The organism is Methylobacterium sp. JK268 (genome assembly GCF_054052225.1).
Genome location: NZ_JBSVZN010000048.1, coordinates 1 through 54,158 on the forward strand (window position 1 = coordinate 1; position 54,158 = coordinate 54,158).

Genomic DNA, 54,158 nt, shown 5'->3' on the forward strand with positions numbered 1-54,158 from the left:
CGCCGAGGTCGAAGGCGAACCCGCCCCGGCCCGCCTCGGCCGGGACCGCCTTGCGCTTGCCCGCCTTCGCACCGGCCGACGGCGCCGCCATCCGCGACGCCGTCTCGCGAAGCCGCGCCACCGACCGGTCCACCGGCGCGGACGCCGCCGCCGCCCCCTCGCCGATCCGGAAATACGCGATCGTCCCCTGAAGACGCTCCGCCTGCGCCGCCAGCTCCTCCGACGTCGCCGACACCTCCTCCGACGCGCTCGCGTTCTGCTGCGTCACCTTGTCGAGCTGCTGGATCGCCGCGTTGATCTGCGCCGATCCCGCGTCCTGCTCCCGGCACGCCGCCGAGATCTCCTCCACAAGCTGCGCCGTCCGCCGGATGTCCGGCACCAGACGACCCAGCATCGACCCCGCCTCCTGCGCCGCCTTCACCGTCTCCGACGACAAAGTCCCGATCTCCGCCGCCGCCGCCTGTGACCGCTCCGCCAGCTTGCGCACCTCGCTCGCCACAACCGCGAACCCGCGGCCGTGCTCGCCCGCCCGCGCCGCCTCCACCGCCGCGTTCAGCGCCAGCAGGTCCGTCTGCCGCGCGATCTCCTGCACGATCGTGATCTTCTGCGCGATCGTCTGCATCGCATCCACCGCCCGGCCCACCGCGGCCCCGCTCGCCTCCGCGTCCTTGGCTGATTGCCGCGCGATCGTCTCGGTCTGGCCGGCATTGTCCGCGTTCTGCTTCACGTTCGCCGCCATCTCCTCCATCGACGCCGACGCCTCCTCGGTCGACGACGCCTGCTCCGTCGAGCCCTGCGACAGCTGCTCGGCCGACGACGACAGTTCCTGGCTCCCCGACGAGACGTTGCCGGCGGCCACCACCACCTGGCCCACCACCTCGCGCAGCTTCACGGTCATGCCCCGGACGGCGAGCATCAGGTCGGCGATCTCGTCGCGGCCGCTGACCGCCACGTCCTGCGTCAGGTCGCCCTCGGCCACCCGGGTGGTGGCGGCGACCGCCCGGCCGAGGCCGCGGGAGATCGAGAGGGCGATCCACAGCGCCATCGCGAGGCCGGTCACCACGGCCGCCGCCACCACCGCGACCACGATCGTGCGGGACGATTCGTAGGCGGCCTGGGTGTCGTTCACGAAGCCCTCCGCGACGCTCTCCTCGTAGGTGCGCAGCTTGCCGACCTCCTCGGCCACGGCGAGCCGGGCCTGGGTGAATGGACCGAGATAGATCCGGAGCGCCCTCGCATCGGTATTGGCGACGCCGAGCGCCAGGACCTTCTCGGCGAGAGGCTGCCAGGTGCGGAGGGACGCGACGACGGCGGCCGCGCCCTCGGCCAGGGGGCCCGCCCGGCTCACCTCCGCGAGCGCCGCCGCGTCCCGGTTGAGGACCGCGAGCGTCTCGCGGATCTCGCCGTTGATCTTGGCCAGGAGGGCGTCGTCGGACATCAGGATCGACCGGTAGAGTTCGCCGCGCAGCAGCACCAGCCGCGACTCGATCCGGTCCACCTGCTCGCGCTGGGCCGCCGACAGGGTGGGACGGGCGCGCAGGTCATCGAGCCGCGCCCTGACGGCCAGGAAGGCGGTGTTCTGCTGTCCGTCGGCCAATTCGGAGGCGTGATTGTTGCCGTTCTGGACCGCGAGCTCGACGCCCTTGAGCACCGCCTCGTCGAGGCGGCCCCAGGCGTCGCGCAGCCCCTGGACCCTCGCCCGGCCTTCCGGCGGCAGGGCGCTAAGGTACTCGCCGAGGGCCGCCTGGAACTTGGCGTCCTCGGCCTTGAATTCCGCCGCGGACTTCTCGCGGGCCTGATCGGTTGCCTCGAGCAGCGTCCGGCCGAAGAGCCGCGCGGCGTTGACCGCCATGGTCTCGAACCGCAGCGCCCGCTGGACCTGCGTGAAGGGTCCGGACGCGAAGCCCTGCATCCGCGCGTTGGAACTGCTCAGGCTCGTCACGCCGAGATAGCCGACGCCACTCAGCAGCAGCAGGAGCAGCCCGAAGGCCAGTCCCAGTCTCGCCTTAATTGTGAACCGCATCGAACAACTCCTGCCTCGAAAGTCCGCATCAACTCAGAATATGAGCGACGTCGGGAACGATGACGAAATCCTCTCCGAACTTGACGATCGAATGGATGTATTCTGGCTTCCAGCAGGTACCGACCTTTGGGATCTGCTGCTTGTGGGCAAGATCGACCTCGGTAACCTCCGAGACCTTGTCGGCCACGAGCGCGACCACGACCGGATCGCCGTCGATCTCGACCTCGATGACCACGAAGCGGGTGTCCGGCGTCGCCGCCGCGGGCTCCATCCCGAACCGCTCGCGGATATCGGCGAGCGGCACCACGTTGCCGCGCACGTTCACCACGCTCGCCAGATGCGGCCGCGCCCCGGCGACCCGCGTCGCCGGGATCGGGTCGATGATCTCGCGCACCAGCGCGGCGTCGAGGGCGAAGGTCTCGCCGCCGATCCGCACCATCACGGCCTGGAGCCCGTGGCCCGACGGGGCCGCCTCCTGAAGCGCCGCCATCACGCCACCTCCCTGTAATCCTGCGCGGCCGCGTGCCGGTCGGTGACCAGCTGGCCGACATCGATGATCAGCGCCGCCGTGCCGTCCCCGAGGATCGTGGCGCCCGAGAAGGTCGCGACATCCGCGTGGAGCTTCGACAGCGACTTGATCACGGTCTGGTGATTGCCGATGATCTGATCGACCACGAGCCCGAGCCGGGTCTCGCCCGCCGCCACGATGATGACCTTCTGGTACGGGTCGGGGGCGCCCGCGACGCCGAAGCGGTCACGCAGGCGCATGAACGGAACGAGGTCGCCCCGGATGTTGAGGAAGTCCCTCCCGCGCGCGGCGGCCTGGCACGCGGGCAGTTCGACGCATTCCTCGATCGTCGAGAGCGGGATGACGTAGCACCCCTCGCCGACCCGGATCAGCAGGCCGTCGATGATCGCGAGGGTCAGCGGCAGCCGCAGGACGACCGCCGTGCCCGCGCCCGGCTCGGTGGCGAGGTCGATCTGGCCGCGCAGGCCCTCGATCGTCTTCTTGACCACGTCCATGCCGACCCCGCGCCCCGACAGGGCCGAGATCTCCTGCGCGGTCGAGAAGCCGGGGGCGAACAGGAACTGGTAGATCTGCTGGTTCGTGAGCGGCGTCCCGGGGGAGACGAGCCCCTTCTCCTCGGCCTTGGCGCGGATGCGCGCCGCGTCGAGGCCGCCGCCGTCGTCGCGCACCGTCACCACCACTTCGGCGCCCGCGTGCTCGGCGGTGAGCGAGATCCGGCCCGTGGCCGCCTTCCCGCTCACCGCGCGGCGCGCCGAATCCTCAATGCCGTGGTCGATGGCGTTGCGGATCAGGTGGACGAGCGGATCGGCGAGGCGCTCGATCATCGTCTTGTCGAGCTCGGTCTCCTCGCCGTCCGTGACGAACTCCACGGGCTTGCCGAGGTCGCGCGAGAGGTCGTGCACGAGGCGCCGGAAGCGCCCGAACAGCGAGCCGATCGGCACCATGCGGATGCCCATCGTGGTGTCGCGCAGGCGGGAGGACAGCCGCTCGATCTCCTCGGCGATCGAGGTGATGACCGGATCGGTGCGCAGGGCCGCGAGCTGGCTGAGGCGGGCCTGCGCGATCACCAGTTCGCCCACCCGGTCCATCAGCTCGTCGAGGCGGCCCGCCTCGACCCGCACCGTGCTGGTCGCCCGCTCCTCGCCGCGCCGGGCGGCCGACCGGGGCGCGGCGGCCGGGGGAGCCGCCGGGACGGACGCGGCGGGACCGGAAGCGGCGGCCGGGTCCTGAACCGCGATCCCCTCCCCTTCCGGCAGGGCCGCCGCGTCCCCGCCGAGGGGCTCCAGCGTCAGCGCCATGTCGTCGAGGACGAACAGGAACACCTCCTCGATGGCGGAGCGGGGCACGTCGGCCTCCAGCCGCACGTCCCAGCCGATCAGCAGCGCCGTCGGATCGAGGTCTTCGAGATCCGGGACGTCGTCGAGGCGCGCCGTCACGGTGCAGGGGCCCAGCGCACGCAGGTCGTCGAGGAGCACCAGCGGGTTGGTGCCGTTGCGCAGGACGCCCGGATCGAAGCGAAGGCCGATGGCCCAGCCCGGGGTGGCGGCGGGAGCCGCGGCCTCGGGACGGACGGCCTCGGCGCGGTTCGCCTCGCGGCCGCCGTCCCCGGCCTGGGCCGGAACCGCAGCCGGGGCGCACGCGCCGCCGACGATGCGGTCGAGTTCCGCCAGGATCGCCTGGCCGATCACCGGGGCGGTCGAGGCCGGGTCCTCGATCAGCGCCCGGATGTAGTCCTTGGCCGACAGCGCCACGTTCACGAGGTCGAGGCTCGGCTCGGCCCGGCCCTGACGGACGAGGTCGAAGGCGGTCTCGAAGTCGTGCGTGAAGGCCGCGACCGCCTCGAACCCGAACATCGCCCCCGATCCCTTGATCGTGTGCAGGGCGCGGAAGGCGGTGTCGATCTGCCCCCGGTCGTCGAGGCGGTCGCTGAGGTCGAGAAGGGCGGCTTCGAGCCGGTCGAGGAGTTCGGCGGCCTCCGTCCGGAAGACCGCGATGGGATCGAGGCTGCTCATGTCAGCGGCCGCTCCAGGGCGAGAGGAAGGTCATGGTGGCGTCGGGTCCCCGATCCGGTCGCAGGCGTGGTCGACGGCGCGACGGGCCGAGCCCGCGGCGCGTCGCTGGTCGCCGCGGCCGCATCCGAACAGCCGCAACTTCGACCCTGTTTGACAGAATTATGACGCTGAGGAATCTAACGTCGAGTTAATGCAGGAGATATCCTCGACTGCAAATCATCCGACAAAGCGGCACATCATCGGGGCGATAGACACGACTCGTCTTCCGCGCACTTGCCGCACACGGCGTCAGCTGTGCCGGCGACGCCGCGCAGGCCGGCCTGCTCCTGCGGGATGGCCCGCAGGAGCAGGCCGCGGGGCGCCCTGCGCCGGTCCGGTCAGGCCCGGACCAGCTTGGCGACGACGCCGAGCAGCTGCTCGGGCTTGAAGGGCTTGGTGATCCAGCCCGTCGCCCCGGCCGCCTTGGCCTTCTGCTTCACGCCGTCGTCGGATTCCGTGCTGAGGAAGAGGATCGGCACGCCGGTCAGGGAGGCCACGCCCCGCAGGCCCTTGATCATCTCCAGCCCGTCCATGACGGGCATGTTCAGGTCGGTGATGACGAGGTCGACCGGCCCGCTCCTGGCCTTCGCCAGGCCCTCGGCGCCGTCGCCGGCCTCGACCACCGTGTGGCCCGCCGGGCCGAGGACGAGCTTGATCATCTGGCGGATGCTGGGGGAATCGTCGACTGCGAGTACGGTCGCCATCGGAGGATGTCCTTCTGGTCAGGAGGGTGTGGAGAAGCGCGCCGGGTCCACGCCGGCGCGGAGGAACACGGCCGACGCCTCGTCCGGGAGGTTCGTCACGCGGAGGGCGCCGCCCCTGGCCCGGGCCGTGCGCTGGGCCGAGACGAGCAGCTGCACGAACGCGATGTCGGCGCGCTCGACACCGGCGCCGTCGATGTCGAGCGGCCCGCCCTCGGCGAGCGCCGCGATCAGCGTCTCCCGCAGCGCCTCGGCGGCCTTCAGGCCGCAAGGTCCGGTCAGCGCAAGCCCCTTCGTCATCCCATGCCATCCCTGCTCGGTGCCGCAGCGGCTGCCGCAGCGTCTCCGCATTCCCGACCCGGACGGCGCGTCGCGGAGACGTTGCTGCCCGAATGCCGTTCCGCCCATCAAAGCACCTCAGCCATGAATTTTCCCTTAGTCATGCAGATCGGCTCGCGCCGTTCCTCAATTTTAGAAAGAGCCTCGATGTCAGCAAGGCGCATAAATGCACAATGTCTGGCAAATTCTCGTGCCGCCCTTAGGGCTTCCAGTAAGGAATCCGCAGGCTCTCGCGTGTAGGCCGCATTGGCAGAGTTCGTGTCGGGCTGTTTGCGCCGGGAGCCGGTTTGGAGCCGCGACTAGAGGAGGATCCGGGATATGGGCATGCAGGCGGTGGAACGGGCGCGGCCGGAAACCGACCTCCCGGGCTCGGGGGCGGCCGCCCTGCTGGAGGAATGGCTCGGCCTCGCGGCGCGGCAGCGCCAGGTCCTCGACGCGCTGGTGGCGGAGATCGGGCTCGCGTCGGATCATTCCGAGACGAGCGTGCGGGAGCTGACGACGCGGTTCGAGGCGATCGCGGCGACCACCCGGGCGCAGGCCGAGACCGTGGAGGGGGTGGTCCGGGCGATCCAGTCGGTCCGGGTCGAGGGCCGGGAGATCGCCCTGTCGGAGGTGGCCTCGGGCCTCGGGGAGACGCTCGCGGCCCTCAACGGCAAGATCGCGGCGCTGTCGTCGCGGGGCACCGCCCTGATCGGCTCCCTCGACACGGTCCTGGTGGACCTCGCCCGGGTCGAGGAGAGCGTCGGGTCGATCGACGCGATCAACCGGCAATCGAACCTGCTCGCCCTCAATGCCAAGATCGAGGCCGCGCGGGCCGGCGATGCGGGCCGCGCCTTCGGGGTGGTGGCCAACGAGGTGCGCGACCTCGCCCGGTCGATCGGCACGCTGTCGGGCGCGATCCGCCAGCAGATCGGCGCGATCGCCGAGGGCCTGCGCCGGTCGCACCTGATGCTGCGCGACGTGGCGGCGATCGATGCCTCCGACGAGAGCCTCGGCGCCACCGGGCAGGTGCGCGCCGTGATGCTGGCGCTGATGGACCAGAACGCCCGCTTCGCCGACATCCTGCAGGAGACCGCGCGGACGACCTCGGCGGTGACCGCGGAGGTGTCCGGGGCAATCGTCGGCATGCAGTTCCACGACCTCACCCGGCAGCGCCTGGAGAACGTGTGCCGGGCGCTGGGCGCCGTCGCGGGCGCGGCGGAGCCCCTGCGCGCGCGCAGCCGCGACCTGGGCGCCGACGAGGCCGGGGACGACGCCTGGATCGACGCGATGATCGCGGGCTGCACCCTCAACGAGATCCGCACGCGGCTGGGGCAGCGCATCCTGGGCCGCGCCCCCGCCGCGCAGGACGATGACGACGGCATCGAGATGTTCTGAGCGCCGCTTCCCGGCCCGCGGCCGACGGGCAGGATCGCCGCATGGTCGCCGCGATGGCGTGGTGCAAGAGTCCGCCCACGCCCAGGAGCCGCCGATGTCCCGCCCACGATCCCTGCCCGTCCGCGCCCTGATCGGGCTCGCCGACCTCGTGATCGGGGCCTTCGTGGTCGGCGCGGAGCTGGTGCGCCCGCTCTACCGGCCGCTCACCGAGGCGCTCTCGCGCCTCGCGCTGGTGCGGCGGCTGGAGGCGGCGATCGCCCGGATGCCGCGCTTCGCGATCCTCGCCCTCCTCGCCGTGCCGTTCCTCGGGGTCGAACCCCTCAAGGTGCTCGGCGTGATCTGGATGGCGGAGGGGCATCTCTGGCGCGGGCTGGCGCTGCTCGCGGGCGCCTACCTGGTGAGCTTCGTGCTCGTCGAGCGGATCTACCACGCCGGCCGCGCCAAGCTCCTCACCATCGGCTGGCTCGCGGCGGCGATCGGCTTCGTCGTGCGGGTCCGCGAGGCCGTGCTGGCCTATGCGCGGGACACGCGCGCCTGGCAGGCGGGGGTCGCGGCGGGCCGGCGCGCCCGGGCGGCCCTGCGGCGCCTCATCACCCGCACCGCCCGGCCCGGCCGCCGATACAGTCCGTTCTCCTGACCGTCACGCCGCGACACTAAGGATTGCTTCAGCGGAGACGCGGTAGATTGGCGCTGTAGAACGAAGACGGCGTCATGATTCTCGACGATAGAGCGTCCCTCGGCGTCGATTGGCTCTGGGAAACCGACGCGTCGCTCCGGCTGACGCGCCTGGAGGGCCGCTTCGCCGCCCTGACGGGCGTCGTCGCCGCGGCGCGGATCGGCTCCGCCTTCCCCGGCCTCGACGGGGACGGCGGGGAGGATCCCCGCGGCGCGCTCCGGACGGGGCGGCCGTTCCGCGACCTGCTGGCGTCCCATCGCCATCCCGACGGCGGGACGCGCTGGCTGCGCTTCGCCGGGGCGCCGGTCCGGACCCCGGAGGGTGCCGTCCTGGGCTACCGGGGCGTCGCGGCCGCGGTGCCGGCCGGGGGACGGCCGGAGGCGCCGCGCGGCCGGGAGCCGGGCGCCCCGGGGCTCGACGCGGTGCTGGCCCATGCCGGGCAGGGACTGGTGCTCCTCGGGGCCGACCTCAGGGTCGCGGCGGTCAACCAGCGCCTGCGCGACCTCTACGACCTCCCGCCCGGCGCGGCCGAGGTGGGCCTATCGGCCGCGGACCTGGCGCGGGCCTGCGCGGCGCGGCTCGCCGGGCCGGGGGCCGAGGACGAAGTGTCGGACGAGATGGCAGCCTTGGTGGGGCGGCGCGCGCTCCGCTCCGAGCGCCGCCTCGCCAACGGCCGGACCGTGGCGATGACCCTGACGCCGACGCCGGAGGGCGGCGCCATTGCGGTCCACGAGGACGCGACGGCCCGCGTCCTGGCGGATGCCCGCTTGGCGGAGCAGAACCTGCGGCTCGACGCCGCCCTCAAGCACATGTCGCACGGCCTCGTCCTGTTCGATGCCGGGCACCGGGTGACGGTGCTCAACCAGCAATTCCTGGACCTCTACGGCCTCTCGGCGGAGGAGGCGCGGCCGGGCATCACCGCCGAGCACCTGATCGCCCTGCGCGCCGCCGCCGGGAACTTCCCGGGCCGGGAGGCGGCGGCGGTCTGGGCGCAGGTGTCGCAGCGCCTCGCCACCCGCACCCGCTACCGGCTGGACGAGCGGCTCAGCGACGGACGGACCGTCGCGGTGACCTGCGCGCCGACGCCCGAGGGCGGCTTCGTGACGGTCCACGAGGACGTCTCGGCTGCCAAGATCGCCGAGGCCCGGATCGTCCACATGGCCCGGCACGACGCGCTGACGGGCCTGCCGAACCGCGTCCAGCTGCAGGAGGCGCTGAACGAGGCGCTGGCGCAGGCCCCGGCGGCCGGGCCGGCGGCGGTGTTCTGCCTCGACCTCGATCGCTTCAAGGCGGTGAACGACGCCCTCGGCCACGCCGCCGGGGACCTGCTCCTGCGGCAGGTCACGGCCCGCCTCGGGGCCGCGATGCGCCGCCGGGCGGCGGGCGGCACCGCGCTCCTCGCGCGCCTCGGCGGCGACGAGTTCGCGCTCGTGCTGCAGCCGGCCGACCGCGCCAGCGCGGCGGATCTCGCGGAGGCGCTGATCGCGGCGGTCGGGCGCGACTTCGACCTCGACGGCAAGCGGGCCAATGTCGGGCTGAGCATCGGCATCGCCCTCGATGCCGGGACGGGGGCGGGTCCGGAGGACCTGCTGCGCTCGGCCGACATGGCGCTCTACAGCGCGAAGGGCGAGGGCCGCGGCGTTCACCGCTTCTTCGAGCCCGGGATGGACGCGGCCCTCCAGGAGCGCCGGGCCGTGGAACTCGCCCTGCGGGCCGCGCTGGCGCCACCCCAATTCGAACTGCACTTCCAACCCGTGGTGACCCTCGCCACCGGCGCGGTCGCGGGCTTCGAGGCGCTGGTGCGCTGGCGGCACCCGGACCGGGGCCTCGTGCCGCCCGGCGCCTTCATCCGGGTGGCGGAGGAGACCGGGCTCATCCTCCCGCTCGGCGAGTGGGTGCTGCGGGAGGCCTGCCGGGCGGCGGCGTCCTGGCCCGCCCCCCTGCGGGTCGCCGTCAACCTGTCGCCGGTCCAGGTGCGCGACGCGGGCCTCGCCCGCACGGTCGAGGCGATCCTCGACGAGGCCGGGCTCGACGCCGCCCGCCTCGAACTCGAGATCACCGAGGGCGCGCTGCTGCAGGAGGGCGAGACCGCCCTCGCCGTCCTGCACCGGCTCCGGCAGCGCGGCGTGCGCGTCGCCATGGACGATTTCGGCACCGGCTTCTCCTCGCTGAAGTCCTTGCGGGCCTTCCCGTTCGACCGGATCAAGGTCGACCGCTCCTTCGTGGCCGACCTGACGGTCCGCCCCGACGCCGCCGCGATCGTGCGGGCGGTGGCGGGGCTGGGCGCCGATCTCGGCATCGCCACCACCGCCGAGGGCGTCGAGACGAGAGACCAGCTGGCGCTGCTGCGGGAGGCCGGCTGCACGGAGGTCCAGGGCTTCCTCACCGGCCGCCCGGTCGGCCGCGACGGGGTCGCGGCCCTGCTGGCCGGGGATCTCCGCCGGGTCGCGCCCCTTCCCCGGGCCGCGTCGGCGCTCCCGTCCCGCGCTCGCCCGTGAGCCGTCCTCAGGGGAGCATCGCGGGCTCGTCGGGCAGGGGCAGCGCGCTGCCGAGATCCGCCGCCGCCTCCGCCGCCACCGTCTCGGCGGGGCTCGCCATCGCGACGTAGACCAGGAACAGCGCGCAGGCGATCCCGGCGAGGATCCGGGTCAGGCGCTCGCCAGTCCCGCCCCGCGCGTGGATCAGCACGCAGCCGAGCGTGAAGAGGGCCGCCTCGGCGGTGGGAAGCGCAGGGGGCGATGTCATGCCGGGCCCTCCGCGGCCGTTGCTTTGGTATTCCACATACCAAATCAGCCCGGCCGAGGGAAGCCGCGGCGGGCGTGCCCGCCCGGCCGCGGCGGCCATAAGTCCACAGGGTGGAACCTCGCCGGTGGTCGCTCGCTTCCTCCTCGCCAACGAAGGCTGGAGGAAGACGTCATGAAGGTGCAAGTCATCGCCGTCGCCGTTGCTTTACTCGGTCTGAGCGCCGCCCCCGTGCTCGCGGGTCCCTGCAACACCGGATCCACGAAGGGCAAATCTCCGGACCAGCAGGCGAGCAACCCGGCCAGTTCGGATGCCGACGGCGGCAGCAAGAACCTCGCGGGCGGTCAGCAGCCCGCCTCGCCCGGCACCGTCGGCGCCATGAACAACGCCGGCGCCAGCCAGACGCCCGGCGGCGCCGGCACGCAGGCGGATGCCCGCGGCAACCAGACCGACCCGGCGAGCAAGAACCTCGCGGGCGGTCAGCAGCCCGCCTCGCCCGGCACCGTCGGCGCCATGAACAATGCCGGCGCGGACCAGAAGCTCGGCCAGAAGGACGATTGCTGAGCCATCCGTCATCCCGAGCAGGCTTGGATCAGGCCGAACCCAGATCCCGGCGATCATCTCCGATGACCGCCGGTTCGTTTCTTGAACTTTCGTCGGGGCCGGGACCCGAACCTTGGGCTCGGCGTCGATGATCCGAGATCGTCGGCAGCCCGGGCCGTCGGAATGAGGCCCGATCTCGGCTTAAGACTTTCCCATGTCCTGCGACGAAGCGGTCTTCCCGTCGTGGACCGGCCGTTTCGCGACCCGTGACGCCCGCCCGGCCCGACGCCGCGGCGGGCGTTGCACATTCGGCCACGGTCCACGACCGGTACTGCCCCGGCGCGGCCCGAGACTGCAATCACGCACCGGCAGCCGAGTTAATTCGAACGGACTAAATCCTGAGATTGATTAGTAAATGCTCGAAGATTCGATTATTGTGCGTCGGCAATTCGGTATCGCCACCTTAGAGCGATGGTCTTGACCGAGGAATTTGAGATGAATGCCACCGAAACGGGCACGACATCGCCCGGAGCCGAGTCACTGGCGGTGATGACGGCGGATATCGTGACCGCTTACGTGTCGGGGAACGCCCTCCGCCCGGTGGATATCGCCCCGCTGGTGCGCAGCGTCTACACGGCACTGGCTGGCCTCGGCGCGCCGGCCGAGCCGATGCCGGTCGAGCCGCCGGCCCCGCCAGTTCCGATCCGCAAGACCGTCACGGCCGAGCACATCATCTCGCTCGAGGACGGCAAACCCTACAAGTCGCTGAAGCGGCACCTGACGGCGCGCGGTCTCACGCCGGAGGAGTATCGCCGCAAGTGGAACCTGCCTCCGGACTACCCGATGGTCGCCGCGGTCTACGCGCAGCGCCGCTCAGACCTCGCGCGCGACCTCGGGCTCGGGCAGATCCGGAGCCGTCGGGCGGCCGAGCGCCGCGCCGCCGCGGCCGCCGCCGCGGAGTAGCCGCGGGATCCCGGGACCGTCCGGAGGCGTTCCCACGCCTCCTGGTTCCTCGGAGGTCCCCCGCGGTGTCGCCCCTGCTCCCGCTCCTCGCCACCGCCGCCTTCGCGGCGGGGCTGTTCGTCATCGCGCAGCTCGAGCGCTGGGCCGACCTCGTGGGCGGCGTCCTCGGCGTCACGGCGGTGGGCCTTCTCTGCGTCCTGCTCCTCGCGGTGGCGCCACCGTCCCCCGGCGGGTCCGCACCGGGCCGGACCCGGGCCGCGATGCCCTTGGGCATGATGGCGGGGGTCGACGCGGCGTGGCCGGCGCGCCCCTGATCCGGCCGCGCGGAATCGCTCCCGCGCCGCGGCCCGTGCCGAACCTTCGCCACACAAGGCGCCGAGCATGCCGGCGCCCGGGACCGCCGGGGAGCCCCCGCTCCGCCGACGGCCGCCCGCGGCCCTGTGGGAGCCGGGCGGGGACACGGACCGCGTCGCCGAGGCCCGGCCAATCGGAGTGTGGCCGATGAGACCGTTCCTTCCGGCGCTCGCCGTCGTGATCCTGGCGTGCCTGCCCGCCGCCGCCAAGGACCGCGCGCCGCCCGCCGGCCCCAAGCCGGCCGCCTCGCGGCCGGAGCCGGCCGCCGAGGACAGCTACCCGGGCGTCGATCCCGCCGTGCTGGCGCAGTGCCGGTCCGAGGCCGAGAGCAAGCACCTGCGCGGGGAGCCGCGCCAGCTCTTCATGAAGACCTGCGTCGAGCCCGAGGATTGAGCGGGAGCGGCGCCGGCCGACCCGCCGATCGGGGCCGGGCCTGTCAGTGGGCCGCGACCTTCGGGCCGCGCCGCCCCGCCCTGCTCTTCGCCGCCGCGGCGGCGGCCCGCTTCTGCAGCGCGCGGTCGCGGCGAAGCTGACCGAGGCCGAGGGTCTTGGCGAGTTCGGAGCGCTGGGCCGCGTAGGTCGCCGCCACCATCGGGTAGTCCGGCGGCAGGCCCCACTTCTCCCGGTACTGCTCGGGCGTCAGGCCCCGCCCCGACAGGTGTCGCTTCAGCGACTTGTAGGGTTTGCCGTCCTCCAGCGAGATGATCGCGTCCGGCGTCACCGTCTTGCGGATCGGGATCGGAGGAATCGGCTTCTCCGGAGCCGGCGGCGGCGGCGAGACCAGTGCATTCAGGGTCTCGTGAATCGTCCGCAGCAAGAGCGGCAACTCAACGGTCGAGATACGATTATTCGCCACGTAGGCGGCAACGAGATCACCTGCCAGCGCGGTCAGGTTAACGGCGGATTCGTTTGAGGCAGCGCTCATGAGAAGGTCCTGCTCGTTCGTTCTCGAAATCCTCTACCCGGCTTCGGGTTTCGTCAATCTAAGAAATGATTTTATTCTGATATTTCCCTGTTCTGACTGTCCAAAATTCTCGAAAGAATGACTTAAAGTTGCCGGGAGATCGGAATTCCCTCTTGCTGCGTGCAGGTGCCGGGCGGCCCGCGCGTCGATGGCGAGGCGGCGCGGCGATGCGGGCCGGGCATCGATCGATGCCGAGTTGGGCTTGGATTCCCCGGAGCGTCGGGTCTAAGGCGGGAGGCAGGGCGGGGCTCCGGCGGCCGGGCCGCATCGGAGCACCCTGCCGGGGAGGAAGCCATGTCCGCGAGCCCGCAGGCCCGCCGCGCCGGCGACGCGCCGCGCACGATCCAGCTCCACGAGAGCGACAACGTGGCCATCGTGGTCAACGCCTTCGGGCTGCCGGCCGGCACCGTCCTGCCGGACGGCCCGGTGCTCGCCGAGTTCGTGCCCCAGGGCCACAAGGTGGCGCTCGCCGACATCCCGGCGGGGGGGCCGGTGCGGCGCTACGGCGAGGTGATCGGGCTCGCGGTCGCCGACATCCCGCGCGGCGCCTGGGTGGAGGAGACGCGGGTGCGCACGCCGCCCGCCCCCGCCCTCGACGCGCTCGACCTCGCCACGCGGGTGCCCGCGCCGCTGCCGCCCCTCGACGGCTACACGTTCGAGGGCTACCGCAACCCGGACGGCACGGTCGGCACCCGCAATATCCTGGCGATCTCGACCAGCGTGCAATGCGTCGCCGGGACGCTCGACGTCGCGATCCGGCGCATCCGCGAGGAGCTGCTGCCGCGCTATCCGAACGTCGACGACGTGGTCGGCCTCACCCACGCCTATGGCTGCGGCGTCGCCATCAACGCTCCCGAGGCGGTGATCCCGATCCGGACCCTGCGCAACCTCGCGCAGAACCCGAATTTCGGCGGCGAGGTCATGGTGGTGGGTCTCGGCTGCGAGAAGCTCGTCTCCGAGCGCCTGCTGCCGGACGGGCAGCAGGACGGCGTGGTGCGCCTGCAGGACGAGCGCCACCAGGGGTTCGGCATGATGCTGGAGAGCATCCTGGCCATGGCCGAGGCGCGGCTGGAGGTGCTGAACCGCCGCCGCCGCGAGACCTGCCCGGCCTCCGACCTCGTGGTGGGCATGCAGTGCGGGGGCAGCGACGCTTTCTCGGGGGTCACCGCGAACCCGGCCCTCGGCGCCGCGGCGGATCTCCTGGTGCGGGCCGGGGCGACCGTGATGTTCTCGGAGGTGACCGAGGTGCGCGACGCGGTGCACCTGCTGACGCCCCGGGCCGAGAGCGAGGCGGTCGCCCGGGCGCTGGTGCGCGAGATGGCGTGGTACGATGCCTACCTCGCCCGCGGCGAGGCCGACCGCAGCGCCAACCCCTCCCCGGGGAACAAGAAGGGCGGCCTCAACACGATCGTCGAGAAGGCGTTGGGCTCGGTGGCGAAGTCGGGCACGAGCGCGATCCGCGGCGTGCTGGCCCCGGGCGAGCGGGTGCGCGAGAAGGGGCTGATCTTCGCCGCGACGCCGGCGAGCGACTTCGTCTGCGGCACGCTTCAGCTCGCCTCCGGCATGACGCTGCAGGTCTTCTCCACCGGCCGCGGCACGCCCTACGGGCTGCGCCAGGCCCCGGTGATCAAGGTGGCGACGCGCACCGAACTGGCCGAGCGCTGGTCGGACCTGATCGACCTCGACGCGGGCCGGATCGCCACCGGCGAGGCGACGATCGAGGAGATGGGCTGGGCGCTGTTCCGGCTGATCCTCGACGTGGCGAGCGGGCGCAAGGTCCCGTGGTCGGACCATTGGGGGCTCTACAACGACCTCACGCTGTTCAACCCGGCGCCGGTGACCTGACCGGCCCTCACCCTCCCGCGCAGCCCTGGGTGTCCACGTAGAGCGCGTAGAGCGACTGGCTCGCGGCCATGAACAGGCGGTTGCGGTGCCGGCCGCCGAAGCAGAGGTTGGCGCAGCGCTCGGGCAGGCGGATGCGGCCGATCAGGCGACCGTCCGGGTTGAAGATCATCACCCCGTCCAGCGCCTCGTCGCCCATGCCCCAGCCGCACCAGAGGTTGCCGTCGGTGTCGCAGCGCAGACCGTCGGGGGTGCCCGGCCCCGCATCGATCAGCACCCGCCGGTCGCGGAGGCTCTGCCCGCCCACCACGTCGAAGGCGACGATGCGCCGGGTCGGCTGCCCGCGCGACTCCACCAGGTAGAGCACGCTCTCGTCGGGGGAGAAGCAGAGGCCGTTCGGCCCGGCGATTTCGCGCGCCACCGCCTCCAGGGCGCCCGTCTGCGGGTCGAGCCGGTAGACGTTCTGGGAGAGTTGGGGCTCCGCGCGCTCACCCTCGTAGTTTCCGGCAATGCCGAAGGGCGGATCCGTGAACCAGACCGCCCCGTCGGAAGCCACCACCACGTCGTTCGGCGAGTTCAGGCGCTTGCCCTCGAACGTGTCGGCCAGGACGGTGACCGCGCCGTCGTACTCGGTCCGCGTCACCCGCCGTCCCCCGTGCTCGCAGGTGACGAGGCGGCCCTGGCGGTCGCGGGTGTTGCCGTTGGCGAAGTTCGAGGGCCGGCGGAACACCCCGACCGCGCCGCTCTCCTCGTCGTAGCGCAGGATGCGGTTGTTGGGGATGTCGCTCCACAGGAGATACCGCCCGTCCCCGAACCAGACCGGTCCCTCCGACCAGCGGCAGCCGGTGGCGAGGCGCTCCACCGCCGCGCTGAACACCCGGTAGCGGGCGAAGGAGGCGTCGAGGATCTCGATCGCCGGGTCGGGGTAGCGCGTACTCGGTGTCCACACGGGGGCCGTCTCCTCATGCGCTGTCCGATCGATCGCTTCGCGATGCGGAAAGCGGCTTCGCTCAATCGCCGCGCGGGCTGGTGAGACGGAACCCGGAAGTGATCTTCCGGAGTCCCTCTCACTCGGCCCGCATCGTCGCGGCCCCGGGCGCGAGGGGCAAGCCCGCGGCGGCCCCGCGGCCGCCCCGCTCCCCGAGCACCAGCCACACCACCAGCAGCGCCACGAGGTCGAAGACCGACAGGCAGGCGAAGAGCGGCTCGTAGCCGATCCGCGTGGCGACCTGCCCGATCAGCAGCGAGAACAGCGTCCCGCCGAGATAGCCCGCCATGCCGCCGAACCCGGTCGCGGTGGCGACGTCCTGCGGCGCGAACCGGTCCGTGACCACGGCGTAGAGCAGGCTCGACAGCATCTGATGCGCGAAGGCCCCCAGCGAGAACAGCGCGATCGCCGCGTAGGGGCTGGTGACGAGCCCGATCAGCCCCGGGCCGATCATGCAGACCGCGCCGATGCCGATGCCGGCGATGCGGGAATTCGGCAGCGAGATCCGGAAGCGGCCGGCCAGGAAGGGCGACAGGTAGCCGCTCGCCACGCAGCCGAGATCCGCCGCCAGGAAGGGCAGCCACGCGAACAGGGCGAACTGCTTGATGTCCATGCCCCGCGCCGAGATCATGTAGAGCGGGATCCAGTAGTTGAAGGTCTGCCACGCCGGCTCGGTCAGGAACCGGGCCGCCGCGATGCCCCAGAACGGCCGGGCGGTGAGCACCGCGCGGGCCGAGGGCCTGGGCAGGGCGGGCCGGGCCCCGATATGGGCGCGCTCGGCCTCGCTCAAGGAGGGGTGCTTGTCGGGATCCCGGTAGAGGACCCACCACAGGGCCGCGACGACGACCGACATCAGGCCGGTGACCACGAAGGCGGCCTGCCAGCCGAAGGTCAGGGACAGCCAGATCACCAGGGGCGGCGCGATCATGGCGCCGATGGAGGAGCCGGTGTTGAACCAGCCGGTGGCGATCGAGCGCTCCCGGGCCGGGAACCACAGCGTCGAGGTCTTCACGGCGGCCGGGATCGCCGCCCCCTCTCCCACCGCCAGCATGGCCCGGAAGCCCGCCATCGACAGCCAGCCGGTGGCGAGCCCGTGCAGGGCGCAGGCGACGCCCCAGATCAGCGCGAACAGGACGTAGCCGCCGCGCAGGCCGATCAGGTCGGTGAGGTAGCCGGCGACCGGCTGCATCAGCCCGTAGGTCACCTGGAAGGCCGCCACCACGTAGGAATACTGCTCGGTGGTGAAGCCGAGCTGATCCTTCAGCACCGGCGCCAGAACACCCAGCGCGTTGCGGTCGAGGTAGTTGACCACGGTGCCCGCGGCCACCAGCGCGAGAATGCCCCAGCGCAGCCTGCCGACCCTGCTCATGCGTTCCTCCCCGTTTCGCGGCGCGGTTGCTTGCCACCGGCGGCACCGCTCGTTATCAGTATCGATATCGATAATGCCGGGGGCTGACAAGGGAGGGAGGCCGTGTCGGAGGGTCCCTCGACACTCATCCAGGCGTTCCCGCGGGTGCGCCGTCACGCCCTGGTCGCGGATTGCCTGCGCCGGGCGATCATGCTCGGCGAGATCCCGCCCGGGGCCGCGCTCCTCGAACTCGAGCTCGCGGCGCGGTTCGGCTGCAGCCAGGGCCCGATCCGGGAGGCCCTGCTCCTGCTGCAGGAGGAGGGGCTGGTGCACCGTTCCGGCCATCGCGGGACGCGGGTCTCGGAGACGAGCCGGGAGGAGGCGGTCGAGATGCTGCGGCTGCGCCGGGACATGGAGTGCCGGGCCGCGCGGCGCGCCTTCGCGGGCCCGCCCGATCCGGGCCTGATCCCGGACCTGCGCGCCCAGCTCGACGCGATGGAGGCCGGCGCGCGCGAGGGTGACGCCTACAGGCTGGCGGAGGCCGACCGGGCCTTCCACCGGCGCCTGTTCGCGGCGGCACGGCTGCCGAGCCTGGAGCCGCTGCTGCTGCGTTGCCTGACCCACAACCATCGCTACAAGATGCTGCAGGGCCCCGTCCCGCCGGATCTCAGCCACACCGCGCGGCGCCACCTCGGCATCCTGGCGGCGGTGGAGCGGCGGGACGCGGCGGCGCTGGCGGCGGAACTCGCCCACCACGTGGCGACGATCCTGGACGGCGGACCCTCGCTCCTCGACGAGGCCGAGGCGCCCTGAGGATGAGGACGATGTCATGACCAGGATCGCACTTTCGGGCGCGGGCGGGCAGATCGGGCGCAGCCTGCGCCCGCACCTGCTGGCGGCCGGGCACGGCCTGCGCTCGGGCGCGGGCTTCGACGCCCTCGCTCCGCTGTCGCCGGAGGAGACCGTTGTCGGCGGGGACCTGCGCGACCCGGCCGCCGTGGACGCGCTCCTCGCGGGGACGGAGGTGCTGGTGCACATGGCGGGGACCAGCGTCGAGCGGCCCCTGCCGGAGATCATCGAGAACAACCTCGTGGCGCTCGCGGCGGTCTACGAGGGCGCGCGCCGCCACGGCTTGAGGCGGGTGGTCTTCGCGAGTTCGAACCACGCCTTCGGGATGCACCCGGTGACGGAGCGCCTCGACGCCGCGGCCCCGTTCCGGCCGGACGGGTTCTACGGCCTGAGCAAGGCCTGGGGCGAGGCCCTGGGCCGGATGTACTGGGACAAGCACGGCATCGAGGGCGTGGCCCTGCGCATCGGCAGCGCGCTCCCCCGCCCGACCGAGCCGCGCCACCTCTCGACGTGGCTCGGGCTCGACGACCTCGCCGCGCTGGTCCTGTGCGCCGCGACGGCGCCGGTCCCGGGCACTCTCGCCGTCTGGGGCGTGTCGGACAATGCCCGCAGCTACTGGGACAATGCGGCGGCGGCAGTCATCGGCTACCGGCCGCGCCAATCGGCGGATGCCTTCGCGGAGGAGATCCTGGCAGGCACCGACCCGCGGGACGCGGTGGCGCGCCGCTTCCAGGGCGGCAGCTTCGCAGGCATGGACTACACGCCGGAGGAGGCGCGGCCGGGGCGCGACGAGGCGTGAGGCGCGAGCGGCATGCCCCCCGCCCCCGCTGCGCACGGCTGTTCGGGACACGTGTGAGGCACGTCTCCCCTCTCCCGAGTGCACACAGCATAGGAAAACTTGTTCTGTATCAGAGGGATGATCGTTCCGATCGATCAGACGTCGAGCGGATCCGTCATCGCTCAGCCACACCCGCCGCGCGATCGCCAGCAGGGCATCGCAAGGCTCGATCGACGCCGATAGAGCTCGAGACCGATCGATTTCATCCAGTCAGGTGATCTTGAGCCACAGCTTCAAACCCGACTCATGGCAACAAACCCACCTCCTCATGCTGAGGTGCGACCGAAGGGAGCCTCTGGCGGGCCGCAGGCCCGCACGCACCCCAGAACAGCGTATCCAATACGCTCTTCTCTTGGATTGACGGCTGGGGGTGCTTCGAGGCTCCCTTCGGTCGCACCTCAGCATGAGGAGTGTTGTGTTTTCCAGCAGCGTTCAGCCGATGAGCCAGCTACAAAGATGTGTGCACACGGTCGCCTACTCGGGAGAGGGGATCCCGCGCGCGCTGGGCTGGCATCGTTGAGCGTCAAATCCGTGTTTCCCGAAGGCCGACGCGCATCCTCAGGAGCCCCGGCCTCTCACCAAACAGCCGTGCCCGCCGCCAGGGAAAGCTCAGACCGAACGGCGCCCTCCCCTCACCGGTTCACCGACTGCATCCCGGCCGCCGGGTAGCGCGTCCCGGCCGCGGCCCCGCTCGGCAGCGCCGCGGCGATGCGGGCGAGGTCGTCGGGGGTGAGCGTCACGTCGAGCGCCCCGAGATTCTCCTCCAGGTAGCGCCGCCGCTTCGTCCCCGGGATCGGCACGATGTGCTCGCCCTGGGCCAGCACCCAGGCCAGGGCCAGCTGCGCCGGGGTGCAGCCCTTCTCCCGCGCCATCGCGTCGATCTTCCCCACGAGGTCGAGGTTCTTGGAAAAGTTCTCGCCCTGGAAGCGCGGCGCGTTGCGGCGGTAATCGTCGGGCGCGAGGTCGTCGAAGGACCGGATCTGCCCGGTGAGGAAGCCGCGGCCGAGCGGGCTGTAGGGCACGAAGCCGATGCCGAGTTCCCGGCAGAGCGGCAGGAGTTCGTCCTCCGGCTCGCGGCTCCACAGGGAATACTCGGTCTGCAGCGCCGCGATCGGGTGCACCGCGTGGGCGCGCCGGATCGTGGCGGGCGCCGCCTCGGACAGGCCGAGGTGCTTCACCTTGCCGGCGCGCACCAGCTCCGCCATGGCGCCGACCGTGTCCTCGATCGGCACCTGCGGGTCGACCCGGTGCTGGTAGTAGAGGTCGATCACCTCGATCCCGAGGCGCTTGAGGCTCGCCTCGCAGGCCTGCCGCACGTAGTCCGGCCGGCCGCTGATGCCCTGGAAGCTGCCGTCGGCCCCGCGGACATTGCCGAACTTGGTGGCGACCACGATCCATTCCGAGCGCTCGCGCACCACGCGCCCGACCAGTTCCTCGTTGCGGCCGACCCCGTACATGTCCGCCGTGTCGAGGAAGGTCACCCCGAGATCGATGGCACGGTGGAGCGTGGCGACGGATTCGGCCTCGTCGCGGCCGGCATAGAACTCGGACATGCCCATGCAGCCGAGCCCGAGGGCGGAGACCTGCAGGCCGGAGGCGCCGAGCGTGCGCATCTTCATGGGTGTCACTCCGTGGTGGGGCGAGGGTGCGAGGGATCTGCGGCGGGCCGCGCCCGATTCAAGGATGATCCCCTCCCGAGACAGCGCGCCCGCCCCCGGATCCCATGGCCACCTACTTCACCGCCGACACGCATTTCGGCGACGTCCGCATCCTGCGCCAGCGGGGCCGCTACCCGACGATCGAGGCGCATGACGAGGCGCTGATCGCCAACTGGAACGCGGTGGTCGCCCCCGGCGACGAGGTCTGGCACCTCGGCGACTTCGCGGCGGGCGCCAGCCGCACCCGCTGCCGCGAGATCTTCGCCCGGCTCAACGGCATCAAGCGGCTCGTGCGCGGCAACCACGACACCAACCGCGTGCTCACCCTGCCCTGGGCCGATCCGCCGGTGGAGAGCGACCGGCTGAACCGGCCCGATGGCGCGGGCGCCGAGTGCCGCCTGTTCCTGGCCCACTACGCCCACCGGGCCTGGCCCGGCCTGTGGCGGGGCACCCGGCACCTCTACGGCCACACCCACGGCACGCTGCCCGACACGACCCGCTCCTGCGACGTCGGCGTCGACGCCTGGGACGACCGGCCGGTGGGCATCGACGCCGTCCTGTCCCGTCAGGGCGCCGCGACGCTGGTCCCCGAGGAGCTGCGGCGCGACGCCGCGCGCGGATCAACGTCCAACCATCAAGAGTGATGTCTTGAACATCACGGCTGCGGTATGGTAACGCTGCCGCAAGGATAGTCGCCGCATGATCACCGCCGCCCAGATGCGCGCCGCCCGGGCGCTCCTCGGCATCGACCAGCGCCAGCTCGCCGAGATGGCGGGCGTGTCGCTGCCGACGATCCAGCGGATGGAGGCGAGCGAGGGCAACGTGCGGGGCGTGGTCGACACGCTCACCAAGGTGGTCGAGGCGCTGGGCCGGGCCGGGATCGAGCTGATCGGCGACGACGCCGTCAGCCGCGAGGGCGGCCGGGGCGTCCGGCTCAAGCGCCCGGCGCCGGGCCGGCGCGAGGAGTGACGATCCGATGATGGCCGATGGCACGGCGGGCTTCGCCGACCTCTACACGCCCAAGCTGGTGACGGTGCTCAGCGAGCGCTACCGCCTCGCGGACCTGCGGGCGGACGCGGTGGCGGGCCTCACCGTGGCGATCGTGGCGCTGCCGCTCTCGATGGCGATCGCCATCGCGTCCGGGGTGACGCCCGACCGCGGCCTCACCGCGGCGATCATCGGCGGCTTCGTGGTCTCGGCGCTCGGCGGCAGCCGCTTCCAGATCGGCGGGCCGGCCGGCGCCTTCATCGTGCTCGTCGCCGCCACCGTCGAGGCGCACGGGGTGGCGGGGCTCATCACCGCGACCTTCCTGGCCGGGCTGATCCTGCTCGCCATCGGCCTGCTGCGCCTCGGCACCTTCATCAAGTACATCCCCTACCCGGTCACGGTCGGGTTCACGGCCGGCATCGCCGTCATCATCGCGGCGAGCCAGGTCAAGGACCTGCTCGGCCTCACGCTCGCCCGGGAGCCGGGGCCGATCGTCCCGAAACTCGCGGCCCTCGCCGCGGCGCTGCCGACGCTCAACGGCGCGGCCTTCCTCGTCGCCGGCCTCGGCCTCGCCCTGATCCTCGGCCTGCGGCGCCTGCGCCCGCACTGGCCCGGCTTCCTCATCGCGGTCGGGGCGACCTCGCTCCTCGCGTGGCTGCTCGGCCTGCCGGTCGAGACCATCGGCAGCCGCTTCGGCGGCATCCCGCAGATGCTGCCGGCCCCCGCCCTCCCGGACCTGTCGCCGGCGCGGGTCGTCGAGATGCTGCCCGCCGCGCTCTCCTTCGCGCTGCTCGGCGGGATCGAGAGCCTGCTCTCGGCGGTGGTGGCGGATTCAATGAGCGGCCGGCGGCACCGCTCCAACTGCGAACTCGTCGCGCAGGGGGCGGCGAACCTCGCCTCGGCCCTGTTCGGCGGGCTCTGCGTCACCGGGACGATCGCCCGCACCGCCACCAACGTGCGGGCGGGCGCCCGCGGGCCGGTCTCCGGCATGCTGCACGCGGTCTTCCTCCTCGCCTTCATGCTGGTCGCCGCGCCGCTCGCCCGCTTCATCCCCCTGCCCGCCCTGGCGGCGGTGCTCATCGTCGTCGCCTGGAACATGGCCGAGAAGCACGCGCTCCTCGTCCTGCTGCGCGCCTCGCGGGGGGATGCGCTGGTGGTGCTGGCGACCTTCCTCCTCGTGGTGTTCCGCGACCTTACCGAGGGCATCCTGGTCGGCTTCGCGCTCGGCGCCGTCCTGTTCCTGCACCGCATGGCGCAGGCGGTGGCGGTGGAGCACCGGCCGGCCCTCGTCGCCGAGGACGCCCCCGATGGCCTCCGGGAGCGGCTGCCCTACGACGCGGCCCTGGCCAGCGACCCGGACGTGGTCGTGTGCCGGATCTCCGGTGCCTTCTTCTTCGGAGCCACCGGCGCGGTGGGGGCCGCCCTCGACCGCATCGGCGAGCGGCCCCGCGCCATCGTGCTCGACCTTGCGGAGGTGGCGCTCCTCGACTCGTCGGGCGCCGCGACGATCGAGGGCTTCGTGCACAAGGCGTCGCGCCGGGGCGCGACGGTGATCGTGTCGGGGGCCGCCCCGGACGCCCGCCGGGTGCTCCTCGCCCACGGGTTGCGCCCGCCCGCGGTCGGGTTCCGGACGACCATCGACCAGGCCGTGGCCGCGGCCCGAGCCCCCGCCGACACCGCCCCGGCCCCCGAGGCGGGGCTCACCCCGGCAGGGCCGCGGCGATCGTGACGGAGGCGGGCGTCGTCGGCCGGCCGATCAGCCGGCCGAGCACCCGGCCCTCGTCGAACAGGGCGCCTCGGGCTGCCGCCGCGTCCGAGTCGGCGAGCAGCGCCGCCACCGGCTCGGGCAGCCCGGCCTGGAGCAGGGCGGTCCGGAACGCCGCCTCCGGCAGGTCCCGGTAGGCCACCGGCCGTCCGGATTGCCGGGCGATCTCGGCGGCGAAGGCGGCCAGCGTGTAGGATTCGTCGCCGGCGAGTTCGTAGGTCCCGGCCGGAGTCTCGGCCGTGAGGATCGCCGCCGCGGCCTCGGCGTAGTCGATCCGCGCCGCCGAGGCGATGCGCCCCTCCCCGGCTGCCCCGAGCAGGACGCCGTGCGCGAGGGCCGCCGGGATCGCGGCGGCGTAGTTCTCCGTGTACCAGCCGTTGCGCAGGATCGCGTGGGGCAGTCCGGATTCCGTCAGCGCCCGCTCGGTCTGCCGGTGCTCCTCGGCGAGGCCGAGCGGCGAGGTCGGGGCGCGCAGCACGCTCGTATAGGCGACGAACCCGACCCCCGCCTCCCGCGCGGCCGCGATCACCGCCCGGTGCTGCGGGACCCGCCGGCCGATCTCGCTCGACGAGATCAGCAGCAGCCGGTCGATCCCCGCCAGGGCCGGGGCCAGGGTCTCGGGGCGGTCGTAATCGACCTCCCGGACCTCCACGCCCCGCGCCCGCAGCCGCGCGCCCGCCTCGCCGTCGGGGCGGCGCAGGCCCGCGACGACGCCCTCGGGCGCGACCCGCGCCAGGAGGGCGTCGACGACGAGCGTGCCGAGCTGGCCGCTGGCACCCGTGACAAGGAGGCGGCCCGGAGAGAGTGTCGACATCGCTTCGTTCCTCGCGTGGTCTCTTCCTGATACGAGGTTCCTATGCGAGACCGGTTTGGAGCGGAAGGAGGCACTTTCATGGGACAGGGTGACGGCGAGGGAACCGCGTGAGCGCCCGGGCCAACCTCGCGCGGGCCTTCGCGAGCTGGCGGGACGCCGCCCTCGACCCCGCCTCCTGCCCGGTGCGGGACGTGCTCGACCGGGTCGGGGACAAGTGGTCGAGCCTGATCCTGATCGCGCTCGCGGGCGGGCCGCAGCGGTTCAGCGCGCTCGCCCGGGCGGTCCCGGATATCTCGAAGCGCATGCTGACCCAGACCCTGCGCGACCTGGAGCGCGACGGCTTCGTGACGCGGACCGTCTTCCCGACGAAGCCGCCGAGCGTGGCCTACGCGCTCGCGCCCCTCGGCGAGTCGCTGCTGGAGCCCCTCGCCGCCCTCGTCGCCTGGGCCGAGACCCGCCACGCCGCGATCCGCGACGCCCGCGCCCGGTTCGACGCGGGCGGGGGGTGAGTGCCTGTGCCGATCGGGAATCTGTGGCGAGAGCCCGACGCTTCCCCCGACCGCGATCCGCCCCGTCATTCCTGGAGCGGCGCCTGCGCGCAGGCCTGCGCGAGAACCGCGACCGGCACCCCGTGCCGGTTGGAGGTCTGCAGGATCGTCCCGACCAGATAGGGGCGCGCGGCGAGCCGCGTCGCGAGGTCGAGGGGATCGCCCGACCGGCCCAGGGCGACCGTCGCGGCGCGGCCCATCACCGCATCGACCACCGCGAAGGAATCCGCCAGCCGCAGCGCGTCGGCGAGCATCGTCCGGCATCGCGTGCCGGTGCGGGGATCATGCGCCGCGATGGCCAGCAGCGCCTCGGCCGGCAGGTCGCCGGAGAGCCACGCGGCGGTGACGAGGCCGTGCCGAGTGCGGTCGTGCTCGGTCACGTAGTAGTCGAGGTCGTGACAGAGCCCGACGACGTCCCAGAGGTCGGGATCGCCGTCGAACCCGCCGGCCAGCGACCGCATCAGGCATCCGACCACGCGGGAATGCGCCGCCCGCCCGCCATTCCGCAGGTGCTTCGCCACCAAGCCGTCGGCCTGCCTCATGGTCAGCATGCAGCCAAGTCTAGCGCCAGGCCTTCATGACGCAAGGGAGTTTAAGCGCCTTCCCAAAATATCGCGCGACCGCGCGGTCAGGGATGCAGGGCCAAGTCTTTCATCACCTTGTCGACGGCCTTGCGGTCGGCGTGGAGCGCGAGACCGACGAGGTCGAGGGCCTCCGTGGGCACCCGCGCCACGGCGGCGCGATTGGCCGCGTCGTTGCCGGTGGCGAAGAGGTCGTGGGTGTAGATGGCGCAGGGCAGGTCCCGCTCGCGGGCCCGCCGCAGCGCGCGGGTCAGGGCCTCGGCCCCCCCGGTGAAGATCAGGATCGGCTGGCGGATCAGCGGCCCGTAGACCGCCCCCGTGCCGTCCCGGTAGGGTTCGCCGGTGATGTCCGGATGGCTCCCGACGAGCCCGCCGGCCAGGAAGGCCGTGACGTTGAGCTTCTGCCAGGAGGCGAGGTCGTCGCGGACCGCGATGGCGATCTTGGTGTCGTAGCGCATGGACGAGGACCTAGCCCCCGCCCCGGGGAGGCGTCTTGAACGATCGTGCGGGCCTGGCCCGGCGGACTGGATCCGCACCGCCGCCGCCCCGGACGGGATCGAGCGAATCGAGGCCTTCTTCACCGGCCACGCCTACGACCCGCACCGGCACGATTGCTACGCGCTCGGCCTGACGGTCGCGGGCGTGCAGCGCTTCGACTACCGCGGGGCGGAGCAGAACAGCCTCACCGGCAACCTCATCGTGATCCACCCGGACGAAGTCCATAACGGCCGCTCGGGCGCCGCGACCGGCTTCCGTTACCGGATGGCCTACCTGCCGCCCCACCGCATCCGCGCCGCCCTCGGGACGCGGGCCGGCGGCCTGCCCTTCCTCGGCCGGGCCGTCCTCGACGACGCCCGGCTCCGGGCCGCCCTGGTGCCGCTGCTCGCGGATCTCGACCGGCCGCTCGACCCGCTGGAGGCCGACGGGGTCCTGGCGGCGATCGCCGATGCCCTCCTGGCGCAGGATCCCTCGGCGCGGCGGCGCGGCGATCCGGCCGGGATCACGGCCCGGATCGAGGCGGCCCGCGCGGTCCTCGACGCGGCGGGATCCTGCCCGGTCCGCTCGGAGGAGTTGGAGGCGCTGACCGGGCTCGACCGCTTCACGGTCGCCCGCCAGTTCCGCCACCGCTTCGGGACGAGCCCCTACCGCTACCTGACCCTCCGGCGCCTCGACCGCGCCCGGGTGCTGATCCGGTCGGGGACCGGGCTCGCGGAGGCCGCCGCGGAGGCCGGCTTCGCGGACCAGAGCCACATGACGCGGCTGTTCGCCCGCGCCTTCGGCCTCTCGCCGGGCCGCTGGCGCCGGATGCTGGCCGCGTCCCCGGAACGGACCGCCGCGGCTCTCCGTTGAGGGAGCCACGCCCTCCGGGGCGGCTCGTCCATCCAAGGAGACACCGCATGATGCGCGCCATCGTCGCTGCCAGCGCCCTCGCCCTCCTGGGCACCGCCGCCGTCGCGCAGACCGGCGCGACGAACCCGCGGACCGAGCCGCCCGGCCAGACGATGCAGGAATCCGGCAGCGCGAAGGGCACCACCGGCGCCTCCGGCTACACGCCCGGCCACGAGATGAAGACCACCGGCAGCGTCAAGGGCACCACCGGCGCCTCGGGCTACGCGCCGGGCCAGGACCCGGCCTCGTCGCGCAGCTCCGGCACCGGCCGCTGAGCGAGGGCGGTCCGGATCCCCCGGACCGCCCTCCCCGCCCCTACGGACGTCCGGGGAGCGTGAACGGCGCGTCCGCCTGGACAGGAAGCGGCTCGCGGAGACCGGACGCCCGCCGGGGCAACGAAAGGCCTGAACGAAATCGAATTGGTCTAAAGACAATTCGAAACTTGCGGCGGCACCTGACCCAGGGATCGCGTCCGATTTGCAACACACTTGGCAAATGCTGCCGACCTCAGAACGGTTCCAGTCCGGTGACGATATCGAGCGTTGATCGGTGCGCTACGGCAGATTAGCGACGGACATCCGACCCACCCACGGCGTCAGAGATCGGGGTCCCGCTTGCGTCCAGGTTCCGTCACCCGCCCCCGTGCGGGGCTGCTCCCGCTCCTCGCCGCCGCGGCGACCCTGACGGCCGGGCCGGCCCCGGCCCAGGAGGCTTCGGACACCATCGCCCTCGACACGATCGACGTCGCGGGCGCGCGGGGCGAGCGCGCGGACGGTCCCGTCGCGGGCTACCGGGCGCAGCGCAGCGCCACCGCGACCCGGACCGACACGCCCCTGCGCGACACGCCCCAGACCGTGAACGTCATTCCCCGCGAGGTGCTGGTCGACCGTCAGGACACGCGGCTCACGGACGCGCTGTTCAACGTCAGCAACGTGCAGCCGGCCGGCACCATCCAGGGCCGCAGCGAGACCTACAACATCCGCGGCTTCAACACCCAGACCTACGCGATCGACGGGGTGCTGCTGAACCAGGCCAGCAACTTCTACACGGTCGAGCGCGACCTCGCCGACATCGAGCGGGTCGAGGTGCTCAAAGGGCCCGCCTCGGTGCTCTACGGGCGGGGTGAGCCCGGGGGCCTCATCAACCTCGTCACCCGGCGGCCGACCCTGGAGCCCAGCGCGGAAGCGAGCGTGCAGGGCGGCAGCTTCGGCTTCCGGCGGGTGCAGGGCACGGTCTCCTCGGCGATCCCCACCGTCGAGGGGCTGGCCGGCCGCCTGAGCTTCGCGGCGCAGGGCGACCCGACCTTCCGCAACTTCGGCGACCGGGAGAATTCCCGCTTCTTCGTCGCCCCGTCTTTCACCTGGAACCCGGGCCCGGACACGCGGGTCACCTTCCTGGGCGAGTTCACCCGGACGGACAACCAGTACGACGAGGGCCTGATCGCCCGGTACGGGCGCGTGCCGCTGGACAACATCTCGCGGTTCTACGGCGAGCCGAATTCCCGCTACAACGGCACGGCCAATTTCGGCCTCCTGAAGGTCGAGCACGACGTCAACGAGCACCTGATGCTGCGCGAGGTGCTGAGCGCGCAGGGGGGCGGGTTCGACCAGTTCGCGGTCCGCGCCACCGGGCTGAACCGGACGCAGACCGTGGTGCAGCGCCGGGACAATGTCGGCCTCTCCTCCTACGCCTCCGTCGACAGCCAGACCGAGGTGGTGGCGAAGTTCGAGGCGTTCGGCCTGCGCCACACGGCCCTCGTCGGCATCGAGTACACGGACGGCTACCGGCACACCCTGACGACCCAGGGCAATATCGCCTCGGTCAGCTTCTTCAACCCGACCTTCGGGGCGGTGCCCGGCCCGGCCAATCAGCTCCAGGGCGACCTAAGGCAGAAGAACGCGCTGACCGGCCTCTACGCGCAGGACCAGATCGACCTCGGCTACGGGTTCCAGCTCCTGGCGGGGCTGCGCTACGACACCGGCAGCCAGTTCTACTTCAACCGCACCCCGTCCTCGCGCAGCATCCCGCCGGACCAGGAACTCTCCGGGACCTCGCCGCGGGTCGGGCTCGTCTACAGACCGGTCGATCCGCTCACGCTCTACGCGAGCTACGCGACCTCCTTCAAGCCGCAGACCGCCAACGTGCTGGGCGCCGTGAACCCGCCGCCCGAGACCGGCGAGCAGGTCGAGGCCGGCGCCCGCTACGACATCACCCCGGACCTCAGCCTCAGCGCCGCCGCCTTCCGGATCACCCGCAACAACGTGGCGGCCGATGACCCGATCAACATCAACTACAAGGTGATCACCGGGCAGCAGCGCTCCGACGGAGTCGAGGCGGACCTCGCCGGCACGATCCTGCCGGGCTGGCGGATCATCGGCGGGATCGGCTACCTCGACGCGCGGGTCACCCGCGACACCACCTACGCGGTCGGCGCCAAGCTCGTGGGCGTGCCGGCCTTCAGCGCCAGCGTCTGGACCACCTACGAGGTCCAGGAGGGGCCCTTGCGCGGGCTGGGCCTCGGCGCCGGCCTCACCCACGTGGGCCAGCGCACGGGCGACCTCCTCAACAGCTACAAGGTGGGTGCCTATACGCGCGTCGACGCGGCGATCTACTACGATGTCGACGCGCATTACCGGTTATCGCTGAACATGCGCAACCTGACGAACGCGCGCTACATCGAGCAGCCCTACAACCAGTACAACAACCTGCCGGGCGCGCCCTTCACGGTGCTCGCGACGCTGACGGCGCGGCTGTAGCGGCGTCCCCGAACAGGCCGGCCCCGGCGCCCAGGGCCTCGGCCAGCGCGGTGCGGGCGCGGCTGACGCGGCTCTTCACGGTCCCGACCTGGCAATCCATCAGGCGGGCGGCGGCCTCGTAGGTCAGGCCCTGCACGGCGACGAGGAGCAGCGCCTCCCGCTGCAGGGGCGGCAGCCGCCCGACCTGCTCCCAGACCTCCCGCAGGACGATCCCATCCTCCTGGTCCGGCAGGGCCACCATGCGCCCCGCCTGCTCGCCATCCGCGTCCTCCACCTCCCGGCGCCGCTTGCGGGCCGCCGTGTAGAACTGGTTGCGCAGGATGGTGAAGAGCCACGCCTTGAGGTTGGTGCCCGGCTCGAACCGGTGCTGGTTCTGCCACGCCCGCAGCAGCGTCTCCTGCACGAGGTCGTCGGCCTGGGGGACGGTCGCGGTGAGCGACAGGGCGAAGGCCCGCAGGCAGGGCAGCGCCGCCAAGAGCTCGTCGCGGAACGAGAAGGCCGGCCGGGCCGTCTCGAGCGCCGCGTCGAGCCGGTCGAGCAGGGCGATGAGCGGCGTGGGCTGCGGTTCGGCGAGGAGGGCGGCGTAGCAGGCGCGCAGATGCCGGCCGAGGTGCTCGCGCAGGAAGGGCGGCAGATCGGGCCGCCCGTCGAGGAGGCCGTCCGGCGCCAGCCCGATCACGACGGCCGGGGCGGCGTCGGCGCGATGCGGATCGGAGAGGGGGCCGAGGAGGTCGGGACGCACGCGGCTCTGCTCCAGGCATGAGGTCGGCCAAGCTGATGCGCAGGAATGCCGACCTCCCGAAAACCGTTCCCGCCCTTCTTTGAAAATTCTTATGGTCGGGAGAGCCGCGCCGGCCGGCGCCCCCGCCGCGAACAGATCATCCTTCCGACAGCATAGCGATCGCGAGGTTCACCTCCTCCCCGTCTTTTCCGGCGCATCATCGATATTTTGTGCGCAATATGATCGTTGACACTGGCGATCTACGGTGTGGAACTGGTCGTTGTGGTTGGCGTTTAGGAGCCGGTTGTTTTGGAGGAGATCAAAAGATGCGGACGACACTGATGGCTCTGACGCTCTGCGCGGCATTCGCCGGGGCCTCGACGGCGGCGCTCGCCGAGGAGACGACCGTGATCCACCGCGACGGCGCGGTCGTCGATCGCGGCACCACCGGCACCGTCGAGAAGAAGACCGTGACCCGGTCCTCGGACGGCCTCGGCTGCGGCTCGAAGACCGTCCACAAGGAGAACGACCTCGGCGAGTCCAAGACCGTCCACAAGGAAGGCTGCGACTGAGCCGGTCCCGGCGCCGACAGGCCCGCGCCTCGCGGTGGAGCGCACCGCTCCGCCGCGAAGCCTGGTGCCGCGCGCCGGCTGGCGGATCATGGGTCGACCGTGACGGGACCCCGGATCGGGGCCCCGGAACAAACCAGGGCGAGCGTGGTTCCTGGCCACTCACACTCGGAGGCCTCGATGCGTCTTCAACGTCTATTCCTGGCACTGATGCTGGTCTGCGGCCTCGGCGTCGCCGCGCGGCCGGCTCCCGCCGTCGCGGAGAGCGCGCCCGCGACCGCGGCCGCCCCGCCGACCGCCTGGACGGGCTGGCACCACGGCTGGGGTCACCGCGGCTGGCACGGGCGCCGCGTCGGCTGGTACGGCCGTCCGCACTGGCGCCACTACGGCTGGCACCGGCCCTACGCCTATCGCCGGGTCGCGTTCGTGCCCGCGCGCTACGGCTGGCACCGTCACCATTGGCGCCGCTACGGCTATTATCACCGCCCGTACTGGCACCGCCACTACGGCTGGCACCGCCACCATTGGCGGCATTACGGCTGGGGCCACCGCGGCTGGCGCCACGCCCGCTACTTCTACTGAGCGACCGCGCGCGGACGACGATGCGGCCGGATCCCCGAGGATCCGGCCGCATCGTCGTCGGGCCAGACGGCGCAGAGAGGATCAATCCTCGTCGTCGTCCCAATCGTGCGGGCGACGCTCGATCCGGCGCTCCTCGATGCGGATGCTCGGGCGCTCCTCGATGATCCGGCGCCGGACGACCACGCGGTCGCCATCGTCGTCGTCGTGCAGCGCGCGCACGCAGCCGTAGCCGACGCAGCTGCCCCCACCCCACTCGTAGGCCTGTGCGGTGCCGATCTGGGCCGTTCCGAACACGGCGACGGCCGCAGCAGCCCAGGCGAGAGATCTCATGGCTTCGCCTCCATCTTGGGAATGGGCGGACAACGGGGGCGAGGCGCCGATCGTTCCGGCCAGACCCTTCGCGAGGGTCAGGTCACGCCGGCCGGGGGCTTGAGCGTGGCGCCGATGCGCGAGGAGGCGATCACCGCCTGGGTGCGGCTCTCGACGCCGAGCTTCTGCAGGATCGCCGAGACGTGGGCCTTCACGGTGGCCTCGGAGACCGAGAGCTCGTAGGCGATCTGCTTGTTGAGCAGCCCCTCGGACAGCATCATCAGCACGCGCACCTGCTGGGGCGTCAGCGTCGCGAGGCGGCGCATCAGCGCGGCGGTCTCCTTGTCCTCGGAGGCGGAGAGCGCGATGTCGGGCGGGACCCAGCTGCCGCCGGCCAGCACCTGCCGGATGGCCCCGCCGATCGCGTCGATATCGAGGGATTTCGGGATGAATCCCGCGGCGCCGAAATCCAGCGCGCGGCGGATCACCACCGGATCCTCGGTGGCCGAGACGATCACCACCGGGATCGCCGGGTGCTGCGCGCGCAGGTAGATCAGCCCCGAGAAGCCCTGCACCCCCGGCATGGTGAGGTCGAGGAGCACGAGGTCGACGTCGTCGTCGCGGTCGAGGAGCGCCGTCAGGGCCTCGAGCCCGCTCGCCTCGACGATGCGGGCCGCCGGCAGGATCGTCCCGACCGCGCCGCGCAACGCGCCCCGGAAGAGCGGATGATCGTCGGCGACGACGATGGTGGTCTGGGAACTCAAGCGGTGCCTCCCGCCCCCGCCACGGGGTCGGCCCCGGTTTCAGGCGGCCGTTCTGTGAGACGACCTTAGGACGTCGCGGCGCCGGCGACAATTTCGGTTGCATGCGGAATTGACAGCCGTTTTCGCGACGCGGGCACACGATGGCGCACGGGCCGCATCGTCATCGCGCCAGTGACGCCGGCCGCCACCATCTTCCCCAGCGTAATTCAGGGCCGGACCTGTCCGGATTCTCGCCAGAATGCCCATATGGCGATCACTCGCCCCGCCAAAACGAAAATCGACGCGTCGTGGCTGCGGATCATTAAGACCTGCGCGGCAAAATACGCCGGCATGTCGATCGGGCGCTGAGATGCGGTCATTACGCAAGAGTTTGATGTCGCCGTCGGTGCGCATGCGCGTGGCGCTGATCAGTGCGGTGTTGGTTCTGGGCTTCGCGGCCGTCGGTGCGATGTCGGCAGCAGGGCGCACGGAGGTGGAGCGGACGCTCGCCGGCCAGCAGCGTTTCGCGGCGTTCGGGGACCGGGCGGTGCAGGTTCGGGCAGCCGTCGACGCCCTCAGGGTCGCCGCGCGCGACTGGATCAGCGGCCGTCTGCCGCATCAGGCCAAGCAGTACGATGCGGCCGGCGCCGCCCTGGCCGAGGCACACCGGGCGCTCGCCGAGGCCGGGGACGCCGCGGCTGGTGCCGACGAGATCGCCGCCCTGGACGGGCGGGTGCGGGCCCTGATCGCCGAGGGCGAGGCCCTGGCGGCACGCTACCGCGCCCTCGGCGAGACCGACGAGGAGGGGGCGCGCGGCACGCTGAGCCGGGCCGGGACGGCCCTCGAGGAGGCGGTGAAGCCCCTGGCGCTGGAGGGCGCGCCCGAGCCGCTGCGCCTGTGGGCCGCCACCCTCGGGATGCTGCGCGACGAGGCGCTGGTCCGCCACAACGCGAGCGACGACAGCGCCGTCGGTGCCTTCGAGGTCGAGAGCGGGCGCTTCTCCCGGGTGCTCGGCCGCCTCGACGACGAGGCCGCGCGGTCCGACCTCACGGCCGCGGCCGGGGCCTATCGCGAGGCCTTCGCGGCCTGGCTCGCCCAGGAGCGGCAGGCGGTGCTGGCCGGCGAGCACCTGATGGGACAGTTCGATCTGCTGGGGCCGATCCTGGACGGGCTCCTCGCCAAGGCCCGGGCCGGGGTCGAGGCGGCGGGAGAACGGCTGATCGCCTCGCAGGGGCGCAGCTTCGCCCTGATCCTGTGGGTGATGGCCGGCGCCCTGGCGGTCGGACTGACGCTGACGCTTCTCGTCGGCCGTTCGATCGCCCGGCCGCTCGCCGCGCTCCAGGCCGCGATGGAGGCCCTGGCGCGGGGCGATACCGGCGTGACGATTCCGCGCGTCGCGGCGCGGGACGAGATCGGCGCCATGGCCCGCACGGTCGAGGTCTTCCGCCGGAACGCCCAAGAGCGCGAGGCCCTCGCGGGCGAGCGCGAGCGGAGCACCGCCGAGGCGGCCCGGCGGGCGGAGGCGATCCACGCGGCGATCGCGTCCTTCGACGCCCCCGTCCGGCAGGCGCTCGGGGCGGTCGACGCCGCCGCGCGCGACCTCGCGGGGGCCTCGCGCACCCTCGAGCGCTCGGCCAACACGGTGACGCAGGAGGCCGGGATCGCCGGCCGGGCCTCGCGCCACACCTCCGACAGCGTCGCGACCGTGGCGAGCGCCGCCGAGGAACTCGACGCCTCGCTCGCGGAGGTCGCGGCCCGCACCAGCGCCGGCGAGGCGGTCTCGTCCCGCGCGGTCGCCGAGGTCGAGGCGGCGGCCGGACGGATGGCGGCGCTCGCGAGCGCGACGGCGACGATCGGCGCGGTGGCGGGGATGATCCGCGGCGTCGCGGCCCAGACGAACCTGCTGGCGCTCAACGCGACGATCGAGGCGGCCCGGGCCGGCGAGGCCGGTCGCGGCTTCGCCGTCGTGGCGGGCGAGGTGAAGGCCCTCGCCGAGCGCACCGCCCGCGCCACCGAGGAGATCGAGCGGCAGGTCGCGGGCGTGCGCGACGAGGCGCAGGGCGCCCTCGGGGCGCTGGAGCGGGTGCAGGGCACGGTGGAGGATGTCGCCCGCACAGTGGGCGCGGTGAGCACGATCGTCGGCCAGCAGACCGGTGCGGTGGCGGCGATCGCCCGCAGCGCCGGGGAGGTCGCCGGGCAGGCGCGCGCCGGTGCCGAGGCGATCCGGACGACCGAGGCCGTGGCGGGCGAGGCGCTCGCCGCAGCCGGATCGGTGGCGGGGCTCGCCGGGACCCTGGACGCCCAGGCCGCGGATCTCGGGCGCGAGATAGAGTGCTTCCTCACGGCCATGCGCGCGGCCTGAGCCGCCCACCGCCGGCGCGGGCCGTCAGCGCGGCGTGACCGGTCCCGGCAGCGCCCGCTCGGCCTCGCGCAGCAACTGCGCCTCGTTGCGCCGGACGGTGACGACGAGCCAGAGGCCGAGGCCGATCGCGGCCGCGAGCAGCGCGAGCCCGACGGGCCCGCTCACCGCCTCGATCCGCGTCCCGAACACGTAGCCGCCGACCCCGAACACGCTCGCCCACAGGATTCCGCCCGCCGCGTTGAACACGAGGAAGCGCGGCCAGGGCATCCCGGTCGCGCCCGCGAGCAGCGCCGCGAGCACGCGCAGGACCGCCACGAAGCGGCCGAAGAACACCACCGTCCCGCCGCGGCGCAGGAACAGGTACTGACCGAGCTTGATGCGGCCATGCGTGAGCCCGACGCGCGGGCCGTAGCGGATCAGCAGGGGCTGGCCGAGGCGCCGGCCGATCCAGAAGCCGCCGGTATCGCCGAGGATCGCCCCGCAGGACGCCGCCAGGACGATCTCCGTCAGCCCGAAGGCGCCGGTCGCTCCCGCGTAGACCGCCGCCGTGACGAGGAGGGTCTCGCCGGGGAGCGGCAGCCCCATGCTCTCGAGGCCGACCACCAGCGCGACGATCCACAGCCCGTGCTGGGCGATGAGGCCGGACAGGTCGCCGAGGAGGTGCTGCAGCATGGCGCCAGAACCACGGGGATGCGCGAGGGTTCCGGCCCGCTCACGCGCCCGAGAGGTGGAGCAGAACCTCCCGCCGGTGCTGCTGGTCCCGGTGCTCGATCAGGTAGATGCCCTGCCAGGTGCCGAGCCCGAGGCGCCGGTCGACCACCGGCACCGTGAGGCCGGTATCGGTCAGCATCGTGCGGATGTGGCCGGGCATGTCGTCCGGGCCCTCGTCCCGGTGCAGGTAGAACATCCGGCCCTGCGCGCGGTCGGGCAATTCGGGATCGGGCAGGGCCGCGCCGTGCCGGGGCGCCAGCCGGTCGAGGGCGGTGAGCAGGTCGATGCGCACGTCCGGATCGGCGTTCTCCTGGATCGTCAGCGAGGCCGAGGTGTGGCGGCAGAACAGGATCAGCAGCCCATGGCTGATCCCGCTGTCCTGCACGAAGCCCGTCACGTCGGGGGTGATCTCGGTGAAGCCCTGGCCGCCGGTCGTCACGCTCAACCGCCCGAGGACCTGACGGGTCACCGCACCCTCCGCGATCGTCTCGATCCGTCTCATCGCGCCACCTCCCGCCCCGGCATCACCTCGCGCTCGCCCCGCTCCAGGATCCGCTCCAGCGCCTCGATCCGGTCCGCCTCGGCGGGCGGCTTGTCCCAGCGGATCCGGCTGACCCTCGGGAAGCGCATCGCCACGCCCGATTTGTGCCGGGTCGAGCGCTGGATCCCCTCGAAGGCGATCTCCAGCACCAGCCCCTTGGTGAAACCATACTCTACCTCGCGCACCGGGCCGAAGCGCTTCACGGTGTTGTTGCGGACGTAGCGATCGAGCTTCGCCAGCTCCTCGTCGGTGAAGCCGTGATAGGCCTTGCCCACCGGCACCAGCTCGTCGCCGCCCTCCGGCGCCTCCCGCCAGACCCCGAACGTGTAGTCGGAGTAGAAGGAGGAGCGCTTCCCGTGCCCGCGCTGGGCGTACATCATCACCGCGTCAACCCGGTAGGGCTCGCGCTTCCACTTCCACCACGGTCCCTTGGGGCGGCCGGGCAGGTAGAGGCTGTCGCGGCGCTTGAGCATCACGCCCTCGATCGCCTCGGCATCCGCGCCGGCCCCGGCCCGGGCCGGGTCGGCCCGGATCGCGGTGAGGTCCTCCCAATCGGCGAAGGGAACGAGGGGCGAGAGGTCGATCCGGGCGTGGTCGAGCCCGGCCACGAAGGCTTCGAGCCGGGCGCGCCGCTCGGCGAAGGGCAGCGGGCGCAGGTCCTCGCCGTCGAGGCCGAGGAGGTCGTAGGCGCGCACATGGGCGGGGAAGTCCTGCAGGAGCTTGCCCGTCACCGCCTTCCGGTTCAGGCGCTGCTGCAGCACGTTGAAGCTCTGGACCCGGCCCTCGCGCAGGATCAGGAGTTCGCCGTCGAGGGCGCCGGTGAAGCCCACCACTTCGGCGAGATCCGGGAAGGCGCCGGAGATGTCCTCGCCCGTGCGCGAGTAGATCCGGGCGACCTGGGCGCCCGCCCGGTCGCGCCCGCCCACGAGTTGCACCCGGATCCCGTCCCACTTCCACTCGGCGCTGAAGGCCGCCGGGTCGAGCTTGGCGAAGTCGGTCTCCTCGTCGACCGGGTGGGAGAGCATCGGCGGCCGGAACGGAGCCGGGTCGAGGCTCTCGGGGCGCTCCGCCCTTCCCTCCACCCAGGCGAAGAGCGGCAGGTAGGGGGCTTTCAGCCCGTGCCAGACCTCCTCGACGGCGTCCGCCTTCACCCCGCCGAGGCTCGCCACCGCGGTCTTGGCGAGGCGGGCCGAGACGCCGACCCGCAATTCGCCCGTGATGAGCTTGATGAGCGCCCAGCGGCCGGTCTCGTCGAGGACGTCGAGCCAGGCGGCGATCCGGGCCGGCAATTCGCCCTTGCCGATGGTGGCGAGCGCCTCGACCACCTCGCCGAGCGTCGGCACATGAGGCGGGGGGTTGTTGTGGCCGAGGCCGCCGGGCTCCGCCGCCGCGGGCGCCGGCCAGATCAGGGCCGTCGTCTCGGCGAGGTCGCCGACATAATGGTAGGACATCCGGAACAGCACCGGATCGACCCGCTCCTCCACGAGGCCGCGGATCAGGTTGGGCTTGGCCTCCCGGAAGCTCAGCGCCCCCGTCATGGCGGCAAGCGCGTAGCCGCGCTCGGGATCCGGCGTGTGGGCGAAGAAGTCCTGCAGCAGCCGCAGCTTGGCGTTCCGGCGGGGCTCGTAGCCGAGCCGGTCGAGAAGGTGGGCGAAGGCGTTCACGCGGCGCTCTCCGGGGCCGGCTGTGCCTCGTCCGGGAGGGCCTCGGCCTCGCCCTCGTCGCCGTAGCCCAGCATGTGCAGGGGCCGGGCGGCGATCCCGCGGGTCGCGCACCAGTGGACCAGCGCGTCCTCCTGGCCGTGGGTGACCCAGACCTCGCCGGCCCCGGTCTCCGCGATGGTGCGGCAGAGGTCGTCCCAATCGGAATGGTCGGAGATCACGAGCGGCAGCTCCACACCCTTCTGGCGCGCCCGCGCCCGCACCCGCATCCAGCCCGACGCGAAGGCGGTGACCGGGTCCGGGAACTTGCGCGACCACAGGTCCTGGATGGCCGAGGGCGGGCAGAGCACGATCGCGCCGCCGAGCTTCGGCCGGTCGGCGGCGGCCACCTTCGGGGTCTCGCCGAGGGGAACGCCCTCGCGCTTGTAGAGGTCGGTGAGCTTCTCCATCGCCCCGTGCAGGTGGATCGGCGCGTCGTAGCCGGCCTCGCGCAGTAGGGCCATCACGCGCTGCGCCTTGCCGAGGCTGTAGGCGCCCACGATGTGCGTGCGCTCGGGGAAGAGCCGCACGGAATCGAGGAGCCGGCCGACCTCGCCGGCCGCCTCCGGGTGGCGGAAGACCGGCAGGCCGAAGGTCGCCTCGGTGATGAAGACGTCGCAGGGCACGAGTTCGAAGGGCAGGCAGGTCGGGTCGCGGGCGCGCTTGTAGTCGCCCGACACGACGATGCGCCGCCCGCGCGCCTCGATCACGATCTGGGCGGAGCCGAGCACGTGGCCGGCGGGCACGAAGCGCACCCGGACCTCGCCGAGGCGGATCTCCTCCCCGAGCCGCGCCTCCTGGCGGGCGCCGCAGAACTCCTCGCCGTAGCGCACCGCCATGATGCGCAGGGTCTCGGGCGTGGCGAGGACGCGGCCGTGGCCGGAGCGGGCGTGGTCCGAGTGGCCGTGGGTGATCAGCGCCCGGGGCACGGGCCGGACGGGATCGACGTGGAAGTCGCCGAGCGGGCAGTAGAGGCCCTCGCGGGTGAGGGTGAGGATGTCGTCGCTCTTCGCCATGCTGGTCCGGGATCGGCGGGCCACCGTATATAGGCGCGCTCCGCCCCGTGTCCGGCCCGATCATGACCCTCCGCTCCTCCGGCGACCTCCTCGCCGACCGCCGCTACGTCTGGGCCGAGGCCGCGCTCGCGGAGGGCGATGCCGCCGCGGCCGCCGACCTCGCCGAGCAGGTGCTGGCGCTGGTGCCCGCCTATGTCCCGGCCTGGTTCCTGCTCGGCTGCGCCCGGGAGATCCTGGGCGCCGAGGATCCGGCGTCCCGCGCGGAGGCCCGGCGCGCCTTCGCCCGGGCGCTCGACCTGGACCCCGACGACGCGCTGGGCGCGCGGCTGCGCCTCGCCCGGCTGGAGCCCGGGGCGGGCGGAGCGGATCTCTCGCCGGCCTACGTGCGAGCCCTGTTCGACGGCTATGCGGGCCGCTTCGACCGCCACCTCGTGGACGGGCTCGGCTACCGCGCCCCGGCGCTGCTGCGCGCGGCGCTGATCGCGAGCGGCCACCCCCTCCCCTTCCGGCACGCCCTCGACCTCGGCTGCGGCACCGGCCTCGCCGCCCGCGCCCTCGACGACATCGTGGGGACGATCGAGGGCGTCGACCTCTCTCCCGGCATGCTCGCCGAGGCGCGGAAGCTCGGCCGCTACGCCGCCCTGCACGAGGGCGACCTCACCGGCTTCCTCGCCGGGCAGCCGGAGGCCAGCGCCGACCTCGTGCTCGCGGCGGACGTCTTCGTGTATGTCCGCGACCTCGGGCCGGTCTTCGCGCAGGCCGGCCGGGTGCTGGCGCCGGACGGGCTCTTCGCCTTCACGCTCCAGGCCCATGCGGGCGACGGCGCGGTGCTCGGCGAGGACGGGCGCTACGCCCATGCCGAGGCGCTGGTGCGGGAGGAGGCCGCGGCCGCCGGCCTCGCGGTGCTGCGGCTGGAGCCGGCCTCGACCCGCCGCGAGCGCGGAGCCGACGTGCCGGGCTGGCTCGCGGTGCTGGGGCGCGAGTGAGGCAGCTCGCGGGATGCTGGCTCCACGGCTCCCCTCTTTCCCGGACGACTGGAGCGCCAGCGGAAGGAGATCCGGGAACCAGCGCAAGGACTCGCTGCGAAGCGGCTCCGCTTTCCAGACAGAGTGCTGACAAGCGGTCGCTCCGCGACTTCTTGCGCTGGTTTCTGGATCTCCTTCCACTGCGTTTCAGTCGTCCGGAAAAGGGAAAGTGGACGTCGGACCGCCCTCACGCTCCCGGCCGCCCTCTCCGGCGTCGGGCCAATCCCGCCTCGACGCGCCCCGGGGGGCCGGGGTAGAACCCGCCCGCACCCGATTCCCCGCAGGAGGCCCCATGTCGGAGACGACGCCGTTTCGCCGCGTCCTCGTGAAACTCTCCGGCGAGGCCCTGCAGGCCCCGGACGGCTACTGGCTGCACCCGCCGACGCTCGCCGGCCTCGCGGAGGACATCGCGCGCACGCTGCGGGCCGGCATCCAGGTCGCCCTCGTGGTGGGCGGCGGCAACGTGATCCGGGGCGCCCGGGTCTCGGCGGCGGGCTGGATCGACCGGGCGACCGGGGATTCGCTCGGCATGATCGCCACCGTGATGAACTCCCTCGCCCTGGAGACGGCGCTCAACGCCGCGGGCGTCACCGCCCGCACCATGTCGGCGGTGTCGATGCCCACGATCTGCGAGACCTACGCGCGCCAGCCCGCGCTCCACCACCTCGACAAGGGGCAGGTCGTGCTGCTCGCGGGCGGCACCGGCAACCCCTACTTCACCACCGACACCGCCGCGGTGCTGCGCGCCGCCGAGTTGAAATGCGACGCGGTGCTCAAGGCCACCCAGGTCGACGGCGTCTACTCGGCCGACCCGAAGCTCGACCCGGAGGCGCAGCGCTACGACCGCCTCACCCACGACGAGGCGATCGCCCGCGACCTCAAGGTGATGGACACCGCCGCCTTCGCGCTCGCCCGCGAGAGCCGGCTCTCCCTGGTGGTCGGCTCCGTCCACGCCCCGAGTTCGGTCACCGACATCCTGACCGGGCGGGCGCGCGCGACCCACGTGGTGCCCTGAAACGATCGACCGCGGAGCCATTTGCGGCAGGTCGGGTTTTGGTCCATTGAAGCCGGCACGCGGGGCGGGCGCTGCGGCGCCGCGCCCCGGACGCAGGCTCCGTCCCGGGAAGTGCAGGAATGGCCACCCCCACCTTCGACCTCGCCGACATCAAGCGCCGCATGCAGGGTGCGGTGAACGCGCTCAAGCACGACCTCGGCTCCCTGCGCACCGGGCGGGCGAGCCCCAGCCTGCTCGACCCCATCCAGGTCGACGCCTACGGCGCCGCGATGCCGATGACCCAGGTCGCGACGATCAGCGTGCCCGAGCCCCGGCTGCTCAGCGTCGCCGTGTGGGACCGCGGCATGGTGGCGGCCGTCGAGAAGGCGATCCGCGAATCCGACCTCGGCCTCAACCCGATGACCGAGGGCCAGACCATCCGGCTGCGCATCCCCGAGATGAACGAGCAGCGCCGCAAGGAGATGGTCAAGGTCGCGCACAAATACGCCGAGGAGGCGCGCGTCGCCGTCCGGCACGTGCGCCGGGACGGGCTCGACCTGCTGAAGAAGCTGGAGAAGGACGGCGCCATCAGTCAGGATGACGAGAAGCGCCAGGCGGACCAGGTGCAGAAGGTCACGGACCAGCACATCGCGGAGGTCGACCAGACCCTGGCCACCAAGGAGAAGGAGATCATGCAGGTCTGAGGCGCATTTTCCGGCGAAGCGAAGCGCAATTCGTCGTAGAGAATGCGAGCTGGGACGACCCGGTACCGCCCCAGGGCGGTTGCGCTCCGGGACCGGCGTGGATCTTCGGCGAGGCGCGCGGGCCGCGGCGGCCCGGGCGGCAGGTTGGGGCGGGGATGGCGGGCGACGGCAAGACGGCACTCCTCGCGGGCGCGGACCCCGCCGCGTCCCCCCGGCGCGACGTGCCCGCGCACGTCGCCATCATCATGGACGGCAACGGCCGCTGGGCCGCCCGCCGCGGCCTGCCCCGGGCCGAGGGCCACCGCCGCGGCGTCGAGGCGGTGCGCCGGGCGGTGCGCGCGGCGATCGACCTCGGCATCGCCTACCTGACCGTCTACAGCTTCTCCTCGGAGAACTGGCGCCGGCCGCCGGCCGAGGTCGCCGACCTGATGGGCCTGCTGAAGCTCTTCGTGCGGCGCGACCTCGCCGACCTGCACGCGAACGGCGTGCGGGTGCGGATCATCGGCGCCCGGGAGGGCCTGCCGGAGGACATCGCCGCCCTGCTGCGCGAGGCGGAGGAGCGCACGGCCCGCAACACCCGGCTGACCCTGGTGGTCGCCTTCAATTACGGCGGCCGGCAGGAGATCGTCCGGGCCGTCCAGCACCTCGCCCGCGAGGTCGCGGCCGGGCGCCTCGCGCCGGAGGCCATCGACCTCGACGCGGTGGCGGGCGCCCTCGACACGCGGGGGATCCCGGATCCGGACCTCGTGATCCGCACCTCGGGCGAGCAGCGGGTGTCGAACTTCCTCACCTGGCAGACCGCCTACGCGGAATTCGTGTTCCTCCCCGACCTCTGGCCGGATTTCGACCACGCCGCCTTCGCGGCGGCGATCGGCGAGTATCAGGGCCGCGAGCGCCGCTTCGGCGGCCTCAGCGCGAAGGCCGGCTGATGGCCGCCTCCGGCGACGCCCCGCCCGGGCGCGCGGATCCGGCCCGCGTCCCCTGGCCGGCGAGCGAACTCGGCCTGCGCACGGTGTCGGGAGTGGCGCTCGGCCTGCTGGTGCTGGCCGCGACGCTCACCGGCGGCTGGTTCTTCGCCGCGATCTGGCTGGCGGCCGGCCTCGCTATCGTGGGCGAGTGGCTCGCCATCACCCGCACCGGCCCCCGCCGGATCCTCCTCGCCGCGGGCGGGCTCGTCCTCGCGGGCCTCGTCGCCGGGATGCGGCTCGGGGCACCCGGCCCCTGGCTCCTCGCCGGCGCCGCGGCCGGGGCGGGCCTCCTCGCCCTCGCGGCGCGGCCCCGGACGGGCCGGCTGTGGGCGCCCCTGAGCCTCGCCTGCGCCGCCGTGGTGGCGCTGGTCCCGGTGCTCCTGCGCGACGATCCGCGCATCGGCGTCGCCGGCCCGCTCTGGCTGTTCGGGGTGGTCTGGACCACCGACATCGCCGCCTATTTCACCGGCCGCGCCCTCGGCGGCCCCAAGCTGTGGCCGGCGGTGAGCCCGAAGAAGACGTGGTCGGGCTTCTGCGGCGGCCTCGCGGGGGCGACCCTGGTCGGAGGCGCCATCGCGGCCGGGGCCGGCCATCTCGGCGCGCGGGCGGGCCTGCCCCTCGCCCCCGCCCTGCTGCTCTCCGCCCTCGGCTCGGTGCTGAGCCAGGGCGGCGACCTCGCCGAATCCGCCCTCAAGCGGGCTTACGGCGCCAAGGATTCCGGCCGCCTGATCCCCGGCCACGGCGGCGTCATGGACCGGCTCGACGGCTTCTTCGCCGTGGCGCTCCTCGCCGGGATCATGCTGGCGGCGCCGCTCGGCTGAGCGGACACCGCCCGAGCCTCACGCCGCCTGGATCTCGGCGAGGAAACCGTCCACCTCCTGCTTCACCGTGAGCGACTGCGTGGCGAGTTCGGCGGCGGCCGACTGCACCTGCGCGGCCGCGTTGCCGGTCTCCGCCGCGGAGGCCAGCACCCGGCCGGCATGGGCGGAGAGGTCCTGCGTCCCTTGCGCCGCCTCCCCGGCGTTGCGGGAGATCTCGTTCGTCGCGGCCGTCTGCTCCACCACCGTCGTCGCGATGCTGCCGGTGATCGCGTTGATGGACGCGACGGTGTCGCCGATCTGCCGGATGGCCCCGACAGCCTGCTGGGTCGCCCCCTGGATCGCCGCGATCTGCGCGCCGATCTCCTCGGTGGCCCGGCCGGTCTGGCCGGCGAGTTCCTTGACCTCGGCGGCGACGACCGCGAAGCCGCGCCCCGCCTCGCCGGCGCGGGCCGCCTCGATCGTGGCGTTGAGCGCCAGCAGGTTCGTCTGCGCGGCGATCGAGGAGATCATCGTCACCGCCGCGCCGATCCGCTCGGCCGCCCCGCTGAGCGCGTCCATCGCCGCGTTGCTCGACTGCGCCTCGCGGGCGGCCGCGGCCGCCACCTCGTTGGAGCGCAGCACCTGCCGCTCGATCTCCTGGAGGGAGGACACCATCTCCTCGGCGGCGGCGGCCACCATGCGGACATTCGCCGCGGTCTGCTCGGCGGCGGCGCTCGACGCCGCGGCCTGGGCGTTCGTGCCCTCGGCCACCCCCGTCATGGTGCGGGCGGTGGCGTCGAGCTCGGTCGCCGCCGAGGACACGATCCCCAGGGCCCCGGCCACGCGCTGCTGGAAACCGCGGACCAGCGCGTCGACGCGGTCCGCACGGCGCTGGCGGGCGGATTGCTCCTCGACCTGCGCCGCCTCCAGGGCGATGCGATCGAGGGCATTGCGGCGGAACACCTCCACGGCCTGCGCCATCTGCCCGATCTCGTCGGCGGTGCCCTGTCCGGGGATCTCGACGGCGGTGTCGCCCGCCGCCAGCCGCCGCATCGCCGCCGTCATCCCGGCGACGGGGCGGATGATGCTGCGGGCGATCAGGGCGGCCAGGACCCCGCCCAGGACGACGGCGAGCGCGATCATGATCGCCTGGGTGAGGCGCACCCGGCGCACCATCGCGTCGGTCTCCGCGCCGGTGGCCTCGATGGCGGCGCCGATCCGGCCCTGGGCCTGGACCGCGCCCTCGGAAATCGCCGCCACCGCGGGCGCGATGCCGGTCTCGAAGGCCGCCCGCACCTCGGCGAGGGCCGCGGCCGTGGCCTTGAAGGCGGCCGTGTAGGCGTCGAGCGCCTGCGCGGCGGCCGCGATCGGCGCCGCGAACTGTCCCTCGGGATCGGTGCGGCGCAGCCCTTCGAGCGCGGCATTCGCCGCGTCGGCATTCGCCTGGAAGGTGGCGGGTCCCTTCGGGTCGAGGGTCGCGAGGAAGCGCCAGTTCGCCACCCGGGTCAGCAGCACGGCATTCCCGACCGCCGTGCCCTGCGTCACCTGCCGGGCCGTGCCGTCGGCCTTCACGGCGGTGAGGAGCGCCTCGGTGCGCCGCGTGAGCTCGTCGCCCCCGCCGAACAGCGTGGCCTTCCCGGCCAGCACCGCCGCGCCGGCCGCGCCGAGCCGCTCCACGGCGGCCTTCGCGGTCTGGGCGCCGTCGCGGATCCGGCGATAGATTTGGCGCCGCTCCTCCGAGGGCGACTCGTCGATCATCTCCTGGCCCATTCGCTCCAGGGTGCGGCGGCCCTCCTCGACCTGCACAAGGGTCTCGGGGCTCGGCATCAGGCGGTAGGCTTCGGCCTGGCCCGCGAGGCGCGCGGCGATCGCGTTGGCGTCGAAGACCTTGCGGGCCCGCGTCTCGAGGCTCTGGCGCGCCTCGTACTGCGCCAGGATCGCCGCCTGCCGCTGCATCGAGAAGCCGCCGATCCCGCCGGCGAGGAGCACCAGCAGGCCGAACCCGACATAAAGGCGAGCGCGAATTCCAATCGTCACGTCCGATGCCCCCATTCACGTAGCGTCATGATGAATGATGGAAATGATTAAGGGGGTGTGAATGATCTTCGGATGAGACGAATTCTAGGGCAGATGACCCAGGGCGACGCGGCGTCCTGGCGGACGGTCGGACGGTCCCCGGATCGATCCTCTCATCCAGGCCAACCTTGGCCGGAGAGGCTTCGGTGGCCGCGGCGGGGGCTGCGCCGCGGCCGGGCGGTGCGAAAGCGAACGGATTGCCGATCGCCCCCGCGGTTGGATATGGGTGGGCCGATCCGCCGGACCGCGGCCTTCCCCTCGCCGTTCCGGGCGGACCAACGAGGATCTTCGACCTTGACGTGCACCGTCACCGTGCTCGGGGCGACCGGCTCCATCGGCCGCTCCACTGCCGACCTCCTCGACCAGCACCGCGACCGCTTCCGCGTCGCCGCCGTGGCGGGGGGGAGGGACGCCGCGGCGCTGGCGCGCGTCGCCCGCGACCTCGGCGCCTCGTTCGCGGCGCTGGCCGATCCCGAGGGCGGGCCGGCCCTGCGCGACGCGCTCGGCGGCAGCGGCATCGCCTGCGGGGCGGGGCCGGAGGCGGTCATCGAGGCCGCGAGCCGGGAGGCCGACCTCGTGGTGGCGGCGGTGAGCGGCGCGGCCGGGCTCTCCCCCACCCACGCGGCGATCCGGCTCGGGCGCACGGTGGCGCTCGCCAACAAGGAGAGCCTCGTCTGCGCGGGCGACGCCTTCATGCGCGACGCGGAGCGCCACGGCGCCCGCATCCTGCCGATGGATTCCGAGCACAACGCCCTCGCGCAGGCGATCGGCGACGGCAAGGTCGCGGACATCACCCGCATGACCATCACGGCGTCGGGCGGGCCGTTCCGCACGGCGGAGCGCCAGCGCATCGGCGCGGCGACCGCCGCGGAGGCCGCCGCCCACCCGACCTGGTCGATGGGGATGAAGATCAACATCGATTCCGCGACCCTGATGAACAAGGGCCTGGAGCTGATCGAGGCCCACCACCTCTTCTCGATCGAGGCGGAGCGCCTCGACGTGGTGGTGCACCCGCAATCGATCATCCACGGCCTCGTGACCTGGCGGGACGGGGCGGTGACGGCCGGGCTCGCCATGCCCGACATGCGGGTGCCGATCGCCCATTGCCTGGGCCTCGGCGAGCGCCTGAGCGTGGCGCGCGGGCGCCCCCTCGACCTCGCGGCGACCGGCAGCCTGACCTTCGAGCGCCCGGACGAGGAGCGCTTCCCCTGCCTGCGCATCGCCAGGGCCGCGCTCGCCGCGGGCGGCGCCCAGCCCACCGTGATGAACGCCGCCAACGAGATCGCGGTGGCGGCCTTCATCGCCGGGCGGATCGGCTTCTACGACATCGCCGACCTCGTCGAGCGGGCCTGCGAGACCTTCGCGGCCCGGTTCCGCGCCGCCCCGGCCGACGTCGCCGAGGCGCTGGCGATCGACGACGAGGTCCGGCGCTGGAGCGAGGCGGCGCTGGCCGCCTGAACGCCCCCACCCGCCTCGCGGCGCAATCGCGCGCTGGGCAGGCAACCCCGGCCGCGGTATGGTGGCCGGATGGCGCCGCGGCCCGCCTCCGGCCGCGGCACCCCGAAGAGGAACCGGCGGCGTCGCCGGAACGGGCCGACATGACCTTTCTCAACGCCGTGACGGAAACGACCGGCAGCCTTCTCTACATCGTGCCGTCGTTCCTGTTCGTGCTGACCGTCGTGGTCTTCATCCACGAGCTCGGCCACTTCCTGGTCGGCCGCTGGTGCGGCGTCGGGGTGACGAGCTTCTCGATCGGGTTCGGGCCGGAGCTGTTCGGCTTCAACGACCGGCGGGGCACCCGCTGGAAGCTGTCGGCGATCCCGCTCGGCGGCTACGTGAAGTTCGTGGGCGACCAGAACGGCGCCAGCGTGCCGGATCCCGCCAGCCTCGCGCGGATGAGCGCGGCCGAGCGCGCCGTCAGCTTCCACACCCAGCCGGTCTGGAAGCGCATCGCCATCGTGGCGGCCGGACCGATCGCCAACTTCCTGCTCGCCATCCTGGTCTTCGCGGGCTCGATCTACGCGCTGGGCCGCATGGAGGTCACGCCCCTCGTCTCCGCGGTGCAGCCGGGCAGCGCCGCCGAGCGGGCGGGGTTCCAGGTCGGCGACGTGGTCCAGGCCATCGACGGGCGCCGCGTGACGCATTTCGCCGACATGCAGCGGATCGTCTCGTCGAGCGGCGGCGAGACGCTCACGGTGACGGTGGAGCGCGGGGGCGTGCGCACCACGCTCTCCGCCGTGCCCGACACCGTGCAGGAGAAGACGCCCTTCGGCATGCACCGGCTCGGGCGCCTCGGCATCCAGGGCCCCCGCGACGCCGCCGACGTGAAGCTCGTCCATTACGGCCTCGCGGACTCGCTCCGGATCGGCACCTCCGAGACCTACTACGTGGTCGAGCGCACCTTCGACTACATCGGAAAGCTGATCACCGGCCGCGAATCCGCCGACCAGCTCTCCGGGCCGATGGGCATCGCCCGCGTCTCGGGACAGGCCGCCAAGGCCGGCGGGCTCTCCGCGGTGATCGGCCTCGTGGCGGTGCTGTCGGTGTCGATCGGGCTCATCAACCTGTTCCCGGTGCCGCTCCTCGACGGCGGGCACCTCCTGTTCTACGCGATCGAGATCCTGCGCGGCCGGCCCCTGAGCGAGCGCGCCCAGGAGATCGGCTTCCGGATCGGGCTCGCGCTCGTCCTGATGCTGATGCTGTTCGCGACCTGGAACGACATCGTCCAGATCGGCGCGTCCTGGACCCGCGGCACCTGACGGGGCCGGCGGGACCGGGCCGTCGCGGCAGGCGCCGATTGCGCGCAATTCGAACGATCACCTTCAGACTTTCCCCAGGGATTCGGCCTTAGATTCGGCGGGTTCGGAGACCCTGTTGCGCGTCCCGAACTGGGCCGCGGCGTCGGCACGCGCCTTCAGCGCTCGCTCACCCTGCTCGGCGAAAGCTCCCGGCCCTCCCGTGACAGGAAGGCCACGTCCCCCCAAAATCCCGGCCAGCTGCGAGCTTGGCGTTTGCTTCGCAGGGGATTCTCAGTAGAAGCGGGCGAGGACCAGACGGCCCCTGCCCTCTCACGAGGGTCGGGACTCCGCGGGTGCGAACCCGGACCGATAAGAATGAGACGGGCCATTTGATGATGTCGATGACGGGGAAGCGCGCGCGCGTGTCGGCCACTGGCGCCATCGTGATGGTCGCCGGTTTGGCCGCGGGCAGCGCCCAGGCGCAGCAGGTCGTCGTGCAGGGCAGCAGCCGCGTCGATCCCGACACGGTGCGGTCCTACGTGGTCGGCGTCTCGCCCGAAGAGGCGCGAAAGAACCTGATCGCGAGCGGGATGTTCTCCGACGCCCGCGTCTCGCGGAGCGGTGACCGCATCGTCGTGACCGTGCGGGAGAACAACACGATCAACCGGGTGGTCTTCGAGGGCAACAAGAAGGTCGAGAAGTCGACCCTCGAGAGCATCGTCGAGGCCAAGTCCCGGGGCGGCTTCAACCCGGCCGTCGTCCAGGCCGATGTCGAGCGCATCCGCGAGGTCTACCGCCGCGCCGGCCGCGGACTGGCCAAGGTCAGCTATCGCACGGTCGACCTGCCGAACGGCACCATCGACGTCGTTTACCAGATCGACGAGGGCGACAAGACCGGCATCAAGGAGATCCACTTCGTTGGCAACGAGGCCTACTCCGAGGGTCGTCTGAAGGACCTGATGACCTCGACGGAGATGAACCTCCTGAGCTTCATCAAGACCTCGGACGTCTACGACCCCGACCGGATCGCCAACGACCTCGACCTCGTCCGCCGCTACTACCTGAAGAACGGTTACGCGGATTTCCGGGTCGTCTCCGCGGATTCCCGCTTCGATGAGGCCGCCGGCGGCTGGATCATCACCGTCACGGTCGAGGAGGGTCGCCAGTACCGCGTCGGCGCCGTGGCGATCGACTCGCGCCTGGGCGGCGTCGACGGCACCGCCCTGCGCGGCGAGGTCCGCACTGAGGTCGGCGACGTCTACAACGCCGAGGACGTGGAGAAGACCCTGACCGGCGTGACCACCGAGGTGGCGCGCCGCGGCTATCCCTTCGCGCAGGTCCGCCCGACCGGCGAGCGCGACCGCGCCTCGGGCACCGTGGCACTCGGCTTCGTGGTCGAGGACGGCCCGCGGGTCTACGTCGAGCGCATCAACGTGCGCGGCAATTCCCGCACCCGCGACTACGTGGTGCGGCGCGAGCTCGATTTCGGCGAGGGCGACGCCTACAACCGCGTCCTCGTGGACCGGGCCGAGCGGCGCCTGAACGGCCTCGGCTTCTTCAAGAAGGTCCGGTTCTCGAACGAGCCCGGCTCCTCCCCCGACCGCGTCGTCGTGAACATCGACGTCGAGGATCAACCCACCGGCTCCTTCTCGGTGGCGGGCGGCTACTCGACGGCCGACGGCATCATCGGCGAGGTCTCGGTCTCCGAGTCGAACTTCCTCGGCCGCGGCCAGTTCGTCCGGCTCGGCGTCTCGGCCGGCCAGTACACCCGCGGCGTGGACTTCTCGTTCACGGAGCCGTACTTCCTCGGCTACCGGCTCGCCGCCGGCTTCGACATCTTCGACAAGTACAGCGACCTGACCCGCTACTCGCGCTACATCACCGACGTGGTGGGCGGCCAGCTCCGCCTCGGCCTGCCGATCACCGAGGAGTTCGGCGTCACGCTGCGCTACTCGATCTACAACACCGACCTGAAGATCCCGAACACCCTGAAGCGGCCCTACAACGACTGCTCGTTCCCGCTCCCGGGCTACACGCAGGTCAACGCGGCCGGCCAGGCGCTCTACCCGCAATGCACGTATGACGGCGAGGCCTCGATCGCCATCAAGTCGGCGGTCGGCAACACCCTGACGTCGCTGGCCGGCGTGACCCTGGCCTACTCGACCCTCGACAACATCTCGATCCCGCACAACGGCTTCTACGGCGAGCTGAAGCCCGAATTCGCCGGCCTCGGCGGCGACTCGAAGTTCTTCCGCGTCACCGGTGAGGCCCGCTACTACAAGGAACTCTACGAGGACATCATCGGCTTCGTGAAGTTCCAGGGCGGCCACATCCTGCCGACCGAAGGGAACACGCTGCGGATCACCGACCAGTTCTTCCTCGGCCCGTCGCTGGTGCGCGGTTTCGCGCCGAACGGCATCGGCCCGCGCGACATCGGCACCGGCGATGCCCGGTCGAACGCGCTGGGCGGCACGACCTATATCGGCGGCACCGTCGAGGTGCAGTTCCCGATCTGGGGCGTGCCGAAGGATATCGGTCTGAAGGGCGCGGTCTTCGCCGACGCGGGCACGCTGTTCGGCTACAAGGCCCGCCGCACCTTCGACGTGAACGGCGACGGCATCATCAACGGCTTCAGCGCGGTCGGGGGCTGCAACTTCAACGCCCTGACCATCGGCATCGAGCCGGAATGCGTGAACGTGCGCGACAAGAACGTGATCCGCTCCTCCGTCGGCGCCTCGATCCTCTGGAACTCGCCGCTCGGACCGATTCGCTTCGACTACGCCTACGCGCTGTCCCGCGACGAGGGCCAGAAGGTCTTCGCGCAGGACGGCACCTACCTGGGCAAGGTCGGCAAGGACCAGACGCAGGCCTTCCGCTTCTCGGGCGGCTCGCGCTTCTGACCCGACCGCCTCTCGGCGACGAAGCCGGCTCTTCGCGGAGCCGGCTTTTTTCGTTTGTGCGGCCCGCCGCGAGCCTGTAGGGCCGCGATCCGGCGCCGGCCCTCCCGGCCCGCTCCCGCGAGGCCCGCATGTCCGATCCGGTCTTCTTCCCCCTCGCCGGCCCGATCCCGCTCGACGAGATCGCGTCCCTGGCCGGGGCCGCCCTCCCCCCGGGTCTCGACGGGAGCCTCGCCGTCACGGGGGCCGCGCCCCTGGAGAGCGCGGGACCGGACGACCTCGCCTACATGGACAATGCCAAATACGCGGAGGCGCTCGGCCGCACCCGGGCGCGGGCCTGCCTGGTCTCCGCGCGCTTCGCCGCCCGGGTGCCGGCGGGCACGGTCGCGCTGGTCACGCCCCAGCCCTACCGGGCCTTCGCCAAGGTGCTGGCGCGGCTTTTCCCGAGCGCCGCCCGTCCAGCCTCGCTGTTCGGGGCCACCGGCGTCTCGCCGGGCTCCTTCGTGCATCCGGAGGCGCGGCTGGAGCCGGGCGTGATCGTCGATCCGGGCGCGGTGGTCGGGCCGGGCGCCGAGATCGGCTCGGGAACGGTGCTGGCGGCGGGGGCGGTCGTCGGGCCGGGAACCCGGATCGGGCGCGACTGCGCGATCGGGCCGGGCGCCTCGCTCCTGCACGCGCTCCTCGGCAACCGGGTGATCGTGCATGGCGGCGCCCGCATCGGGCAGGACGGGTTCGGCTTCGCCATGGGGCCGGGCGGGCACCTCAAGGTGCCGCAGGTCGGCCGCGTCATCATCCAGGACGACGTCGAGATCGGCGCCAACACCACGATCGACCGGGGCGCCAGCCGCGACACGATCGTCGGCGAGGGCACCAAGATCGACAACCTCGTGCAGATCGCCCACAACGTGGTGATCGGCCGCCACTGCGTGATCGTCGCGCAGGTCGGGATCTCGGGCTCGACGACGCTCGAGGATTACGTCGTGCTGGGCGGCCAGGTCGGCGTGGTCGGCCACCTGCGCATCGGCATGGGCGCGCAGATCGCCGGCTCCAGCAACATCAACAAGGACGTGCCCCCGGGCGCCCGCTGGGGCGGGACGCCGGCCAAGCCCGTGCGCGAGTGGTTCCGCGAGATGACGACCCTCAAGCGGCTCGCCGCCAAGGCCCGGGACGGCGAGGACGAGGCGTGATCCGGCCGCTTGACTGAGAGCGCGCTCGAACCCCTACCGTCCTGGACGTCGTGACGGAAGGTGCGGCCCATGCGGATCGGTGAACTGGCGCGGCGATCGGGATTGTCGGCGCACACGCTCCGCTACTACGAGCGGATCGGCCTGCTTCCCTACGCCGACCGGGACCGGACCCGCCAGCGGGACTACGACGCCGCGATCCTGACCTGGATCGCCTTCCTCGTCCGCCTCAAGCGGACCGGGATGCCGATCCGGGACATGCTCCGCTACGCGGCCCTTCGGGAGCGGGGCAGCGGAACGGAGACGGAGCGACGCCGGCTGCTGGAGCAGCACCGCGCGCGCGTTCGGGCGCAGGTCGCCGAGCTGCAGGCCAGCCTTCTCGTCCTCGACACCAAGATCGCCGGCTACGGCGCCACGGACCAGAGGATGACGGACGATGACGAACCCCAATTCCACGCAAGCGGAGACCCGGCTGGAACGCGGGCGGCGGGCGCTCGCTGAAATCGACGGCGAGGGCGGCGAGCGCGTCGTGGCGGCGCTGGCCGACATCGCGCCGGACTTCGCGCGCTACCTCCTCGAATTCCCCTTCGGCGACATCTATGCGCGCCCCGGCCTCGATCGGCGCGCCCGCGAGATCGCCACGATCGCGGCGCTCACCGCCCTCGGCAATGCCGCGCCGCAGCTCAAGGTCCACGTCGCGGCGGGCCTGAACGTGGGCCTCACCCGCGACGAGATCGTCGAGGTGATCATGCAGATGGCGGTCTATGCCGGCTTCCCGGCCGCCCTCAACGGGTTGTTCGCGGCCAAGGAGGTCTTCGCGGAGGCCGCCTGACGGCGCCGGTGACGCGGCGCGTCCGCGTCACCGTCCTGCCGGGAACCGTGTGCGGATCGTGTGGGACGAGCCGAAGCGTGAGATGAACCTCCATAACCACCGGATGGATTTCGCCGATGCGGCGCTCGCCGCATGCGCGGCCGACCACTGGGAAAGAAGAGCGCGCCCCCCTCTCCCGAGTGGGCTAGCGTGTTCACACTTCGCCTCCCGGCATCAAAAAAGCGCTTCTTTCGCAGTTGCTTGAACGGAACCGAGGAGACCCGCGGGATCCCCTCTCCCGTGCGGGAGAGGGGTAGGGGTGAGGGTCCCGGACCGTGCCGTCATCAAGCGGCAACTGTCGTGCTGGCAGCGGGACACTCCAGAATACTTGCTGAACCACCTGGACCCTCACCCCTGCCCCTCTCCCGCACGGGAGAGGGGTTCCCCGCGCCACACCCGAAACCATCGTGTGTCGACGTAAGCATCTGCCACGTCTGTATTTCGCGTTCTGTGAATCCGCTAGCCCGAGTGGGAGAGGGGCCGGGGGATCGAAGATCCCGCGTGAGGGTGGCTCGGCCTCAGCAAAAGGACTGGACAGTGCCGCTGGCAGCTCGACGGTTCAGTCTGCGTGCTGAAGCGTCCGTCCCTCACCCCTACCCCTCTCCCACTCGGGCTTGCCGATTCACACTTCGGGCGGTGCGCATGCCCTCTCCCCGCGTGCGGGGAGAGGGTCGAGCCCCCCTTGTCGGGGGCGAGACGAGGCGGCAGCCGAAGGTGAGGGGGCGCTTCCGGAGGAGCCACATCCGGCACGGCCCCCTTGTATCTGGAAGCCGGCCCTTTTGGATGATGTGATGAGGGCTGCGCGGGGACCGGCGGCCGCCGGTCCCCGCGCGTGGCGGACGGCTCCCGCGCCCCCTCTGGCTGCAACCGCTGGTGAGCTTTGGGACCGTCGCCACTGTCACGCACGACCGGACAGTCGCCTGATCGCCCATCGCACGCACAAGGCAGGTTACCGTGACCCAGATCATCTGTGGAGTGGACGTCGCCGCAAAGACCCTCGACGTCCGCATCGTTCCGGGTGG

Annotated in this window: 52 protein-coding genes; 31 read left to right on the forward strand and 21 right to left on the reverse strand. The window is 72.4% G+C overall.

Annotated elements, in window-relative coordinates; translation table 11 throughout:
• The 5 genes from ACW9J6_RS32215 to ACW9J6_RS32235 all read right to left on the reverse strand — a co-directional run.
• Positions 1-2,023: methyl-accepting chemotaxis protein (locus ACW9J6_RS32215; RefSeq protein ID WP_457120408.1), on the reverse strand; the 2,023-nt coding region annotated here is incomplete at its 3' end.
• A gap of 28 nt (positions 2,024-2,051) precedes the next feature.
• Positions 2,052-2,513, reverse strand: coding sequence for a chemotaxis protein CheW (locus ACW9J6_RS32220; protein ID WP_457120409.1), 462 nt, complete (start codon positions 2,511-2,513; stop codon positions 2,052-2,054).
• Complete coding sequence (locus tag ACW9J6_RS32225) at positions 2,513-4,564, reverse strand: chemotaxis protein CheA (protein ID WP_457120410.1); 2,052 nt, start codon at positions 4,562-4,564, stop codon at positions 2,513-2,515. Before ACW9J6_RS32225 ends, ACW9J6_RS32220 begins: the two co-directional genes overlap by 1 nt.
• 377 nt (positions 4,565-4,941) lie before the next feature.
• Entirely contained in the window at positions 4,942-5,307 is a 366-nt protein-coding gene (locus tag ACW9J6_RS32230) for a response regulator (RefSeq protein ID WP_457120411.1), read from the reverse strand.
• A gap of 18 nt (positions 5,308-5,325) precedes the next feature.
• Positions 5,326-5,604, reverse strand: a complete 279-nt coding sequence (locus ACW9J6_RS32235; RefSeq protein WP_457120412.1) for an STAS domain-containing protein — start codon at positions 5,602-5,604, stop codon at positions 5,326-5,328.
• A gap of 363 nt (positions 5,605-5,967) precedes the next feature.
• Between ACW9J6_RS32235 and ACW9J6_RS32240 the strand changes: the two genes are divergently transcribed.
• The 3 genes from ACW9J6_RS32240 to ACW9J6_RS32250 all read left to right on the forward strand — a co-directional run bounded on the left by ACW9J6_RS32240 (position 5,968) and on the right by ACW9J6_RS32250 (position 10,194).
• The gene (locus ACW9J6_RS32240) at positions 5,968-7,020 is read left to right on the forward strand and encodes a methyl-accepting chemotaxis protein (protein ID WP_457120413.1); all 1,053 of its coding nucleotides are present in this window, start codon (positions 5,968-5,970) and stop codon (positions 7,018-7,020) included.
• Between the two features lie 94 nt (positions 7,021-7,114).
• Positions 7,115-7,657, forward strand: coding sequence for a hypothetical protein (locus ACW9J6_RS32245; protein ID WP_457120414.1), 543 nt, complete (start codon positions 7,115-7,117; stop codon positions 7,655-7,657).
• A gap of 74 nt (positions 7,658-7,731) precedes the next feature.
• Positions 7,732-10,194: an EAL domain-containing protein gene (locus ACW9J6_RS32250; RefSeq protein WP_457120415.1), complete on the forward strand. Its 2,463-nt coding sequence runs from the start codon at positions 7,732-7,734 to the stop codon at positions 10,192-10,194.
• Positions 10,195-10,201: 7 nt separating this feature from the next.
• Here ACW9J6_RS32250 and ACW9J6_RS32255 read toward each other — a convergent pair whose 3' ends face one another.
• Positions 10,202-10,441 (reverse strand): hypothetical protein, encoded by a 240-nt coding sequence (locus tag ACW9J6_RS32255; protein WP_457120416.1) that lies wholly within the window; start codon positions 10,439-10,441, stop codon positions 10,202-10,204.
• A 171-nt stretch (positions 10,442-10,612) separates the two neighbouring features.
• Here ACW9J6_RS32255 and ACW9J6_RS32260 point away from each other — a divergent pair, with 171 nt between their 5' ends.
• The 4 genes from ACW9J6_RS32260 (at position 10,613) to ACW9J6_RS32275 (ending at position 12,691) form a co-directional block, all read left to right on the forward strand.
• Positions 10,613-11,002, forward strand: a complete 390-nt coding sequence (locus ACW9J6_RS32260) for an exopolysaccharide production protein YjbE (protein WP_457120417.1) — start codon at positions 10,613-10,615, stop codon at positions 11,000-11,002.
• 474 nt (positions 11,003-11,476) lie between these two features.
• Complete coding sequence (locus ACW9J6_RS32265) at positions 11,477-11,944, forward strand: MucR family transcriptional regulator (protein WP_457120418.1); 468 nt, start codon at positions 11,477-11,479, stop codon at positions 11,942-11,944.
• A 65-nt stretch (positions 11,945-12,009) separates the two neighbouring features.
• The gene (locus tag ACW9J6_RS32270; protein ID WP_457120419.1) at positions 12,010-12,258 is read left to right on the forward strand and encodes a hypothetical protein; all 249 of its coding nucleotides are present in this window, start codon (positions 12,010-12,012) and stop codon (positions 12,256-12,258) included.
• Positions 12,259-12,445: 187 nt separating this feature from the next.
• Positions 12,446-12,691 (forward strand): PsiF family protein, encoded by a 246-nt coding sequence (locus tag ACW9J6_RS32275; protein WP_457120420.1) that lies wholly within the window; start codon positions 12,446-12,448, stop codon positions 12,689-12,691.
• A 43-nt stretch (positions 12,692-12,734) separates the two neighbouring features.
• Here ACW9J6_RS32275 and ACW9J6_RS32280 read toward each other — a convergent pair whose 3' ends face one another.
• A complete protein-coding gene (locus ACW9J6_RS32280) occupies positions 12,735-13,223 on the reverse strand; it encodes a MucR family transcriptional regulator (RefSeq protein ID WP_457120421.1) in 489 nt (162 codons plus the stop codon).
• A 333-nt stretch (positions 13,224-13,556) separates the two neighbouring features.
• Between ACW9J6_RS32280 and garD the strand changes: the two genes are divergently transcribed.
• Entirely contained in the window at positions 13,557-15,107 is a 1,551-nt protein-coding gene (gene garD, locus ACW9J6_RS32285; RefSeq protein WP_457120422.1) for a galactarate dehydratase, read from the forward strand.
• A gap of 7 nt (positions 15,108-15,114) precedes the next feature.
• Here the strand turns inward: garD and ACW9J6_RS32290 are convergent, their stop codons facing one another.
• Positions 15,115-16,053 carry an SMP-30/gluconolactonase/LRE family protein gene (locus ACW9J6_RS32290; protein ID WP_457120423.1) on the reverse strand — a complete coding sequence of 313 codons (939 nt, stop codon included), beginning with the start codon at positions 16,051-16,053 and terminating at the stop codon, positions 15,115-15,117.
• Between the two features lie 118 nt (positions 16,054-16,171).
• Positions 16,172-17,461, reverse strand: coding sequence for an MFS transporter (locus tag ACW9J6_RS32295; protein ID WP_457120424.1), 1,290 nt, complete (start codon positions 17,459-17,461; stop codon positions 16,172-16,174).
• Between the two features lie 102 nt (positions 17,462-17,563).
• Here ACW9J6_RS32295 and ACW9J6_RS32300 point away from each other — a divergent pair, with 102 nt between their 5' ends.
• Together ACW9J6_RS32300 and ACW9J6_RS32305 are read left to right on the forward strand one after the other, a co-directional pair.
• Positions 17,564-18,253: a GntR family transcriptional regulator gene (locus ACW9J6_RS32300; RefSeq protein WP_457120425.1), complete on the forward strand. Its 690-nt coding sequence runs from the start codon at positions 17,564-17,566 to the stop codon at positions 18,251-18,253.
• A gap of 16 nt (positions 18,254-18,269) precedes the next feature.
• A complete protein-coding gene (locus tag ACW9J6_RS32305) occupies positions 18,270-19,088 on the forward strand; it encodes an NAD-dependent epimerase/dehydratase family protein (protein ID WP_457120426.1) in 819 nt (272 codons plus the stop codon).
• A gap of 671 nt (positions 19,089-19,759) precedes the next feature.
• Here the strand turns inward: ACW9J6_RS32305 and ACW9J6_RS32310 are convergent.
• Entirely contained in the window at positions 19,760-20,746 is a 987-nt protein-coding gene (locus tag ACW9J6_RS32310) for an aldo/keto reductase (protein ID WP_457120427.1), read from the reverse strand.
• Between the two features lie 104 nt (positions 20,747-20,850).
• Between ACW9J6_RS32310 and ACW9J6_RS32315 the strand changes: the two genes are divergently transcribed.
• The 3 genes from ACW9J6_RS32315 to ACW9J6_RS32325 are packed head-to-tail and all read left to right on the forward strand — an operon-like array spanning position 20,851 to position 23,501.
• Complete coding sequence (locus ACW9J6_RS32315) at positions 20,851-21,429, forward strand: metallophosphoesterase (protein ID WP_457120428.1); 579 nt, start codon at positions 20,851-20,853, stop codon at positions 21,427-21,429.
• A 55-nt stretch (positions 21,430-21,484) separates the two neighbouring features.
• Positions 21,485-21,754, forward strand: a complete 270-nt coding sequence (locus tag ACW9J6_RS32320; RefSeq protein WP_457120429.1) for a helix-turn-helix domain-containing protein — start codon at positions 21,485-21,487, stop codon at positions 21,752-21,754.
• A 7-nt stretch (positions 21,755-21,761) separates the two neighbouring features.
• Positions 21,762-23,501 (forward strand): SulP family inorganic anion transporter, encoded by a 1,740-nt coding sequence (locus ACW9J6_RS32325; RefSeq protein ID WP_457120430.1) that lies wholly within the window; start codon positions 21,762-21,764, stop codon positions 23,499-23,501.
• On the opposite strand, the gene ACW9J6_RS32330 is transcribed toward ACW9J6_RS32325, so the two are convergent.
• Positions 23,473-24,351 (reverse strand): NAD(P)H-binding protein, encoded by an 879-nt coding sequence (locus ACW9J6_RS32330; RefSeq protein WP_457120431.1) that lies wholly within the window; start codon positions 24,349-24,351, stop codon positions 23,473-23,475. The two genes, ACW9J6_RS32325 and ACW9J6_RS32330, sit on opposite strands and share 29 nt — an antisense overlap.
• Positions 24,352-24,458: 107 nt before the next feature.
• On the opposite strand from ACW9J6_RS32330, the gene ACW9J6_RS32335 reads away from it, so the two are divergent.
• Entirely contained in the window at positions 24,459-24,860 is a 402-nt protein-coding gene (locus ACW9J6_RS32335) for a winged helix-turn-helix transcriptional regulator (protein WP_457120432.1), read from the forward strand.
• A 65-nt stretch (positions 24,861-24,925) separates the two neighbouring features.
• On the opposite strand, the gene ACW9J6_RS32340 is transcribed toward ACW9J6_RS32335, so the two are convergent.
• Both ACW9J6_RS32340 and ACW9J6_RS32345 read right to left on the reverse strand, forming a co-directional pair.
• Positions 24,926-25,450 carry an HD domain-containing protein gene (locus tag ACW9J6_RS32340; protein WP_457120433.1) on the reverse strand — a complete coding sequence of 175 codons (525 nt, stop codon included), beginning with the start codon at positions 25,448-25,450 and terminating at the stop codon, positions 24,926-24,928.
• A 77-nt stretch (positions 25,451-25,527) separates the two neighbouring features.
• Positions 25,528-25,938 carry a DUF2000 family protein gene (locus ACW9J6_RS32345; RefSeq protein ID WP_457120434.1) on the reverse strand — a complete coding sequence of 137 codons (411 nt, stop codon included), beginning with the start codon at positions 25,936-25,938 and terminating at the stop codon, positions 25,528-25,530.
• Between ACW9J6_RS32345 and ACW9J6_RS32350 the strand changes: the two genes are divergently transcribed.
• The 3 genes from ACW9J6_RS32350 (at position 25,937) to ACW9J6_RS32360 (ending at position 29,625) form a co-directional block, all read left to right on the forward strand.
• Positions 25,937-26,830, forward strand: a complete 894-nt coding sequence (locus ACW9J6_RS32350; RefSeq protein WP_457120435.1) for an AraC family transcriptional regulator — start codon at positions 25,937-25,939, stop codon at positions 26,828-26,830. The two genes, ACW9J6_RS32345 and ACW9J6_RS32350, sit on opposite strands and share 2 nt — an antisense overlap.
• Before the next feature lie 47 nt (positions 26,831-26,877).
• Positions 26,878-27,144 carry a hypothetical protein gene (locus tag ACW9J6_RS32355; protein WP_457120436.1) on the forward strand — a complete coding sequence of 89 codons (267 nt, stop codon included), beginning with the start codon at positions 26,878-26,880 and terminating at the stop codon, positions 27,142-27,144.
• A gap of 339 nt (positions 27,145-27,483) precedes the next feature.
• Entirely contained in the window at positions 27,484-29,625 is a 2,142-nt protein-coding gene (locus ACW9J6_RS32360; protein WP_457120437.1) for a TonB-dependent siderophore receptor, read from the forward strand.
• Here the strand turns inward: ACW9J6_RS32360 and ACW9J6_RS32365 are convergent.
• Positions 29,591-30,367: a sigma-70 family RNA polymerase sigma factor gene (locus ACW9J6_RS32365; RefSeq protein WP_457120438.1), complete on the reverse strand. Its 777-nt coding sequence runs from the start codon at positions 30,365-30,367 to the stop codon at positions 29,591-29,593. The two genes, ACW9J6_RS32360 and ACW9J6_RS32365, sit on opposite strands and share 35 nt — an antisense overlap.
• A 305-nt stretch (positions 30,368-30,672) precedes the next feature.
• Between ACW9J6_RS32365 and ACW9J6_RS32370 the strand changes: the two genes are divergently transcribed.
• Positions 30,673-30,918: a hypothetical protein gene (locus ACW9J6_RS32370; RefSeq protein WP_457120439.1), complete on the forward strand. Its 246-nt coding sequence runs from the start codon at positions 30,673-30,675 to the stop codon at positions 30,916-30,918.
• A 177-nt stretch (positions 30,919-31,095) separates the two neighbouring features.
• Entirely contained in the window at positions 31,096-31,497 is a 402-nt protein-coding gene (locus ACW9J6_RS32375; protein WP_457120440.1) for a VrrB protein, read from the forward strand.
• An 81-nt stretch (positions 31,498-31,578) separates the two neighbouring features.
• Here ACW9J6_RS32375 and ACW9J6_RS32380 read toward each other — a convergent pair whose 3' ends face one another.
• The gene (locus ACW9J6_RS32380; protein ID WP_457120441.1) at positions 31,579-31,827 is read right to left on the reverse strand and encodes a hypothetical protein; all 249 of its coding nucleotides are present in this window, start codon (positions 31,825-31,827) and stop codon (positions 31,579-31,581) included.
• Positions 31,828-31,904: 77 nt separating this feature from the next.
• A complete protein-coding gene (locus ACW9J6_RS32385) occupies positions 31,905-32,570 on the reverse strand; it encodes a response regulator (RefSeq protein WP_457120442.1) in 666 nt (221 codons plus the stop codon).
• Between the two features lie 373 nt (positions 32,571-32,943).
• Between ACW9J6_RS32385 and ACW9J6_RS32390 the strand changes: the two genes are divergently transcribed.
• Positions 32,944-34,911 carry a methyl-accepting chemotaxis protein gene (locus tag ACW9J6_RS32390; protein ID WP_457120443.1) on the forward strand — a complete coding sequence of 656 codons (1,968 nt, stop codon included), beginning with the start codon at positions 32,944-32,946 and terminating at the stop codon, positions 34,909-34,911.
• 24 nt (positions 34,912-34,935) lie between these two features.
• On the opposite strand, the gene ACW9J6_RS32395 is transcribed toward ACW9J6_RS32390, so the two are convergent.
• Genes ACW9J6_RS32395 through ACW9J6_RS32410 form a run of 4 tightly spaced genes read right to left on the reverse strand, consistent with a single transcriptional unit; the run spans position 34,936 to position 38,879 of the window.
• Positions 34,936-35,583 (reverse strand): DedA family protein, encoded by a 648-nt coding sequence (locus ACW9J6_RS32395; protein ID WP_457120444.1) that lies wholly within the window; start codon positions 35,581-35,583, stop codon positions 34,936-34,938.
• Between the two features lie 40 nt (positions 35,584-35,623).
• Positions 35,624-36,124 carry a secondary thiamine-phosphate synthase enzyme YjbQ gene (locus tag ACW9J6_RS32400; protein WP_457120445.1) on the reverse strand — a complete coding sequence of 167 codons (501 nt, stop codon included), beginning with the start codon at positions 36,122-36,124 and terminating at the stop codon, positions 35,624-35,626.
• Positions 36,121-37,827 carry a cisplatin damage response ATP-dependent DNA ligase gene (locus tag ACW9J6_RS32405; RefSeq protein WP_457120446.1) on the reverse strand — a complete coding sequence of 569 codons (1,707 nt, stop codon included), beginning with the start codon at positions 37,825-37,827 and terminating at the stop codon, positions 36,121-36,123. The genes ACW9J6_RS32400 and ACW9J6_RS32405 overlap by 4 nt, the downstream gene beginning before the upstream one ends.
• The gene (locus tag ACW9J6_RS32410; RefSeq protein ID WP_457120447.1) at positions 37,824-38,879 is read right to left on the reverse strand and encodes a ligase-associated DNA damage response exonuclease; all 1,056 of its coding nucleotides are present in this window, start codon (positions 38,877-38,879) and stop codon (positions 37,824-37,826) included. The genes ACW9J6_RS32405 and ACW9J6_RS32410 overlap by 4 nt, the downstream gene beginning before the upstream one ends.
• Positions 38,880-38,941: 62 nt before the next feature.
• Between ACW9J6_RS32410 and ACW9J6_RS32415 the strand changes: the two genes are divergently transcribed.
• From ACW9J6_RS32415 to ACW9J6_RS32435, 5 genes are all read left to right on the forward strand, one after another.
• A complete protein-coding gene (locus tag ACW9J6_RS32415) occupies positions 38,942-39,865 on the forward strand; it encodes a class I SAM-dependent DNA methyltransferase (protein WP_457120448.1) in 924 nt (307 codons plus the stop codon).
• A gap of 331 nt (positions 39,866-40,196) precedes the next feature.
• Complete coding sequence (pyrH, locus tag ACW9J6_RS32420; RefSeq protein WP_457120449.1) at positions 40,197-40,919, forward strand: UMP kinase; 723 nt, start codon at positions 40,197-40,199, stop codon at positions 40,917-40,919.
• A gap of 119 nt (positions 40,920-41,038) precedes the next feature.
• Entirely contained in the window at positions 41,039-41,602 is a 564-nt protein-coding gene (gene frr / locus ACW9J6_RS32425) for a ribosome recycling factor (RefSeq protein WP_457120450.1), read from the forward strand.
• Between the two features lie 155 nt (positions 41,603-41,757).
• The gene (locus tag ACW9J6_RS32430; RefSeq protein WP_457120451.1) at positions 41,758-42,531 is read left to right on the forward strand and encodes an isoprenyl transferase; all 774 of its coding nucleotides are present in this window, start codon (positions 41,758-41,760) and stop codon (positions 42,529-42,531) included.
• Positions 42,531-43,391: a phosphatidate cytidylyltransferase gene (locus ACW9J6_RS32435; protein ID WP_457120452.1), complete on the forward strand. Its 861-nt coding sequence runs from the start codon at positions 42,531-42,533 to the stop codon at positions 43,389-43,391. Before ACW9J6_RS32430 ends, ACW9J6_RS32435 begins: the two co-directional genes overlap by 1 nt.
• A gap of 18 nt (positions 43,392-43,409) precedes the next feature.
• On the opposite strand, the gene ACW9J6_RS32440 is transcribed toward ACW9J6_RS32435, so the two are convergent.
• Entirely contained in the window at positions 43,410-45,407 is a 1,998-nt protein-coding gene (locus tag ACW9J6_RS32440; protein ID WP_457120453.1) for a methyl-accepting chemotaxis protein, read from the reverse strand.
• Positions 45,408-45,740: 333 nt separating this feature from the next.
• Here ACW9J6_RS32440 and dxr point away from each other — a divergent pair, with 333 nt between their 5' ends.
• The 6 genes from dxr to ACW9J6_RS32470 all read left to right on the forward strand — a co-directional run bounded on the left by dxr (position 45,741) and on the right by ACW9J6_RS32470 (position 53,097).
• Complete coding sequence (gene dxr / locus ACW9J6_RS32445; RefSeq protein ID WP_457120454.1) at positions 45,741-46,904, forward strand: 1-deoxy-D-xylulose-5-phosphate reductoisomerase; 1,164 nt, start codon at positions 45,741-45,743, stop codon at positions 46,902-46,904.
• 140 nt (positions 46,905-47,044) lie between these two features.
• Positions 47,045-48,205, forward strand: coding sequence for an RIP metalloprotease RseP (rseP, locus tag ACW9J6_RS32450; RefSeq protein WP_457120455.1), 1,161 nt, complete (start codon positions 47,045-47,047; stop codon positions 48,203-48,205).
• A 371-nt stretch (positions 48,206-48,576) separates the two neighbouring features.
• The gene (bamA, locus tag ACW9J6_RS32455) at positions 48,577-51,084 is read left to right on the forward strand and encodes an outer membrane protein assembly factor BamA (RefSeq protein ID WP_457120456.1); all 2,508 of its coding nucleotides are present in this window, start codon (positions 48,577-48,579) and stop codon (positions 51,082-51,084) included.
• A 128-nt stretch (positions 51,085-51,212) separates the two neighbouring features.
• Positions 51,213-52,268: a UDP-3-O-(3-hydroxymyristoyl)glucosamine N-acyltransferase gene (lpxD, locus tag ACW9J6_RS32460; protein ID WP_457120457.1), complete on the forward strand. Its 1,056-nt coding sequence runs from the start codon at positions 51,213-51,215 to the stop codon at positions 52,266-52,268.
• Between the two features lie 69 nt (positions 52,269-52,337).
• On the forward strand, positions 52,338-52,766 hold the full coding sequence (locus ACW9J6_RS32465; RefSeq protein ID WP_457120458.1) for a MerR family transcriptional regulator: 429 nt from the start codon (positions 52,338-52,340) through the stop codon (positions 52,764-52,766).
• A complete protein-coding gene (locus ACW9J6_RS32470; RefSeq protein ID WP_457120459.1) occupies positions 52,702-53,097 on the forward strand; it encodes a carboxymuconolactone decarboxylase family protein in 396 nt (131 codons plus the stop codon). The genes ACW9J6_RS32465 and ACW9J6_RS32470 overlap by 65 nt, the downstream gene beginning before the upstream one ends.
• Positions 53,098-54,158 lie beyond the last annotated feature (1,061 nt).

What these genes read in the sequence shown, in the direction of transcription:
- ACW9J6_RS32220 (WP_457120409.1), bottom strand. Translation starts at nt 2,513, where the DNA reads ATGGCGGCGCTTCAGGAGGCGGCCCCGTCGGGCCACGGGCTCCAGGCC.
- ACW9J6_RS32225 (WP_457120410.1), bottom strand. Translation starts at nt 4,564, where the DNA reads ATGAGCAGCCTCGATCCCATCGCGGTCTTCCGGACGGAGGCCGCCGAA.
- ACW9J6_RS32230 (WP_457120411.1), bottom strand. Translation starts at nt 5,307, where the DNA reads ATGGCGACCGTACTCGCAGTCGACGATTCCCCCAGCATCCGCCAGATG.
- ACW9J6_RS32235 (WP_457120412.1), bottom strand. Translation starts at nt 5,604, where the DNA reads ATGACGAAGGGGCTTGCGCTGACCGGACCTTGCGGCCTGAAGGCCGCC.
- ACW9J6_RS32240 (WP_457120413.1), top strand. Translation starts at nt 5,968, where the DNA reads ATGCAGGCGGTGGAACGGGCGCGGCCGGAAACCGACCTCCCGGGCTCG.
- ACW9J6_RS32245 (WP_457120414.1), top strand. Translation starts at nt 7,115, where the DNA reads ATGTCCCGCCCACGATCCCTGCCCGTCCGCGCCCTGATCGGGCTCGCC.
- ACW9J6_RS32250 (WP_457120415.1), top strand. Translation starts at nt 7,732, where the DNA reads ATGATTCTCGACGATAGAGCGTCCCTCGGCGTCGATTGGCTCTGGGAA.
- ACW9J6_RS32255 (WP_457120416.1), bottom strand. Translation starts at nt 10,441, where the DNA reads ATGACATCGCCCCCTGCGCTTCCCACCGCCGAGGCGGCCCTCTTCACG.
- ACW9J6_RS32260 (WP_457120417.1), top strand. Translation starts at nt 10,613, where the DNA reads ATGAAGGTGCAAGTCATCGCCGTCGCCGTTGCTTTACTCGGTCTGAGC.
- ACW9J6_RS32265 (WP_457120418.1), top strand. Translation starts at nt 11,477, where the DNA reads ATGAATGCCACCGAAACGGGCACGACATCGCCCGGAGCCGAGTCACTG.
- ACW9J6_RS32275 (WP_457120420.1), top strand. Translation starts at nt 12,446, where the DNA reads ATGAGACCGTTCCTTCCGGCGCTCGCCGTCGTGATCCTGGCGTGCCTG.
- ACW9J6_RS32280 (WP_457120421.1), bottom strand. Translation starts at nt 13,223, where the DNA reads ATGAGCGCTGCCTCAAACGAATCCGCCGTTAACCTGACCGCGCTGGCA.
- garD (WP_457120422.1), top strand. Translation starts at nt 13,557, where the DNA reads ATGTCCGCGAGCCCGCAGGCCCGCCGCGCCGGCGACGCGCCGCGCACG.
- ACW9J6_RS32295 (WP_457120424.1), bottom strand. Translation starts at nt 17,461, where the DNA reads ATGAGCAGGGTCGGCAGGCTGCGCTGGGGCATTCTCGCGCTGGTGGCC.
- ACW9J6_RS32305 (WP_457120426.1), top strand. Translation starts at nt 18,270, where the DNA reads ATGACCAGGATCGCACTTTCGGGCGCGGGCGGGCAGATCGGGCGCAGC.
- ACW9J6_RS32310 (WP_457120427.1), bottom strand. Translation starts at nt 20,746, where the DNA reads ATGAAGATGCGCACGCTCGGCGCCTCCGGCCTGCAGGTCTCCGCCCTC.
- ACW9J6_RS32315 (WP_457120428.1), top strand. Translation starts at nt 20,851, where the DNA reads ATGGCCACCTACTTCACCGCCGACACGCATTTCGGCGACGTCCGCATC.
- ACW9J6_RS32320 (WP_457120429.1), top strand. Translation starts at nt 21,485, where the DNA reads ATGATCACCGCCGCCCAGATGCGCGCCGCCCGGGCGCTCCTCGGCATC.
- ACW9J6_RS32325 (WP_457120430.1), top strand. Translation starts at nt 21,762, where the DNA reads ATGATGGCCGATGGCACGGCGGGCTTCGCCGACCTCTACACGCCCAAG.
- ACW9J6_RS32330 (WP_457120431.1), bottom strand. Translation starts at nt 24,351, where the DNA reads ATGTCGACACTCTCTCCGGGCCGCCTCCTTGTCACGGGTGCCAGCGGC.
- ACW9J6_RS32340 (WP_457120433.1), bottom strand. Translation starts at nt 25,450, where the DNA reads ATGCTGACCATGAGGCAGGCCGACGGCTTGGTGGCGAAGCACCTGCGG.
- ACW9J6_RS32350 (WP_457120435.1), top strand. Translation starts at nt 25,937, where the DNA reads ATGGACGAGGACCTAGCCCCCGCCCCGGGGAGGCGTCTTGAACGATCG.
- ACW9J6_RS32345 (WP_457120434.1), bottom strand. Translation starts at nt 25,938, where the DNA reads ATGCGCTACGACACCAAGATCGCCATCGCGGTCCGCGACGACCTCGCC.
- ACW9J6_RS32355 (WP_457120436.1), top strand. Translation starts at nt 26,878, where the DNA reads ATGATGCGCGCCATCGTCGCTGCCAGCGCCCTCGCCCTCCTGGGCACC.
- ACW9J6_RS32370 (WP_457120439.1), top strand. Translation starts at nt 30,673, where the DNA reads ATGCGGACGACACTGATGGCTCTGACGCTCTGCGCGGCATTCGCCGGG.
- ACW9J6_RS32375 (WP_457120440.1), top strand. Translation starts at nt 31,096, where the DNA reads ATGCGTCTTCAACGTCTATTCCTGGCACTGATGCTGGTCTGCGGCCTC.
- ACW9J6_RS32380 (WP_457120441.1), bottom strand. Translation starts at nt 31,827, where the DNA reads ATGAGATCTCTCGCCTGGGCTGCTGCGGCCGTCGCCGTGTTCGGAACG.
- ACW9J6_RS32390 (WP_457120443.1), top strand. Translation starts at nt 32,944, where the DNA reads ATGTCGCCGTCGGTGCGCATGCGCGTGGCGCTGATCAGTGCGGTGTTG.
- ACW9J6_RS32395 (WP_457120444.1), bottom strand. Translation starts at nt 35,583, where the DNA reads ATGCTGCAGCACCTCCTCGGCGACCTGTCCGGCCTCATCGCCCAGCAC.
- ACW9J6_RS32400 (WP_457120445.1), bottom strand. Translation starts at nt 36,124, where the DNA reads ATGAGACGGATCGAGACGATCGCGGAGGGTGCGGTGACCCGTCAGGTC.
- ACW9J6_RS32410 (WP_457120447.1), bottom strand. Translation starts at nt 38,879, where the DNA reads ATGGCGAAGAGCGACGACATCCTCACCCTCACCCGCGAGGGCCTCTAC.
- ACW9J6_RS32415 (WP_457120448.1), top strand. Translation starts at nt 38,942, where the DNA reads ATGACCCTCCGCTCCTCCGGCGACCTCCTCGCCGACCGCCGCTACGTC.
- pyrH (WP_457120449.1), top strand. Translation starts at nt 40,197, where the DNA reads ATGTCGGAGACGACGCCGTTTCGCCGCGTCCTCGTGAAACTCTCCGGC.
- frr (WP_457120450.1), top strand. Translation starts at nt 41,039, where the DNA reads ATGGCCACCCCCACCTTCGACCTCGCCGACATCAAGCGCCGCATGCAG.
- ACW9J6_RS32430 (WP_457120451.1), top strand. Translation starts at nt 41,758, where the DNA reads ATGGCGGGCGACGGCAAGACGGCACTCCTCGCGGGCGCGGACCCCGCC.
- ACW9J6_RS32435 (WP_457120452.1), top strand. Translation starts at nt 42,531, where the DNA reads ATGGCCGCCTCCGGCGACGCCCCGCCCGGGCGCGCGGATCCGGCCCGC.
- rseP (WP_457120455.1), top strand. Translation starts at nt 47,045, where the DNA reads ATGACCTTTCTCAACGCCGTGACGGAAACGACCGGCAGCCTTCTCTAC.
- bamA (WP_457120456.1), top strand. Translation starts at nt 48,577, where the DNA reads ATGATGTCGATGACGGGGAAGCGCGCGCGCGTGTCGGCCACTGGCGCC.
- lpxD (WP_457120457.1), top strand. Translation starts at nt 51,213, where the DNA reads ATGTCCGATCCGGTCTTCTTCCCCCTCGCCGGCCCGATCCCGCTCGAC.
- ACW9J6_RS32465 (WP_457120458.1), top strand. Translation starts at nt 52,338, where the DNA reads ATGCGGATCGGTGAACTGGCGCGGCGATCGGGATTGTCGGCGCACACG.
- ACW9J6_RS32470 (WP_457120459.1), top strand. Translation starts at nt 52,702, where the DNA reads ATGACGAACCCCAATTCCACGCAAGCGGAGACCCGGCTGGAACGCGGG.